This is a genomic window from Neolewinella xylanilytica, assembly GCF_002934605.1.
GTDB classification, from domain to species: domain Bacteria; phylum Bacteroidota; class Bacteroidia; order Chitinophagales; family Saprospiraceae; genus Neolewinella; species Neolewinella xylanilytica.
The window spans coordinates 1211103-1268773 of sequence record NZ_PTJC01000005.1; the positions used below are offsets into that span (position 1 = coordinate 1211103).

The window sequence follows — 57671 nt, forward strand, 5'->3', positions numbered from 1 at the left end:
GCGGTAGTGCACCCGCTGGGCGTTGGGCGGTACGCTTATCCGTTGCAGCCGTGGAGCGTCGATACTAAAGGCCCGCGTGGGCCCCTGGTTTTCAGCGGCAACGATGATCGGCGTACCGGCTACGTTCATCACGGTAAGGCTACGACCGTTGCCCGGTACGATAAATGCGTTGCTTACCCCCGGAACGAACGTGGCGGTGGCGGGCTCGAAGAGCAGGACCAGTCCGTTCAGGGCGTCCAGCATCCCCATGCCGGTTTCCGTACCGTAGTCGTTGCCGATGGCGACCAGGTCCGGATAGCCGTCGGCGTTAACGTCCATTGGTTGCATGCCGAAGATGGGTGCCACCTGGGCGGGGCGGGGTAGGGGATGCAGGGCAAAGTTACCGTCGCCCAGATTTTCGATCCACGCCGATTTGAGGTAATTGGCCTTAAGGGTAGTGACTTCGGCGTCGGGATAGCCGCTCAGGACCTCAGCGATCGTTGCCCGACCGAATTGCTCATGGCGGGGATACCGGCGTTTGACGCTGATGATCTGCTTCTCCGTATCCGTTCGCTGGTGGTGGGGGAATTCTACCAGCTCGCCGTCCTCGGCCAGCGCCAGTTCTCCGATCAGGAGATCGTACCCTCCGTTGCCGTCGAAATCGCCGCCGTAGAGGCCGACGTACCCATTGTCGGTAGCACCGTAGAGGTGGTTATCACCGAAGTTGCCGGCCACGTAGTCGATGTCGCCGTCGCGATCGAAGTCGGCCGCCGCCAGACCGTTCCACCAGCCCCGGTGCTCCGAGAGCGTCGCCGGGGTTTCGTCCGTGAGCGTTCCTTCCCGATTGCGGAACAGGCGGAGCGGCATTCCCTGGCCTGCAATCAGGAGGTCGGTCCACCCGTCTCCGTCGTAGTCCGTCCAGAGGGCATCGCAGACCAGGCCGATTTGCGCGAAGGCGGCGGGCGATTGCTCCGAGAAGCTACCGGTACCGTCGTTGATCAGGAGGTAGCTGTCTACCGGCTCGGGGAAGCGGGCCGGTTTGAGCCGGGAACCGACGAACAGGTCGAGGTCGCCGTCGCGGTCGAAATCGGCGGCGCGCACGCAGGAGCCACTGGCCCGGAGCGGCGGCAGGGCCTCACCGGCCGGGGTGAAGTTCCCGTTCCCGTCGTTCAGCAGCAGTTGGTCGGCGAGTTCCGGTCGGTCGAGGGCGAACTCGCTGCCGCCGGCCACGAGGTACAGGTCGCTATCGCCGTCGTTATCCGCGTCGAAGAACAGCGACCCCAGCTCTTCGGCCGCTTCCATGGTGGCCGGGATCGGCCGGGGTGAAAAGGTGGGCGACCCGTTCGCTGACCGCCCCTGAATAAGCAGGTCTCCCCGGTAGAAATGACTCCCCGAGCGGTAGAGGTCGTCGAGGCCGTCGCCATTCACGTCGGCCACGGCCATTCCCGGCCCGAATTCCGAAAGTTTGTGGGGCAACAGCGGCTGCACGTTAAAGTCGATGAAGAGGCAGTCGCGGTGTACGGTCAGCTTAGCGAGCAGGTCGGGGCGGGCGGTGAGGTAGTCGGTGGCGGCCACGGGGGGCGGGGCGTCCGTTGCCGGGTTGCCCTGACCGCGTTTTAGGGTGGTTCGGTTATTCCATTTGACGGAAGGGTAGTGCTCCCGCGCGCCGTCCGGCCAAATAATTTCTACCATACGGAGGCTGTCTCCCGGTTGAAAGCCGAAGTGCAGTACGTTGCTGACGCTGGAGAGGAAGCCGCGGACGGGGCTGTTGAAGGCGGTCATTCGGCTCAGGTCGGTGTGTACTACGACACGGGCCCCAATGGCCTGGGGGTTGGCACCGGGCTGCCGCAGGTCGAGTTGCAGCCAGTGCACCTGACCGGAGGGGGTGGACGGACCGATCAGGTCGTTCCGGAAGAGGAAACAGCTGTCGTTGATGTTGTTGACCACGTAATCTAGGTCGCCGTCGTTGTCGAGATCGGCGTAAGCGGCCCCGTTGCTGAAGCTGGGGTAGTCGAAGCCCCACTCGGCGATTCGTTTGGTGAAGTGGGGGACGGATTGGCCGTCGTTTTCGTAGGCGTAATTCGGAATCTTTATGGAAGGAATCTGGGCCAGTCGGGTTTCGCGGGAGGCTAGCCGGCTGTTGACGACATTGTAGTCCATGAAGTCCCGGTCGGTAACGTCGCGGGGAAAGCCGTTCGTGATGAGCAGGTCGCGGTCGCCGTCGTTGTCCACGTCGGCGGCCAGGGGGCTCCAGCTCCAGTCGGTAGAAGCTATGCCGGCCATCATCCCGACGTCGCTCATGCTGAAGGTAGTATCGTCGATTCTGCGGTTTAGCTGGAGGGTATTACGGGTGAACTGGGGCAAGTAACCGAAACGCGCGTTGTTCAGATAGGCCGTGTAGTTATTCGGCGGCATCATGGCCTTGCGACGGAGGTTATTCTCCGGGTACATGTCCACGGTGATGACATCTTCCAGACCGTCATTATTCAGGTCGGCCACGTCGTTCCCCATGGCGGAGTAGCTGCTGTGCTTGAGGAAGTCGGCCGCCCGGTCGGTGAAGGTGCCGTCCTGGTTATTGATCCAGAGCAAGTCGTTGCTGATGTAATCGTTGGTGACGTAGAGATCGGGCCAGCCGTCGTAATTCAGGTCGCAAACCGATACCCCGAGGCCGTAGCCTTCGCGCAGGATGCCTGCGTCCCGGGTCACTTCCGTGAAGCGAGGCAGCCCGTCGGGACCGGGGCCGTCGTTGCGGAAAAGCTTGTCGTTCTTCTTGCCGCTACCGTCGGTGATTTTGGGGAGGTAGCGATTGGGGATGGCGCGATCGTCCATCTCGTTGATGAGCAGGTAGAGGTCCAGGTCGCCGTCGTGGTCGTAATCGAGGAAGGCGGACTGGGTGGTGTGGGAGGTGTCGGCGATGCCGCAGGACGCGGCAACTTCGCGGAAGCGGGGAAGGTCGAGGCCGTCCGGACCGGTTTCGTTGCCCAGGTTGAGGTAAAGGAGGTTAGCGCGGCGGGCACCGGGCTCGTAGGTGGTGGCGCTTACGTAGATGTCGGGGCGGCCGTCCGCGTTCACGTCCGCCACGACTACGCCGCTGCACCATCTGCCGGTGGCGGCCACCCCGGCTTCCGCGGTCACTTCGGTGAACTGGAGGTCGCCGCGGTTGAGAAAGAGTTTGTTGTCGGCGGTATTGCCGGTGAAGTAGATGTCGGTGAGCCCGTCGCCGTTAAAATCGCCGGTACCGACGCCGCCGCCGTTGTAGACGTACTCGAAATCGAGAATGTTAAACGTGTCGTTTTCCGTAATCCGATTGGCGAAGGTAAGGCCGCTTATCTGGGTAGGTATACGTTGAAAAAGGATGGTGGCTTCGTTTTCCCGGCAGCCCGTGATCAAAAACAGGAATCCGGCAAGGAAGATAAACGGTTTCATGCGGTGAAAGTGTGGGCCCAAGATAGGCAACACGCCGGCGGAAACGGACAAACGGGAACGTAAGCCACCGGTCAAAAAGAAAAATACGGCCGCTAATTCTCTTCGGAATATTTGGTATGTTAGCGTCCGGAAAGCGCATAATATTAGGCACGGAAGTGACCTTTACCTATGAACTTTCGAACTCACTAACTTAATCTCGATCATGAAACAACTTTTGAGCCTATTGGTGGCGCTGCTGTGTTCAGCCGCCATTTACGGGCAGAATTCAGTAACCGTCAGCGGGACGATAACCGACCCGGATGGCTTGCCCCTGATTGGCGCGACCGTTATTGCCCAGGGTACCTCCGTCGGTACCGTAGCCGACATCGACGGCAACTATGAATTAACCGTTCCGGCCACCGTTACGGACTTGGTGTACTCCTTTACGGGTTACGAAACCCAGACCATTACCCTGAGCGGTCAGACGATCGTCGATGTCGTAATGTCGGAGGGGGTTGCCCTGGACGAAGTCGTGGTAACCGGTTACGCCGTCACCAGTAAGCGGCAGACCACGGGCGCCATTTCCACGGTGAGTGCCGAGGAGCTGACGGCCATTCCGTCGGGCAACGTCGAGCAGCAGCTGCAGGGACGCGCGGCGGGCGTGACCGTCATCACCAACGGGCAGCCGGGAACGCAATCGATCATTCGGGTCCGTGGATTCGGATCTTTCGGTGGTAACAACCCCCTTTACGTCGTGGACGGGGTGCCGCAAACCAACATCGATTTCCTCTCCCCCGACGATATTCAGAACACCTCGATCCTTAAGGACGCGGCTTCCGCTTCCATCTACGGTGCGCGCGCCGCCAACGGCGTGGTGGTTATCCAGACGAAGCGCGGTAGCCAGGAGGCTTCTCCGCTGAAGGTTACCTACAACGGACTTACCGGCTTTACCGATCCCGGTAGTGGCAACCCGATTCTGACGCCCCAGCAGGATGCGACCAAGACTTGGGAAGCGATCCGGAATACGGCCGCGGCTAACGGCGTCGACCCGGTTTTCAACCATCCCCAGTATGGAACCGGTGAAACTCCGGTCATCCCTGACTACATCATGGTAGGGGCAACGAGCGGCTACGTAGGCGAAATCGACGTGGAGGATGAGCGCACCCGGTACAACATCGATCCCGCTTCCGGAGATTATTACCAGGTAGTCCGCGCGAATAAGGAGGGCACCGATTGGTACGACGCCATTACCCGGACGGCCATGGTCAACCGCCATACCCTCGGCTTTTCCGGTTCCACGGATGCTACGCGCTACTACGTTAGCCTTGGCGCTCAGATACAGGAGGGAATCCTGTTGAACAACGATTTCGAGCGCTATACCGCCCGCATGAACACGGAATTCGACCTGGGTAGCAAGGTGCGGTTTGGACAGAACCTCCAGTTCACCCACCGGAAGGTGCTCGGCCTGACGGGTGGCGGTGGCGGTGCCGGCAGCGCCAACGAGGAAAACCAAATCCTCTCCGCCTTCCGCCTTAATCCCCTCATTCCCGTGCGGGATATCTTCGGAGGATACGCCGGAACGGCCGCTCAAGGCTTCGGTAACCCCCGCAACCCCGTCGCCGAGCGGGAGGGCCTGGCCAACAACCAGAGTTTCGAGAACATCGCCTTCGGTAATCTATACCTGGAATTCGAGCCCATCGAATCCCTTGTCCTCCGTTCGAGCTTCGGCGGTAAATACGTCGGCTTCAACGGTCGGTCCTACGGGCGTCGCACTTATGAAAACGCCGAAAACATCGGTAGCTTCAGCTACAGCGAGTTTCAGGGTTACAGTACCGACTGGATTTGGTCGAACACCGCCACCTATACCATGGATTTCGGTGCGCACAACCTCAACGTACTGGGTGGGGTAGAAGCACTGGAAATCGGAAATTTCCGCTCCAGCAACGGATCGGGCATCAATCCCTTCAGCGAAAGCGTAGACTTCGTGTCGCTGAACAACGTCGATAGCCGGGTGGTCACCTCCGGCTTCACTTACGGAAGTCGTTTCTACTCCCTTTTCGGGCAGGTCAACTATAACTTTAACGACAAGTACTACCTGACCGGCGTTTTACGGCGTGACGGTTCCAGCCGTTTCGGTGCGGACAACCGCTACGGTACCTTCCCCGCCATATCCGCCGCCTGGCGGGTTACCGCCGAGCCCTTTATGCAGAACCAGACCTTCTTCGCCGATTTAAAGATTCGCGGTGGATGGGGGCAGATGGGTAACTCCAACAACGTATCGGGCGATAACCGCTTTAACCTTTTCGGTACGGGACTCGGCCCATCGAGCTACGACATCGGCGGCACCAACTCATCCGCCGTTGCGGGCTTCTACCGCAGCCGTATCGGCACGGAAACCGCCCGGTGGGAAACCTCGGTAACCTCGAATATCGGCTTTGACGCTACGCTGTTGGGTGGCAACTTCGACGTCATCGTCGATATCTGGCGCAAGGAAACGAACGACCTGTTGGTACAGCTTGCCGTTCCCAACGTTCTCGGACCCTCCGCGACGCCACCTTCGATCAATGTAGGTAGCATGCTGAACGAAGGCATTGACGCCCAGCTCATCTACCGGACGAAAATCGCCGGAGACTTTGGTATCGAGGCCACCATCAACGGTGCGATACTGAACAATGAGATCACGAAGTTTACGGATGACGTGGACTTCTTCGATAGCAACGTGGCCAGCCCCCGGATCAGCGGCACCATCGTGCGCAACCAGGTGGGCATGCCGCTTTCGTCCTTCTTTGGCTACAACGTGGTCGGGCTATTCCAGAGTGACCTGGAAGTACAGAACGCTCCCGACCAGGAAGGTGCCGCTCCCGGCCGTTTCCGCTTCGAGGACAACAACAGCCGCGATGAAAATGGCGAACTCACGGGTATTCCCGACGGACAGATCACGGAAGCCGACCGCACCTTCCTCGGTAGCGCCGTACCCGATTTCACCGGCGGTGTCAACTTACGCTTCGATTACAAAGGGTTCGATCTGACTACTTTCTTCTACACCTCCCTCGGTGGTGAAGTGTACAACTACGGGAAGTGGTTTACCGACTTCTACGGCACCTTCGTAGGTGCGGCGGTATCTACCCGCGTACTGGATAGCTGGACTCCCCAGAACCCCAGTACCAACGTGCCGATCTACGAAAACATCTCCAACTTCAGTACCTCGACCGAATCCAGCAGCTACTACGTGGAAAGCGCTGATTACCTGCGCCTGCAGAATATCTCGCTGGGGTACTCTTTCCCGGATGATTCGTTCCGCGGCTTCGTAAGCACCCTACGGGTAGCTATTTCCGCCAACAACCTCTTCACCATCAGTGGTTATGACGGCCTGGATCCGGCCGTTGGCGGTGCCGCTGACACCCTTTTCGGGGTAGACCTGGGTAACTACCCCGTAACCCGGGGCTACAACCTGGCGCTAACCGTCGGATTCTAATATGTTTCTTGCCCGCATCGCCCGGACCCTGTCCGGGCGATGCGGACGGGATACGATCACCTTCTAACATTAACTATCATGCAGACTAGAAAACGTCTCACATATATTTTAGTAACCTTCGCGGCGCTGGGTATGGTCTTCCATAGCTGCTCGGATGACTTCCTGGAAGTTGCCCCCACCGGATCGCTCAACGAGTCGGTCCTCAGTAGCCGGGCCGGTATCGACGGTCTACTGGTCGGCGCTTATTCTCAGTTGGGCGGCCGCGGTAATTACTTCGCCGGCGCCTCGAACTGGGCGAACGGCTCCATCCAGGGTGGCGATGCCAACAAGGGGACGGAAACCGGTGACTTTACGGATATCAACGAACTGGTTCGGTATCAGCTTACGCCGACCTCCCGGATTCCTGCCGACCGTTGGAACGGATTATTTGAAGGCGTAGCGCGTTCGAACGCGGCCATTGCAATCGCCAAGAATTCCACCGACGTTAACGTTAGTGAAGAATTCCGTACCGCAGCACTCGCCGAAGGTCGGTTCCTACGGGCATTGTACTATTTCCAACTCAAGATTTCCTACAACAAAGCGCCATTTATCTCCGAGGATCTGATCCCGGAAGAAGCGGTTCTGGTGCCTTCCAGCGAACTTTGGTCGGAAATCGAGGCGGACTTCCAGTTTGCCTACGAAAACTTGCCCACTATTCAGGATCAGGCCGGACGGGCTAACAAAACCGCCGCTGCCGCCCTGCTCGGAAAAACGTATTTGTACCAGGAGAATTGGGCGCGAGCCAAGGAAATGTTCGACTGGGTAGTGGCGAACGGAAGAACGGCAAATAACCAAGCCGTAGCACTGGTAGCAAATTACGGGGATCTCTTCAACGCCGCCTTCGACAACAATAGTGAGTCCATCTTTGCCATTCAGGCGGCCGCTAATACCGGTACGGTGAATAACGCCAACCCGGACTTCGTGCTGAATTTCCCCCACAACACCGGAGCCAGCGGCCCCGGCGGTTGCTGTGGCTTTTTTCAGCCGAGTTTCGATTTGGTGAACTCCTTCCGCACCGAGGGGGGAAAGCCGCTCTTCGACCAGGCGTACCGGTCGGATGCCAACGCGATCGCCAATGATTTCGGCCTGACCGCCGAGGATCCCTTCACGGTTGACCCGAAGCCGGTAGATCCGCGTCTCGACCATTCCGTTGGTCGCCGCGGTGTTCCCTACCTGGATTGGGGCCTCTTTCCCGGCCGGCCCTGGATCCGTGACCAACCCCACGGCGGACCATACGCCCCGAAGAAATTCATTTACTACCAGTCTCAAGAAAACACGTTCTCGGACGGAACGAGCTGGACCCGGGGCTATCCTGCCGTGAATTACGTAATCATCCGGTACGCCGACGTCTTACTGATGCTGGCCGAGGCGGAAATCGAAATGGGTAATCTGAGTCGTGCACTCGAACTGATCAACATGATCCGCCAACGAGCCGCCAACTCCGTACTGCCCGGCTCTCCGGCAAACTACCAAATTTCGCTGTACGATGATCTAGGCAGCCAGGACAATGCCCGCAAGATTCTGCAGTTCGAGCGGAAGCTTGAGCTCTCCGGCGAGGGTCACCGCTTCTTCGATCTTCGTCGTTGGGGCCGCCTGGAAAGCTTCATCCCCGGCTACATCGATTACGAGCGGCAGTATCTGCCGGTTCAGTTCGGCGGAGCCCAATTTACTTCCCCCCAGGACCTGTACTACCCCATTCCCCAGGGGCAGATCGACCTGCAGACGTTGGAGGTACTCGGACAAAATCCCGGATATAACTAGGCGCGCACGCTTGCTCGCTTGACCCAGCGGCCCCGATCGGAATGTCCTTCCGTTCGGGGCCGCTTGCATTTACGCAAGTAGTCCGCCTTTACCCTTCGACACCTCTTCCGGACCGGGTTGCTGCGAATACGTAGTGTATACAACCGAATGAGTACGAGCTTAGCCGTTTGCGGCAGCGGCCCTCGTGCATGCCCCCGAAGATCCCTTCTCGCTTGATATTATATCCATCAGCGAAGGAGGAGCGAAGGAACCGCAGCTCCGCGCTTCCACCATCGTCCGTTTCCGGCTACTATCGGTCAGTAGGGAGAAGTCCGGCTGGATTATCAACGCGGCAAAGACGTTACCGAAGGATTACCAGCTTCTCCAAATCGCCGTTGACGACGTTCGATCCATCGCCCTGCAGCCGGACCTGGTAGAGATATACCCCGCGGGCAAGCTGGTCGCCGTAGTCGTCCAGGCCGTCCCACTCGATGCAGTCGTCCTGGCGGATGGAACCGTCGCTGATCGCGAAATCGGCCTCCAGGGACTTGACCAGTCGGCCACTCACCGTATAGATCTGGATCAGCGCGTTCACTTCCTGGCCGATGAGGGTGTGGTCGAACTGAAAGCAGGTGGAGGTGGTGAACGGATTAGGATAATTCAGGACGTGGGTCAGGGCATCCCCCATATCCGAGGCAACGATGAATTCCGTGGTCTCTACCGTGCTGTTGTTCGCTACGTCCCAGGCGCGTACCGTAACGGTATGCAGGCCGGGTTCGAGGTCGAAGAGGGGGTAGCGGACTTTCCCGCTGCGGTAATTGTCGATGTCGGCTTCGTAATAGTCGTTGAGGACGATCGGGTTACGGGAATCCTCGTCGAGGACGGCTTCCAGGTCGTGACCGATGCTGTTGCCGGTAACGTTGATTCCGAGGTCGTCGGTAAGGTGCAGCAGTAGGACCGGATCCTCGGATACCTCTCCTCCGGCTACGAAATCGGTGTTGTCGAGATACACCTCGATCGCGGGGCCCTCGTCGTTGGCCGCGGTGTCGTCTCCCGTTCCCCCGATGATGAGGCGGTCGTAAAAACCGGCGGCGTCGATCCGCTGACCCTTATCGGCGGCGTAATAGCTGACCTTGGCCGGCCCGAAGGAATAGTCGATATCGTTCGGCACCACGAATTCGAAGGAAAACTTACCGTTGGTAACGGTAGCCCGCCCCCGGAAGACGATGTTTCGTTGCACTTCGATTTCCAACAGGGGGCTGTCGCTGTTCTGCTGCAGGGTGGAGATGGTCTGCGCCTTATCGTAAATGGTGGGAAATACCTCCCCGTTGAAGTTCGAAAGGAGTACGCTGTCAAGGGTGATCACTTCCCCGCTGATGCGAACTTTTTGTAGCGCGCGGACGGTATCGGTGCGGGCCATGTCTGCCGGTAGGGTGTCGATCATGGTGGTCCGAACGCTGTGACGCGGCAGGGCGAGCACGGTGGCCGGGTCGCCGAGCAGGGTATACTTCCGGGCGTTCTCCGTGTCGCTCTTTAGAAAGTTGGCGTCGTCGACCGGGGTTGTTTCGTTTTTGGCGATCCGGATGATATCCCCGAGGCTCGGCCATTCCCCGTTCGTCCGGTCGAGCATGGCCTGCACCGTATTGTTGGTCAGCTGGTAGTTGCGGGTGGCGAATACCGGCCGCGTGGTGGTCATGAGGGCGATTACACCGCCATTCGGGGTTAGCAGGGCTTCCTCTCCCGCACTCACGAAGGAGGCGTCGTCGTAATTGCTAAACGTGCAGGTGGCGGTAATAAAGACCGGGGGCTGGATGGGGTCCGGCGCGTTTTCGGGGCGTGTCCAGTTTCGGATCTGGGGGATCGTCAGTACGCGTTCCTGGGCCCACCCTCTCGGGCCGCCGTGCCCCAGGTAGGTGACGGCCATGGCGCCGCGGAAGATAGCCCGGTCGAGTCCTTCGGTAATGGCGGGATAGCGCTCACCGGCCGAAATACTTTGTTGGGGGTACAGATCGAAGTAAAGCTTGTCGAAATTGAGGTCCGGTTTGCGACTTTCCACGGCGTTAGCTACGCGATTGACGTCAATCGTATGGCGGCCGCGGTCTTCGTCGTCTCCCACGAACACCATGCGCGTACGCCAGTCGCCGAGGGTGGACGGATCGGTATCGTAGCGAATCAGCTTATCCACCAGCGGACCGGCTTCGTCGGCCGATTTAACGGGCAGCCGACCGACGGCGATACTCAGGTCCGGGGCCAGGGGCTCGTTGCCGTAGGCATCGGTCATGATGCCGTAGAAATCGTCCGCGGGGAAACTGCTTACTTCCGTGAAGCTTCCCTCGTGTTGGAAAACGGGGATGAAATTCGTCCCTAACTTGTAGATATTCCGGTGGTCGAAGCTGCCATCGCCGAAAAGGAGGAGGTACTTCAGGGCGGGGTCACGTTCGTAAACCATCCGGACGAAGTTGCGGATGGCCGCCGGGTCGTCGCGGCCGCTGCTGAACTCATGGTAAATCTGCTGGGTGGTGACCAGGCGCACGTTGTAGCCATTGTGGCTGCGGCGGTGTTCCGCCAGGTTTTCGGCCTGACTAAGGAACTCCGGGTGGGTTACGATGATCATATCCGCCCGGTCGATCCCATGGAGGTTCTGATTGGCTACCTTGCCCACGGCGCGGGGTTCCAGTCCGGCGGTAGAACGGAACGCCACGTATTCATACGACGTACCGGCGGGGGCGGTGAACCGGCTACCCGAGAGGTTGGCTTCCAGGGCTTCCGCGCCGTCTACCCGCCAGACCCGGGTATCGGCTGGCGGGTTCAGGAATTGGAAGGTCACAGCCGTGGCGGCGGCCGTACGGGTGTCGCGAAACGGGAACTGCGTAAGCGACCCGAAACTGAGGCGCCGTCGGGCGCGAAGCTGAACGTAATCGAGCCAGGCCTCACTGCGGGCGGCACCGCCGGGCCGGGGATAAACAACGGTCACGTCCAGGCGATCCGTAGTGGCCGTAATCGAGCCCGACAGGCCGGTCGATCGGGCGGCGGGGCTCTGCTCCTGCGCCCCGTAGGTGACGGCGGAGGCGAGGGAGCTCACCACTTCGGTCCCGTTCACTTCCACGATATAGCGGCTGGATGTTTCGGCCCGCACGGCCATATTCGCCCGCACGCCCACCGGTTCGGTGGTCACCAAGTCCGGAAATACGAAGGTGGGATAGGCTTTTTCGCGGTTGGCTTCGAAGTGTTCGCCCCACCAGCTTTGTCCGGAGCCGTGGCTGTTCCCGTCCAGTTCGTGCAGGATATTGTAGGCATCCTCTTCGTAATGGCGGACATCGTCGAAGGCATCGGTGACCGTTCCGCCGGAGCTTGCCGGCAGGGGGCTTACGCGGCGCCCGCGGCCGGGCACGTTGAGCTGCAGGTAGTAATAGTTTTCGGTGGCGTAGATATTCTTTTCCAGCCCGAAGCGATCGGCAACCGCATCGTAGGTTTGCCGGTCGGGTCCTTCGGCGTAGAAGAGGATAAAATCACCGCCGTCGAAGCGACCGTCGGACTCTCCTTCGATGTAGATCGCCAGTTCGGGCAGGTCGTCGGGGGGGGTGAGGTTCGTAACTTCGGGGAGCATGCCCCCCCGCTGGCCGTATAGTTTGATGTCGCGGGGGTCGATGCCCTCCAGCCCCGTCACCTTTAGCGCATCCGTGAGGAAGGAGCGGGATAAGCGGTGGATGCCGCTCGTGGTAACCGCGATTCGGTAAATATCCCCCTGGCGCAGTACGGATTCGGTAGCGAAGGAATTCAGCGATTTCGGGTTCGGCTTGCCAGCTTCCGGGACCAGGCGGAGATCGACCGAAGTGAGGCGCTGCAGCCCGGTAGGGGAGTTGATGACCGATGGTCCGCTGATCTTTCCCAGCCACCCTTCGGGCTGGAGCGACGCGGCGTAACTAAACGAGAAGGCGGTTTCCTCGGGCGGCTCGAATCCGGACGGGGGAAGAAAGGCTTCACTCTCCAGACCGGCAATTTCGACGCGGTAAGCACGTCCGTCGCCGGGTTTCAGGGTATGGAGAAAGGGAGGAAGTTTGCCGGTATGCAATGCTCCCGCGTCCCCGCCCAAGGTGTACGAAAGCACCACGCGGCGGTTACCCTCCCATTCCACGACCGTCGGCTCTTCCCAATTAAGCACCTGAGAAACAGCGAGCTGCGCACCGAGCCCCGTGGAGATGAGTAGGCAGAAAAGGGGCAGAAGAAACTTGGGCATATACGGTCGATGAGGTGCGAAAATAAGATACGCCGTCAGGCGGGAAACGTTGTCCCGGGCCGGCAGATTGCCGGCGGGGGCAGGCCAGCTGTCGTAGGGGCGACGGCTGGGCAGCGCAATTTGGAAACCGCTTACCCAGGGAGTAGCTTTAGGCATGCGCAATCTTTATTTTTTACTGTTTGCCCTATTGTGCGGTCTGGAGGCGGTCCAGGCCCAGGACGCGGTTTTTTCGCAGTTCTATGCTTCCCCGCTTCAGCTAAATCCGGCCTTTACCGGGGTTAGCGCCGCGCCGCGGATCACGTTGAACTATCGCAGCCAACACACGAGCTACCCCAGTGCCTACCGCACCTTCGCCGCAAGCTACGAACAACCCGTGGCGAACTCTCCCTCCAATTTCGGTATCCGGCTGCTGACCGACAGCCAACTCGAGGGACTGTACAAAACCAGTCAGCTAGCCTTCGTCTATGCTTACGACGTACGCATCAACCAGGACTTTCACGCCAGAATCGGACTGAGCGGCGGTATTCTCGACAGCCGGATCGACTATAACGGCTTGGTCTTTGGCGACATCATCGATCCGACCGACGGTCCCGGCGGGGTTTCCGAAGAGCAATTGGAGGCTGCCTCCAGAACCTCCGTCGATCTCGGTACCGGAATTCTGATTTACGGGAAGAACGTGTACGGCGGACTGAGCATCGAGCACCTTAACCGACCGGACGAGGGGCTCCTTGCCCTGGACGATAACCTCTATGCCGGGAGGCCCCAGCGGTTTAGCCTCCATACGGGGGCTCAGTTCGACCTCAAGCGCTACAGTAATCCGCGCCGGCCCGCCTACGTTACCCCCAACGTACTCTTCACCAGTCAGGCCAATTTCCAACAACTGAACATGGGAGCCTACTTCGGCTACGGAGCCTTTTCATTGGGGGGGTGGTACCGTCACGCTTTCGGAAACGCGGACGGATTCATCGCCGCCGTCACCTTCCGGGAGGATATACTACGGATCGGTCTGAGCTACGATAGCGTCATTTCGGCGCTGCGGAGCGTACCCGGTGGCCTGGGAGCGACCTTTGAAGTCAGCTTTACGATCGATTTCGGCGACAGCCAGGAGCTGCAGCGGCGGCGGCACGCGGACCGGTACAACGACTGCCTGGGCATGTTTCGTTAGCGCGGGAAAGCCAAGTTTTGGAAAGTTCCTCGGTTATCCCCTAACTTTAGTGCCGTCGTAGCACAAAAAAAGCGCCAACCGAAGAGCGGTTGGCGCTGTCGTTATAATTTCGCTAAAACCGGTAAGCTGACACGAGGCTAGTTATGTCAACCACTCCTTTGATGAAAACCCCACATTCAAGGGTTGCGAATTATAACTAAAGAGACACTATGAACAAACACAATTTCATAAAACTCAAGATTAGATCTTAGGAAAAGTAGTTTTAGGTGTTTTTCCGTTGTTGATGATACAAATATAGAGCGCGGAGGTACCGAAAAGTAAGCGTTTTCAGCTATTTTGCAGCACGTTATCGAGCGCTACCTTCTCGCTTATTTTTTATAACTGGCTGATAATTAGTTTTTTGTATCGCTCGTAATCGCTCACTTCGGCCTCATTCCGTAACATCATAATGGAGGATATCCAGGAACTTTTAGAGATCGCCTCTGGAAAAAAAGTAGCCAAGCTGCTCAAAATCAGCCAGGCGAAGGGAAAGCAATCCATGATTGCCGAGCTACACGCCCTGATCAAGAAGGGAAATCTGGAAGAAGACGATATCGTGGAGCGGCTTTACGGCGTCGGAGCTACCAGCAGCCATGCGGCTTATCGCGCGCTGAAGGGCCGCTTGCGGGATTTGATCACTACCGCCATAATGGACGATGACGTCTATTCGGCAAACTACCGTACCTACGACGAGGCCCAGGTCAACGGCTACCAGCAGCTTAATCTCATCAGCCTGTTGCTCACCCGCCGGGCGTGGCAAAGCGTCAAGTACCTGGCGCATCTCACCCTGCGAAGGGTACAGGACTACGAGATCCTTCCCATCAACAGCCGGCTGACTTCCATCCTGGCAAGTCTGTATTTGGGGGTTGGATTTGACGACAAGCGCTTTTCGAAGTATCAGGAACTGGCGGACTATTACGCTCGCGCGGAGTGGGTGCTGAATAAAGTGACCAGTCGGTACCGGGAGATGCGGAGAATGATTTACACGCATAAACTGCTACCCAACGAGATTGGATCCACCGTGTCCGAGTTCGTAGCCGAATGCGAACCCGAGGTGAAAAAGTATCCCAAGGTGTCCGCCATGCAGGCGATGTTTTATATGATGAAGGTGCACAGCCTAACCCTGTTGGGGAACTACCTCGAAGCGATCCATACGGCGAACGAGGCGGAGATCGTGCTGCGCAACTGCAAGGGGGCCGGGAATCAGTCGTTGTCCCTCATGGCGCTAACGCGCGTGGAATGCTCGGTCAAGCTAAAGGACTTTAAGGAGGGATATTTGCAGGTGAAGCGGGCGAAGGCCATGATCGCGGAGAACTCGATCAACGACCTGAAGCTTTCGGAATACGCCATAACGCTGGGGCTGCAAACCGGGCATTACGATTACGCTTACGAGCAACTGGCTCAGGTGGATCGCGCCGCCCTAAAGCGGTTGCTGAAGCAGCAGCACGTGGAGTACTGGTTTATCCTGGAGGCGTATATTAATATCCTGATTTTGTCCGGAATGATCGATCCCGCCAAAATGCAGGGAACGCTACCGGACTTCAAGCTATCCAAATTTGTCAATAACGTACCGTCCTATTCGAAAGACAAGCAGGGAATGAATATTCAGATCCTGATCCTGCAGGTCATTTACTTCATTATTCAGCAGCAATACGGAAAGGTGATGGATCGGACCGATGCCCTTAGCCGCTACGGTAGCCGCTACTTGATGAATAACGAAAACTTACGGAACAACTGCTTCTTTAAGCTGCTGCTTACCGCCAACAAATGTGAATTTCACCGGGCGGCAACGATGCGGAAGTCAAGTAAAACGTATCAGAAAATGGTCAGCCCGGAAGCGAAGAAACTCGGTAGGGCCAACAGTACCGAAATGATCCGGTACGAAACACTATGGGAGATCGTGTTGCAGAACCTGGATGATAAAGCTCCCGACCGTAGGCGCATGCGGATGCCAGCCAAATAACTGGAAGGAAGCTAAGACAGGTAAGTAACAGGGGGGCTACAGGATGATATCTTCTACCATGGCTGGATTGGGTTGTATCCCCGTAGGGAAAGGTGTACGATGAAGGATATAGATAGATTCTGCCTAAGCGCGGGTAACGATATCTTCGACAACGATGTTCGCACTGGCTAGTTCGGTGCCCCGGGTTACAATGTCTTCGACAACGATGTTGTTACTGGCCAGTTCGGTGCCCCGGGTTACGATGTCTTCGACAACGATGTTGTTACTGGCCAGTTCGGTGCCCCGGGTTACGATGTCTTCGACCACGATGTTGTTACTGGCCAGTTCGGTGCCCCGGGTTACGATGTCTTCGACCACGATGTTGTTGCTGGCTAACTCGGCGCTGCGGGTTACGATGTCTTCGACCACGATGTTGTTGCTGGCTAACTCGGCGCTGCGGGTTACGATGTCCTCGACCACGATGTTGTTGCTGGCGTAGGTTACGATATCTTCTACGACGATGTTGGCGTAGGTTACGATGTCCTCGACCACGATGCTGGGGGTGAGATCGCCCAGGCTTTCAAAGGCGGTGCGGGCGGCTTCGAGGGTTTCGGGAGTAAAGAGGTTTACAAAGAATTCCATGAGATAGGTCTTAAGCGAGAGAAAAATGCGAGGCGTGAGTGGGAAGTTGGGGGAAGATCAGGCGCGGGTCACGATGTCCTCGACGACGATGTTATTGCTGGCTAACTCGGCGCTGCGGGTTACGATGTCCTCGACGACGATATTGTTGCTGGCTAACTCGGCGCTGCGGGTCACGATATCCTCGACCACGATATTGTTGCTGGCTAACTCGGCGCTGCGGGTCACGATGTCCTCGACGACGATGTTGTTGCTGGCGTAGGTTACGATATCCTCGACGACGATGTTGGCGTAGGTCACGATGTCTTCGACGACGATGCTGGGGGTGAGGTCGCCCAGGCTTTCAATGGCGGTGCGGGCGGCTTCGAGGGTTTCGGGAGTAAAGAGGTTTGCAAAGAATTCCATGAGATAGGTCTTAAGAGGGAGAAAAATGCGAGGCGTGAGTGGGAAGTTGGGAGAAGATTAGGCGCGGGTCACGATGTCTTCGACCACGATGTTGTTGCTGGCGAGCTCGGTGCCACGGGTCACGATGTCCTCGACCACGATGTTGTTGCTGGCGAGTTCGGCGCCACGGGTCACGATATCTTCGACCACGATGTTGTTGCTGGCGAGTTCGGCGCCGCGGGTTACGATGTCTTCGACCACGATGTTGTTGCTGGCGAGCTCGGTGCCACGGGTCACGATGTCCTCGACCACGATGTTGTTGCTGGCGAATTCGGCACCGCGGGTCACGATGTCCTCGACCACGATGTTGTTGCTGGCGTAGGTTACGATGTCTTCTACGACGATGTTACCGGCAAGCGTATTGAAAAAATCTACGGCAGCTTGTGCGGTTTCGATAATTTCGGGAGAGAGAAGTTCGTTGATGAATACCATGATGAAAGTTTGTTTGAGAAAGAGACTTGAGAAAATCACCCCGCTTCGGGTGATGGTGAAAGAAAATTCGAAAACCGGCGCGATTAGAGGATAATATCTTCTACCATGATTCTTGTGGGTTGTGGCCTGGGTCGGCCGGATGAGGAGAATCGGTTTAGTGTTTTCATGAGATATTGTATCCTGCGTTTCCGCTGATTGTGATCCAAAGATGCGGGGTGGGGTGAGCCGGAATTGCAGCACTTTTCGACCGGGAAATAGGTCGAAATTCGAACATTAAATCGCGCAAAATTTCGTAAAACAAAGAAAGCCAGTGTCTTGCGGCACTGGCTTTCTTGTTATACGGAATATAATAAATACAATAAATTGTCTTAATCTCCGGGATTTTCCGTGATTTCCTCGTCCCGCCGGCTTCTTCCTGGCGCACCCAATCGCTCGAAGGTGCTTTCCGGTGGTGGACCGAAGCGTCCGCGCCCCTCCGCTTCGTCGTCGGCGTCGTAAGCTTTGATGATCGCCTTCACGAGCCGGTGGCGCACGACATCCTCGGCGGTAAGGCGTATGATGGCGATTCCCTTAATCGGAGCGAGGATATTTATCGCCCGCCTTAGGCCGGATACCTGATTACGGGGTAAATCCACCTGGCTCAGGTCACCGGTCACGATGCACTTGGCGGAGGGCCCCAACCGCGTCAGAAACATTTTGATCTGCGAGGTGGTGGTATTTTGGGCCTCGTCCATAATCACGAAGCAGTTGTCCAGCGTCCGGCCCCGCATATACGCGAGGGGCGCGATTTCTATTGTGCCGTCTTCCCGAAACTTGTCCAGCCGCTCCCGGGGGAGCATATCGTCGAGGGCGTCGTAGAGCGGGCGCAAATAGGGATCGATCTTGTCTTGCAGGTCACCGGGTAAGAAGCCGAGGCTTTCTCCCGCTTCCACCGCCGGCCGGGTAAGGATGATCTTTTTGACCAGCTTATTCTTCAGGGCGCGGATAGCCAGGGCGACGGCCGTATAGGTTTTGCCGGTACCGGCGGGCCCGACGGCAAACACGATATCGTTGGCCTCGGCGGCCTCGATCATCACGAACTGATTCGGCGTACGGGCCTTGATGGGCTTACCGTTCCGACCGAACACGATGGTCTTGTTCGCACTGCCGGTACCCAAGCGGGTCTGAAAGGGGTTCTCCCCCGCCAGCAGGTCCTCCACGGTGTGGGTGCTGAGTTCGCGGTTATCCAACAACAGCCGCATCATCAGTTCCAGATGATGCTTGATCTTTTGGGCTTCCGGTTTTTCGGCCTTAATCTTGATGTTCGTCCCCCTCTGGGTGACGGTTGCCTCGGGATAAGCCGACCGAATCAGGTTCAGCTTATTGTTGTTTTCCCCGAGCAAGGAAACGGGATCTACCCCGTTGATTGACATTACGATTTCGCTCAAACGATTGATTTTTAGCCCCGTGGACGGTTACGGGGCAATTGATCTACTTAACTACCTACGGGAGGGCAAAGTTTCAGACTTTTACCCGGAACCTTAGGGCGTTTAGGCCGCTCACCGACTGGAGCGGATCGAGGGACAAGTGCTCCACGTCACCGTCGATATAGCCGGCCTGGTGCAGGTAATGAAGGTAGTCTTCGTATTCCTCTAGGTCCTTGTCTTGCATGTATACGATACTCACCATACCCGGCTGGGTCAGGCGTTCCGCGCCCTGGTGAATAGTGGCCTTATCGATCCGCTTCTTCAGGATTTCGTACCGCACGTTGTAGTCTCCGTCCACGTCGAAACGCTTCTCGTCCATCCGGAAGCGGATGTTCAGTGTAGACGTATAGGCGAAGATCAATTGTGCCGTTCGCAACGGCATCGGCAGCTGCGGGGTCAGCTCGGCTGCTTTCCGCGTTAGCTGGCACATGTCCACCAGCTGGGAAAGCCGCAGGTTGCGCAGGTGCAGGTCGGTGAAGCGGTGTTGTTTGAGGAGGCTCTGCCCCACGTACATCTCGTACTCCACCCCATCCGTTTTGTACTTTTCGAAGTAGTGCGGGAGGACCTTCTGGGCCGCCTGATCCCGTTCGGAGAGAAAATCACCGATCATCCGGTTGAGGCTGTTGACGCTCGATTCGTAGTCTCGGCGTACCCGGTAGAAGAGCCGCAGATCGGCATCGAGGTGGCTGAGGTAGTCGGCCACGAGTTCGCGTAATTCGGGAAACGATTGTCCGAGCTGCTCGACCAACGGAGTAAGCTGGCGGTGAATGAAGTCGCCCATTTTGACCTCGTGGCTGTTATCGAATTCCGCGAGGCTGGTGCGCAGGTGAACGTCCATCGTCAAAATCACCTGGTTGATAATCGGAAACTCGACCAGGTCGAGCGCACGAACCAGTACGAAGCGCCCCGCCCGGAGGTTGTCGATCAGATCCTGGTAAATGGCGGCGTTGCGCAGGTTGCTGCTGCCCACGATATCCAACTGTCCGTATAAAGGATAGACCTTTTTAAAGCGGATCTCCTCGGCTACGGGTGGCAGCCCTTCTTCCTGCCGCTTAAGAATATTGAAGGCCGCCTCGGTAAACCGCCATTCCACGGTAGGATGCAGACTGGTGTATTGCTCCCGCAGGATGACCTCGATCCGGTTGTTGATGTACTCCCGGCTACGCTCCACGGCCGTCCGGAATAGCCCCCGGATTTCCTCGAATTTGGATTCCATGAAGGCATTGAGCACGTTCGGCTCCGGGCTGGCTAACTCCACGATGCCGATCACGTGTTTTCCCTGACTTAACAGGGGAGCCAGGAGGAGACTGCGGTAGCCGAGGTCGATGAGGCGTTCTTCGAGCAGGGTGGGGGCGGAGAGGTCGCGCAGGTCCTGGACGACGAGCATTTCCCCGGACTTAAATACCCGTTCGTAAATACTGCCCGCGTAGGCCGGGTCGGTCAGGGTGGCGACCTCGTCGGCCAACAAGTTATACCGGATGCGGTACTCGTGGTCGACGGCCCGCTCCTGGGGGTAGTCCACCGCAGTGAGGCCGAGTTGCAGGTGCGGGAGTTGGAAATGCAGGCGGACCAGATTGGCCAACTCCTTGACCCGCTCCACGTCGAGGACGGCATCGCGGCTGATCAGCCGGTGCTTGAGTCGGCTGAGGCTTTCTTCCGCCGTAACGTCGTGGAGCTCGGCGAGGTGGAATCCGTGGAAGCTGAACACCTCCGGCGGAAGCAATTTCTGCCAGAGTTCGGTATCGTGTATGTTGTTGAGCAGCCGTTGAATCTGGACGTCCCGGAGTTTCGGCAGCTTCCCCTCGACCTTCACGGCAACGTAGTCGTGATTGAAGATGGGTTTGTAAAAGCGCGTGAGCCGGGTACGCGGGTCCGGTACCGTCAACATGGCCGTCGGGTCGATATCCAGTTCCACCCCGTAACATTGCTTGAGGATGGTACAGCCCACGGTCACCATGTGTTTATTCCATACTTCCCGCGCTCCGCCGCCAAACGTATAGCAGACGTCCTGCTGCCCCATCAGGGCGTTCAGGCTTTCACTGGCGAACAGCGGTTGCATGGTAAAGGGCAGGGAGAATTTGTAGAGTTGGGAACCACGCTTCTCCGGCGATATCAGGAAAAGCATAATCAGATCGACCAAGTCCTGGTGGCGGTCGAGCAGGGAAAGGTCGTGAATGGGCTGGCGAAAGGCGGGGACTCGCTCCACCTGCCGCAGCACCTCCGCCGCGAGAAAGCGAACACCGGCGGTGCCTTCCTCCGCCAGTAAGGTCACTTTTTCCAGGATCCGTTCGAAACTGAGAACCGAAGCATAGGGAATGACGAAGGGGTCAAAGCCCGGGCCGTGTGGCTCGGTTTCGTCGAAAACTACCGGAATACCCGACTTGCTGTCCCGCTCACGGACTGCGATCTCCAGATTCATTACTGAATAACGCGGTGGCGACAAAAAGGCTGACCCCTAAGCGCGAATCGCCTTAATACCAGGAAGCTCCTTGCCTTCCAGCAACTCGAGCATGGCACCGCCGCCGGTCGATACGAAGCTGACCTTGTCGGCCAGGCCCGCCTGGTTGATGGCCGATACCGAATCGCCACCCCCGATGAGGCTGTACGCTCCGTTCGCTTCGGTGGCATCGGCCACGGCCTCCGCGATGGCGTTGGTGCCCTTGGCGAAGTTTTTCATTTCGAAAACGCCCATCGGGCCGTTCCACAGGATGGACTTACTCTTGGCGATCACGTCGGAAAAGATGGCTACGGATTTCGGGCCGATGTCCAGCCCCTGCCACTCGTCACCGATCTCTCCGGCGGGGACTACGTCGGATACGGTGTCGTTGCTGAATTCCTTACCCACCACGGTGTCAACGGGCAAGTAGATCTTGGTGCCCTTGGCTTCGGCCTTCTTCAGGAGGTCGAGGGCCTTGTCGGTCTTGTTCCGTTCCACGAGCGACTGGCCGACCTTCCCGCCCTGGGCCAGGCTGAAGGTGTAGGCCATGGCACCCCCGATGATGATGTTGTCCGCGAAGTCCAAGAGCTTCTCCAACAGCAAAATCTTATCGCTCACCTTGGCACCGCCGACGATGGCCGTGACCGGGTGGGTCGGGTTGTTGAGAAGCTTATCGGCTCCGTCCAGTTCGGCACCCATCAGGAAGCCGAAACTTTTCTTGTCGGCGTCGAAAAATTTGGCCACCGTAGCCGTGGAGGCGTGTTCGCGGTGGGCCGCCCCGAAGGCGTCGTTGACGTAGAGGTCGGCCAGGGAAGCCATGGCCTTGGCCAGGTCCGCATCCCCCTTTTCTTCACCGGCGTAGAAGCGGGTGTTTTCGAGCAGCAGCACCTGCCCGGGTTCGAGGGCCTGGACGGCGGCTTTAGCGTCTTCCCCGATGGTGTCTTCCACGAATTCCACCTGGCAGCCGATATTGTCCTCCAGCGTGGCGACGACGGGGCGCAGGGTGAAGGCCTCCTTGTCGACCGTGCCGTCTTCCAGCTTTTCCTGCTGGGGGCGACCGAGGTGGGACATCAGGATTACGGCGGCACCGTTCTCGAGTAAGTATTTGATGGTCGGGGCGGCTTTTTCGATGCGGGTGGCATCGGTCACCGTTCCGTCTTCATCGATGGGAACGTTGAAGTCCACCCGTACGAGCACGGTTTTGTCTTGAAGGTTCAGGTCTTTCAGCTGCATGGGGAATAGAAGATTACCGGTAAAAGAAAACCGGGGCGCCCCGTTGTGGTGCGCCCCGGTTGGGTAGGTTGGATTAAAGGCTGGAAATACGTTCGCAGAGGTCGGCGAGGCGGGCGCTATAGCCGGCTTCGTTGTCGTACCAAGCGACCACCTTCACGAGGCTGCCGGATACGATGGTCTGCTCCTTGTCGTAAAGGCTGCTGTACTTGCTGCCGACGATGTCGCTGCTCACGTAGGGGGCGTCGACGTAGGCCAGGATTCCCTTGAGGGGGCCGCTTTCCGCTGCCTTTTTGAAGGCTGCGTCGACTTCTTCCAGGGTCACGTCGCGCTTGACGATCGCGGTAAGGTCGGTCAGCGAGCCGGTGGGCACGGGTACGCGCATGGCACCGCCGTCGAGTTTACCGTCGAGGTGGGGGAGTACCAGACCGACGGCCTTGGCGGCACCGGTAGTGGTTGGCACGATGTTGAGGGCGGCGGCACGGGCGCGACGCAGGTCCTTGTGGGGACCGTCCTGCAGGTTCTGGTCGGCGGTGTAGGCGTGCACGGTGGTGATGAAGCCTTTTTCCACGCCGAAGGCGTCGTCCAGCACCTTGACCATCGGGGCCAGGCAGTTGGTGGTACAGCTGGCGTTGCTGTAGATCTTGGTTTCGGCGTCGATGACGTTTTCGTTGACGCCCAGTACGACGGTGGCCACCTTTCCCTTCGCGGGGGCGGAGATCAGCACTTTCTTGGCTCCGGCTTTCAGGTGAAGGCCGGCGCTTTCCTGGTCGACGAAGCGACCGGTGCATTCCAGCACTACGTCCACGTCCAGGTCGCCCCAGGGGAGTTTGCTCGGGTCGGGCTGGCTAAGGGCATCGATCTTCTTGCCGTCGATGTAGATATTGTCGTTGTCGGAGGTCACCTCCCCGGGGTAGTTGCCCTGTACGCTGTCGTACTTGAAGAGGTGTGCGAGGGTGGCATTGTCGGTAAGGTCGTTGATCGCGACGACGTCCAGCCCTTTTTCGAGTAGGTTACGAAGGGTAATACGTCCGATGCGACCGAAGCCGTTAATTGCAATCTTTGCCATAAGTAGAGGTGAATTTTTTATTGGGATGCGCTTGCCGTGGAATTGGCGGGCGGCGGGGCGCAGGGGCCAAGCCAATCCGGCACGGAATCTAGATAAAGGTTAGCCCGCCACATTGTTCAAAGGTAGCATGCTTAGTGTAAATATTACGGTTAGTCGGCGCCGGACTGCGGCTTATTTGCCCGCGCAGCACGGATTTCCGCTGCGTTTTGCTCCATTGCTGCCTCTGCGGTTGTGGTTTGGCTATTCCGATTCGGACACGCGAAGGTGCAAGCACGCTTCGAGGTCCTAGTGATTTTAGTGCTCGACTGCCCTATTCCGCCCAGATGCCCGTCTCCAGCGTCCAGTCGTAGTTTTCGTACTCCCGGTCTAGGTTTTTGTTTGCGTCCTCCAGCACTCCGTACGCCACCAGGAAATCGTCGACGCCGCCGCGGTCGCGGAAATCGCCCCGGAACCAGGAGAAGAGGGGGGAGGTAACCAGCACCCGTTGGCCGTCCCGCTCCTCGACGGTGGCGTGCTCGGCGAGGTAGGCACGCACCCGGGTGTCGATCTGCTCGTCGTAGGTTTCGGGGCGGTAGATCGCTACCGGCGGACAATCGCTCGCCCCGCAGTTCAGGGCGAAGTGAATGCGGGAGTCTCCTCCTTTTATGCGGAAGGTGCGGCTGAACTTGTCGGTGAACAGTTGGGGAATGAATCCCAGGCCCAGGCGGTTCTCCCCGCCGCGGATGATGCCGTGCTCGATGTCATTGGGGCTGAGCGCATGGCCGGCTACCGTAAAGCGGGGTGTACTGAAAAAGGCACTCCGATCGTCGTACCGGGCCGGTTCCTCCGTGAGCAGGTACTGCACCATACCATTATATACGTTCACCCAGAAGGCCAGCTTTTCGCTCCGGGTGTCGAGGGCGGCGGCCAGGTTGCCGGGTTCGTAGGTGGCGAGCCGGTCCACGATATCGTCTACATCCCGGCCCACCTTCAGCCCCTCGAGGAATTGTTGGCTCAACTGGTTCGGGCTGGTTTCCGGGTCGAAATTCGTGTCGGCCTGGTAGGTACCGCAGGCGGTGAGCAGCAGGAGGGATAGGGATAGCAGTCGGTACATGGTCGCGGATTGTATGGGGCTAACAACTGCTCCGCCCTTTGGCTCACCGAGCCTACGGGGTAATAGGGCGCCGGAGCGCGGGTGGGAGGCCGGACCGACCGGACCGGCTGCCGCTCGCTCACCCTGATGCGTCGACAATGCGTTACCGCGCGGGTAAAGCCGTGCTTGCCGGGTAGCGATTGGCCACCACGGACTGCTCGGCGGGGCGGGGTTTTGGCTCGGATTCGAGGAAAAACAGGGCGATCGCCAGAAGGATCAGAAAAAGGTAGGCGCTGATGCGTTGGGCAAGGTTCATAGTGTAGGGTGTGAATAATAGGGTAGGAAACGGAACAAGGGGATCAGGGGGCGGCGAACCGCAGAAAGTTCCTGGATCCCTATCCTCAGCGCTGCAAAATTAGGGTGTTTCGGTACGCAGGACAAGCTTCAGTCATAGATTTAATTCAGGCTTATTCTGCGCTTTACGGCCCAGCCGTTTCCGCGGGGGAGAGCGGGCTACTCGAAGGAAAGCCGATGGGCGAAAAAGGGCAGCATGTCGGTAGGTACCCGTCCTTCGCGGGTGAAGATGCCGCTGGTGTGGGTGCCGATGTACTCCTCTGCCTGATGTTCGATGCCGACATTCTCCAGTCGCTGGCTGAACATCTCGCACTGCCGTACGAAGCGGTCGCCGGCGTTGCGGCCCCAGTCGAGGGCAATTCCGCGGAGCGATTGCAGCTGCGTCAGGTGGTCGGGGATCATGTGCACCGGCATTTCGGCGTACCACTTCTCCAGTACCTCGGGGTGCACCACCAGGCTGTCGTTCCGGTAGGTGAAGGGGACGTCGGCGTAGAAGGGGGGCTTATCCGGATTGGGGGACCAGGCCCGACCGAAGGCGACGATCACTTTGGGGAAGTAGGATTGCATAAGGTCCTCCATCGTCTCGATGCCGGCGAGTTCCTGGTAGGTGGGGCCGTTCGGGCCGTATTCGCCTACGACGGTGAGGGCGCCGGGGCTGAGGGCGTAAACACTGCTGAAGGTCTGGGGGTAGCGCATCGCCAGCTTGAGTGCCCCGTACCCTCCCATGCTGTGGCCGGTGACGCCGCGGCTGTCGCGCCGGGCCAGGGTGCGGTAATGGGTGTCCGTATACCTCACCAGGTCTTCGGCCATGAAGGTTTCCCAGTTGCCGAAGTGCTCGGAATTGCTGTAAAAGCTGCCGTCGATGGCGGTGCGGTTGTCGGCCACCACCAGAATGAAGGGCGGAATCTTTCCCGAGGCGATGGCGTAATCCAGGACGTCGATCATCTGGGGGGTCAGGGTATGGTCGTTCAGGAAACCGTGCAGGTAATAGATTACCGGGTAGCGGGTGTCGTCGGCGTCATAAGTCGGGGGTAAGTAAACGGACACCGCCCGGGTGGGGGATTCCCCGTACGCATTCTCCAGCGCCTCCGAGTAGAGGGAGTCGACGACCACCCGGCCGGCTCCCGCGGCGGACTGGGCAAACGATAGCTGGTTGCAAAGCAGGCAAAGGGTAAGGATCCGGAGCATTCGACTTGGTTTGGTCTCAAGGTCGGTAAAATCACGGGACCGCTCTCCGTCGCCGGCCTGCATTTCTCCCGCGCCCCGTCGCCATAAATTTCGGACCGGACCGGCCAACATCGCGCTCCCGGGGGGTTATAGGGGTATGCCTGCTTCCGCCGCCCTTTCCGCTGTCCTACTTTTGCTCCTGCTGATCGGTTGCGGGGAGCCGGGTGCCAAAACGCCAATAGGGGCCCCACCCCCTCCGCGCGATCCACCCGCTACCCTGACGGACCGGGAGGACGTACCCGACGCCGCCGACACCCTGCCACTCGCGCGAATCCGCGACCGCTACGCGCGGGTCCAACGGCTGCTCGACGGGGGAACGGTCCGCGCCGATACCCTGCGCACGAACTGCCGAAACCAGGACGGGGAGTTTTTCCTGGTGCGCTACTTCGACGGAGCGGACCTCATTATGCTGCGCACGACTACCGGCATCGGGCACGCCTTCACCACCAAACGGATGTACTTCGATGACGGTACGCTCTTCTTTGCCTGGCGCCAGGACGAGCAATTCGGTCCGGCCGATCCACCCGACGGATCCGAGGACATGGGCTGGACGAGTGAATACACCGAAACGCGGTATTACGTCGCCGACGGTGTGGTGATCCGCCAACTCACGAAAACCTACGAAACGCAGAGCTGGAACGACACCCTGTCTTCGGACGCCATCCCCAACACGCCGGTGGAAGCCGCTGAGGGGAAGCCCTTTCCGGATGGGGAAGCGCTGGCGGATTGGAAGCGAGGGAAAGTGGATTGCTAAGGGGCAGGCCGGTGTCCGCGCCGTGGATCGACGTGGAATGGGTAAGTTTGGAATCCTGCCGGAGGATGTCCCGGAAATAGTAACCGACAATCAAGATCATGTCCAACAGAAGGGCCTTCATCAAAAACGCCGCCCTCGTGCCCGCCGCCCTGGCGGGAAGTGCGGCGCTTGCCCACCCCACCAAGCTGCCCGCCGACGTGCCCGACACCCTGACCGTCCTCTTCCAGGGGGATTCCATCACCGACGCCGGCCGCGACCGGGCGCGCACCGAGCCGAACGATTCCGGTAACATGGGAGTAGGCTACGCCCTGCTTGCTTCCGCGATGCTGGTCGGAGAATACCCGGGCACCGATCTGACGTACTACAACAAGGGCATCAGCGGCAACAAAGTCTACCAGCTGGCCGAGCGCTGGCAGGCGGACGCCCTTGACCTGGAACCGGACGTGGTAAGCATCCTGATCGGCGTTAACGATTTCTGGCACATGCTGAACGGCAACTACGACGGCACGGTCGAGGTATACCGCGACGATTTCCGGGCGCTGCTCGAGCGGACGCGGGAGGCCCGGCCGGAAGTGAAGTTCATCGTTTGCGAACCCTTTATCATACGGGGTGGCAGCGCGGTGGAAAGCGAGCGGTGGGAGAGCGAGTTTCCGGCCTACCGGGAAGCGGCGCGGGCAGTGGCTTCCGAATTCGATGCGGCCTGGGTACCCTTTCAGCGGGTGTTCGACGAGGCGCTGGAGGATGCCCCCGCCGAGCACTGGAGCCACGATGGCGTACATCCGAGTCTGGCCGGCAGCTACCGGATGGCCCGGGCGTGGATGGAAGCCTTTAAGGAGTTGTGGTAAGCCTTTACCCGAAGCGTTGGTAGTGTCCGGAAATAAAAAGGGCCCGGGCGAAGCCGGGCCATATCAAATTGACACTATGAACAAACACAAATACGATGATGAAAAACAGCATCGAGCAGGGCAATAGCCCTTGGGCACCAGGGTGTCAAGATGGTATTTCTGACGGATAATAGGTGGCTCTCGAAACTGATACCTACAGAATAATCTGCATGATATACTTCTAAAACGGCCGTTCCGCAGGCCATATTGCCAGTGTTAACAAATGATAATTGCCGGCCATAAAAAAGCCCCGCCCGGAAATTCCGAACGGGGCAAGTAGAAGTGTTGTGTTAATGTGTAAGTAGCCTCTCAAATGTTATTCGCTTACCGGTATTAGTTGTCTATACAACTGTTGGGGCGGCGCGGAAGTTTCGTATTAAGAATTAAAGTATCGGGACGGCCGCTTCCGCTGGGTCGTGCGGTGCCCACTACCGCTGCGCGGTGCTAGGGGTTGTCGTCCCTTCCGATGGGGTGGCTGCCGTTGCCACCCCGTCCGGGGCGAATGCGCTGGGCGTTGCGGCCGGGAGAGACGGCATACCCATTATAGTCGGCGAAGAGGTAGAGTAGCGACAGGTAGAGTCCGTAGAACATCTGGGTGGCAATCGACGACCAGTTTTCCTGGAAGCTCGATCCGAAGATGAGGATGCACACCAGCGCCACGCCCGCCGCGGACGACCGGCGCATCGCGGCGCCGAGGATCAGCGACAGCCCGAGCACCAGCTCCAGGAAGGGGAGTACGTAGGCGAAGCCCAGCGCGAGTCCGGTGGGGAAGAGCGTATCCTCGAAGCCGCCGGCCATGCTCTCCGCGAAGGCCTGCAGTTTAAAAATCCGCACGAAACCGTGACCGAAGAAACTGAACCCGATGGGCAGGCGGGCGAGGGCGTAGGCGGCGGAAGCTTGGGTCATGGTAGCGGGAGATGAAGGATTTACGGGATAACGGGGTGGGGGGCGGCGCAGGTTCGGGAAGGGCTTGGGCGGCGGGGCGCGGGAAGTGTGCTTGCCCATCGCTTCCGGTGGCCATGGGACCTTGCTGCCCACTCCGCTGGAGGTTCTCCTGGGTTTGCTGCCTTTAGTTTGTCGACCTCAACGAGTCAAGTGGCAAAAGCAGCCTACACCTCCCCTCGCACAGCTGTGGAACGCAGCCGCCGGGTGAAACCGATCTATGGGTATGGAACCGCTCCGCTGCCGCCGTAAATTGTACCGCTGAAGGCGTGGACGGCCGCTTTGGGAGGGATCCCGATAAAGCCCACCTGCCTTCAGCGAAATAGGGGTATCGCCCCGCACCGCGATGCCCTGCCGTACCTGCTCTTCCGCGGCCACTGGTAGTGGCTAGACGCGTAAGCTTACCGAAGGCCATACCGGCAAGAGCAAATAATAAGTTGCTAGCGACCGCTCGGTTGCATCCGGCGATTCGCTTTGCATGTATGGAAAGAAATGACTTAACCGGTTGATTATGCAAACAGACCAAGATAAAAGCGGAATGCACCCGGCGGACCCGCGTCCAAGCCCCTTTGCTCAAACCTACTTCCACGGCACGAAGGCCGATCTCCAGCCCGGAGACCTCATCACCCCTGGCTTCAATTCAAATTTTGGTCAGCGAAGAAGCGCCCGGTATTGCTTCCTGACGGCTACCCTGGATGCCGCGATCTGGGGGGCTGAGCTGGCTGTCGGTACCGGGCGGGAGCGGATCTACCTGGTCGAGCCGACGGGGCCCCTGGAAGACGACCCGGATGTAACGGACCGGAGGTTTCCCGGCAATCCCACGATGTCCTACCGGGCTACCCAACCATTCAAGGTCGTCGGTGAAGTCACGCTATGGCAGGGACATCCGGCCGGGCAAATCCGGGCCATGAAGGACAGCTTAGCAAGGCTAGGGGAGCAGGGAATCGACTCCTTGAACGACACGGAATAGCGAAGCAGGCCGCCAATGCCGAACCGCTAAGGGGTAGTTTTCGCCTTGCTACTGGTTCGGAAAGGCGAAAGCGTTGCGGTGGCGTATTCCTGGTTGGTTTCCCCAACTCCCGCGGTCCGTCGCCCAGACGTTCGCCAGCTAGTTTTCGTTGATCCGGGAATGGATGAAATCGTCGCCCGCTTCCCGCCCGTCGATACGGAAGGAGAGGCCGAAGTCGATGAAGTAGTCGGTTAGGCCATCCCGTCCCTGCCAGCCGGCGGAGACGTCCAGCAAGAGATTGTCGCCCACCAGGCGGCCAAATCCGCCGTCGAAGTTGGCGGTGGCCCCGTCACTCAGGGAGCCGTACATCTCGACGAAGGAGCTCCAGTTTTCGCCGAGGGAAAAGCCAAGGGCCGAGGTGTAACCCGTGGTGCGGGTGTTGTTGCCGCTCCAGCTGCGATGGAGGTTAAGCGTAAGCCCGGTAGCCGAAGTCAGGCTCCAGCCCGCGCTCACGATGAAGTTGGCGCCGGTATGGTCGCGACGAAAGGCTTCGTCCTGGGCGGTGAGGAGGGCGCGCCCCTGGACCGCCAGGGAGGGTCGCCACCCGGCATTTTGTAGCAGGTTGTAGCGTAGCCCCAGCTGGGTATTGCTGATACCCCGCTCGCGGGTGGTGCGGCCATTCGCTGCGGATGCTACGGAAGCGCCCGCGATGACGCCGCTAAGCTCCAGGTGATCGAGTAATCCTACCCGGATGACGGTGGTTTCGGTCAGGTTGGTGCGTTTATCCGCGCCTTCCCCGATCCAGTTGACGTTTAGCCCGGTCTGTATTTGGTAGACTCGTCGTCCGACGGTTAGCCCGCCGATGGACTGCCCCGGCCGGCCCGTCACGATGGTGGGGCGGTACTGGGCGGCCAGCAGGACGGGAAGGAGGAGGCAGAGGAACAGTTGGGCAAATTTCATGGTCACATAGCAGCCCGTTCGCACCCTTTGTTCCGATGGCGATAGCCGCGAAGGGGTGTCTTGAGCCCGCCGCGCTTCGGGATTCGGTGACGAAGCGGCGGCCATCCGAACCGGGTACGGCAGGGAGTGGTTATGAACCCCCAAAGGAGAAAAATGGAAAAACCCGTAGTCATCATCAGCGGTGCCGGTCAGGGCATCGGTCGTGCCACCGCCATTTACCTGGCCGAACGCGGGCACCGGGTTGCCCTGCTGGAGCGGGACGAGGAAGCCGGCCGCGAAGCGCTGGCCGCCTGTGAGGCGCGGGGAGAAGCCCACTTCGTGGCTACTGACGTAGCGGAGGAAGCATCCGTCAAGCAAGCCATCGGAGAAGTAGTAGACCGGTGGGGGCGCCTCGACGGACTGGTCAACAACGCCGGCTTCGCCATCAACAAACCGATCGAAGTCCTTTCGCTGGACGAATGGAACCGGGTCATCGATACCAACCTGACCGGCGCCTTCCTCTGCACCAAGCACGCCGCTCCTCACCTTCGGTCCCGTCGGGGGGCGATCGTCAACCTGTCCTCTACCCGCCGGAAGATGTCCGAACCGGATACGGAAGCTTACTCCGCCTCCAAGGGGGGCATCTTCGCGCTCACCCACGCGCTGGCCATGAGTCTGGGGCCGGATGTACGGGTAAACAGCATCAGTCCGGGCTGGATCGACGTGACCCCCTGGCAAAAGGAAAGCGAGCGGGAGCCGGCGGAACTGAGCGAAGCGGATCACGAACAGCATCCCGTCGGCAGGGTAGGGGTGGCGCAAGACATTGCCGCGCTGGTCGAATACCTGCTGTCCGAACGGGCGGGGTTCATCACCGGCCAGGACTTCGTGGTGGACGGGGGGATGACCCGGAAGATGATCTACGTTTGAGGGAGCTTCGTCTCCGAGCCACAGGGGTACGCCCGTCGATCTTGAATCCGCAAGTTGTACCGGGTAAAAGCCTTATCTTGAAGGAAAGGCGGGGGACTTGTACGGCGTACACAAAACGGAACGGAGGATTATGAACACACACGCCGATCAGCGGCAAGCATCCGCCGGACATTCCGCGGCCTCCAGTGTTTCGCATCAGCAGCGGGATAGCGCAGCGGTTCGTCGATTCGTGGATGAGCGCCCGGCAGCCAGGGCCCAAGCAAGGTGGCAAGGCATCGCCGACGGTAGTCCGCGGGTAAAGCAACTACGGTCCGTGCAGGCCATGGCTAATGGCGGAGCGTCGCGGCAGCCCAACAAAACCGGTTTGCCGGACGGGTTGAAAGCCGGCCTGGAAAAGCTGTCCGGCTACGCGATGGACGATGTCCGGGTACACTACGGTTCCCAGCAGCCCGCGCGTTTACAGGCCCATGCCTACGCGCAAGGGACCGCTATTCACCTGGCATCCGGGCAAGCCAAACACCTACCCCACGAAGCCTGGCACGTGGTACAGCAGAAGCAGGGACGGGTGAGGCCTACCTTCCGCCTGGGCGGGGAAGCAATTAACGACGATGCCGGCCTGGAACGGGAGGCGGACGTCATGGGCGCCAGAGCCAACCGACCGGCAGCCGGGCTCGCTGCACCCGTAGGTAGCCCCCACTGTGGGGATTGTGGTTGTGCCAGCTGCACGGGGTCAAGCGAGACGGCCGCGCCCGTTGCCCGCCGGGCGCTATCCGTTGCGGGGTACGTACAGCGAATCGCCATCGATGGACTGGCGCCGGACCTACAAACGGCGCTGGTGGCGGCATACCGGGCGGATGCCAGCAATGGCGACATGTGGGGGCGGGAAAGCGACATCGCGGCTTTAGCCATTGGTTTGGGAATCCGTATCCACGTCCTGAATTTCTCCGCCGATCCGTCGGCACCCGGAACGGATAACGTCCAGACGTACGGCGGGGGCGGCAGGCCCATTTATTTGCATTACTCCGGCGACCACTACGACGTGCTGGAACCGGCGCAAAACGGGCTTTATGCTAATGCGACTATCGGTCAGCGGTTTCGCCGGTTTCCGATCCCGGGCAACGGGAACTGCCTCTTCGCCGCGATCTGGCAGGCGGCCAAAACGGAAGCCGAAACGGCCCGGAGGGTAGCCGATCCCGACGGTAATCCCATTAGCAGTATGGACGAAGGGCAACGTTTTCTTCGCGCGTTCTGCCACGGCGGCGATGCTCCCCTGGTGCCGGAAGCCGCCGTCCTGCAGGAGATCGCAGCGATGGATGACGGGCTGTCCGACGAGCACATCGGCCCCCACCTGACCGCTGGCCTGCTGCCCTATAGCGTCGCTCCGGAAGGCGACGCGGGCCAGGTGCGGCGGCGCCGAAAAAAAGGGAGGAAACATCGGGTAAAAAAGAAAAAGAAACCCCCGGCTAGCGCGCTCCCCGTTGCGCCGCTGAAGGCTGCGGTGCTGTCGGCGAAGGAAGCCACTGCCAGGCTTGCAAAGTTTAAATCGGCGCCGGATTACTGGGCCACCCTGGCCTGGACCCCGATCTCGGAGTACGCGATGAAGGCGAACCTGCCCCGGGAGGACCCCTTGTTCGCGGCGATTCAGGCATCCGTATCGGCTGGCATTGCCAACCAACCCTACGTTTCCGGTAAGGGGGAGAGCACCCGGATGGAGGTGGTCGAGAAAGCGGTTGCCGCCCTGAAAGCCAAGAAGAAACTGTCGGAGCAGGAAGTTGCCAAGCTGAAGACCCTGGAACGGCGGCTGACGGAGAAACAACGGGGCGGCGCGCCGCCCCCCCGGTCCCGACCGGTGGAGATCGACCGCATCGAGGTCATCGCCAACCAGCGCCTTTGGAACGCCTACCAGGCGGCCAATCAATCGATTCGGGCGGACCTCACCCAGCGCAGGGACACAGACCCGCTCAATAAAGTGAAATTCGCCGGGGCGAAGGACCAGACTTTGGACGACAGCGTAGGGGAAAAGCGGTTATTTCACGCCTCCTCTCCCGAGATCCTGGATATGATCGAAACGGGCGGGTTCAATCCGGCCTACTCTGCTAATAAGGCGAAACCCGGCGAGAAACCCCGCTACGGGCCGCTCGGACAAGGCGCCTACTTCGCCGACGTGATGTCGAAGGCCATGACCTACACCCAGTGCCCGGTGTGCTCCGACTACGACTGCCAAGTGCATAAGGAGGAAAACTCGGAGATATTGCTGAGCCGCGTGCTGCTGGGGCATGTGAAGAAGGCCCACTCCTTTTTGCAGCCGGGGAACCTCCGGGGAGAGGATCTGTCCATGGGCAAAGCCGGGCGGCATTCCGTCTACAGCGAAGGCATAAAGGGATCAAAAAACCTGTTCACGGCGGCCTCCGGTCTGAACGAATACGCCGTGCGTCAGGCGGCGCAGACGTATCCGGAATTTCGGATTTACTACAAGACCAAGTAGGACGCGGACAAGGGTCCGTTGAGCGTCGCGCCCTCCACGTGCCGGATCCTAGAGTACGCTTGGTGTATCCCCCCTGGCGGGTTTAAACGAGCGCTTTGGGGTAGCCGGGGCCGCAGATTCTTTGCGCCGGAGCGCGGGAGCAATATCTTGTCGTAAGCTTAATCGTCGATCCATGCCCGTTTTCATCCGCTACCCTTACGGTATCCTGTTCCTTCGTTTACTGCTGATTGGCTTCACCCCCTTGTCGGCCCAAACGCCCGAAAGCTTAGAGCGAACTCCCTGGCCGGCCCAGTGGATCGCCGTACCCGGCACGGATCCCGAGGCCTACGGCGTTTACCTTTTTCGCAAACAATTTACCGTGGAGGAGCCGCCGGTGTCCTTCCCCGTTTACGTCTCCGCCGACAACGACTACCAACTCTACGTGAACGGTAACTTCGTCGCCCGGGGGCCGGCCAAGAGCGACCTCGACCACTGGAATTACGATAGCCTCGACCTGGCTCCCTTTCTGACCGCCGGCACCAACACCCTGGCCGCCCGGGTTTGGAACGCGGGCCCCTTTCGCCAAGAAGCGCAGATCACCTACCAGACCGGTCTCCTGTTTCAGGGAGCCACCCCGGAAACGCGGGCAGTCAATACCGACACCAGTTGGGTAGGGCGGGAGGATAGCAGCTACCGGCCCGTGCCGGTGAGCCCCTACGGTCCCGGCCCGGGCCGAATCGGGATGTACGGCTATTACGTGGCCGGCCCCGGCGACCGGGTGGATATGGCACGGCGGGTCGTTGGATGGGAGCAGGCCGATTTCGACGCCGGCGGGTGGCAAGCCGCCCGGGCGATCGCGCCGGGGGTACCCCGCCATTCGGTGGGCATGGACGCCCGGGAGCCATGGCGGCTGGTGGCCTCTCTGGTGCCGCAAATGGAGCGGAGGCCGGAACGCTTCGCCGCCGTCCGCCGGTCAGCCGGAGCGACCGTTCCCGATGGATTCCTTTCCGGCTCGGGTAGGGTAACGGTTCCCGCCCGCACCACGGCTACGATCTTGCTGGATCAGGGCCACCTGACCAATGCCTTCCCCACCTTCCACCTGGGCGGGGGGGCGGGCGGCCGGGTGGTGATCGTCTACGCCGAAGCGCTCTACGAAGCCGACCTGCGCACCAAGAACGACCGGGACGTGGTGGAGGGAAAGTCGATCCTCGGTCGGCAGGACAGCGTGTTTACGGATGGCTCGGCGGACCAGCTTTTCTCCCCCCTTTCGTACCGCACCTACCGCTACGTGGAGCTGCGGATCACCACCGGGGCCGATCCGCTGACCATTGCCGACATCTCGGCGGTAGCGGTGGGCTACCCCTTCGAACGAACGGCCACCCTGGAAACCTCGCTCCCCGAAATGGATACCATGCTGGACATCGGCTGGCGGACGGCCCGGCTGTGCGCGATGGACACCTACATGGACTGCCCCTACTGGGAGCAGCTGCAGTACATCGGAGATACGCGCATTCAGGCACTCGTGTCCCTCTACAATAGCGGTGACGACCGCCTAGTCAGGAACGCCCTGAACCTCATAAACTACAGCCGGCAGCCGGAGGGCATCACCCTGAGTCGCTACCCGACGAACATCAAGCAGATCATCTCTCCGTTTTCCCTCTGGTACATCGGTATGTTGCGGGATTATATGTGGTACGGCAGCGACCGGGCCTTCGTAGCGGACAAGCTCTTCGGTACCCGCCAGGTACTGGACTACTTCGGGAAGTTCCAGGCGGCGGACGGTTCCCTGAAGCAGCTGCCAAACTGGGCGTATTCCGACTGGGTGAACGCGTGGAGACGGGGCGAGCCGCCGAGAAGCCAGGCGGGCTTTTCCGCGGTTCTGGACTTACAGCTGCTGCTGGCCTACCAGAACGCCCGTCAGTTGGAGACGGAGCTGGGCATGCCGGTCTTCGCGGAACTGTACGCGAACAAGATGGAGCAATTATCCGCGACCATCCGGGACAAGTACTGGGTTGCCGACCGCCAACTCTTTGCCGACAACGAGGACCGCAATTCGTATTCCCAGCACGCGAATGCCCTGGCGATCCTGGCGGGCGTTGTACCGGAAACGGAACTGGAGGCACTCGGGCGGCGGTTGTTGCAGGAAGATGATCTGGCCCCCGCCTCGATCTACTTTAAATACTATTTACATCAAGCGCTGACGCGGGCCGGCCTCGGCGACGATTACCTCGACTGGCTGGACATCTGGCGGCGCAACATCGACCTGGGCCTGACCACCTGGGGGGAAGATTCCGACGTGGAGGATACCCGCTCGGACTGCCACGCCTGGGGGTCGAGTCCGAACATCGAATTCTTCCGCACCGTACTGGGGATCGACAGTGCGTCGCCCCACTTTAAAACGGTCCGCATTACGCCCCACCTCGGGGAAATCCGTGCAATCGCGGGGGAGATACCGCACCCCGCGGGGAGCATTGCGGTGGCGTACGATTTGGACACAGGGGAGGCGCGGATCACTTTGCCGAAGGGCATCACCGGGGAATTCGTGTGGGCCGGCCGGTCGGTGGCGCTGGCCGATGGGGAGAATGTGGTGGACATGTAGGTTGAAGCATCCACGGAGAGTTGGTGGGCGGGGCATCTCCACCCGGAGGGTACCCGGCCTTTGGCGTATTTACGGGCCGAGGACAATCTAGGGTCGAGACTTTCCAAGTCGAGATGCGACACGGGGAAGCTCGGCCCCGAGGTAAATATCATCCACGGTGAGTTGGTGGGCGGGGTATCTCAACCCGGAGGGCACCCGGCCTTGGAGTGGTTGCAGCGGCCAGGAACAATCCAGGGTCGAGACTTTCCAAGTCGAGATGCGACACGGGGAAGCTCGCCCCCGAGGGAAAAATCATTCACGGTGAGTTGGTAGGCGTGGCAGCTCCGCCCGGAGGGCCTCGACCTTGGATCTTGGCGTGGATAGTGTTCCGTTCCAGGGTCGAACCCCTTTCAGGGTGAGCTAGTGTACGTGGTTTCTCGGCACGGAGCGGGCCCGGTTCCGACGGATCGAATACTGCATCGCGTGCCCAGACAAGTGGGGCGCTACGAATCCAAAACGACCCACCCCCGCACCATCCCCGCCCCACCGGGTTAAGTAGGTGAAATCAAGCACCCACCCATGCTGCGCAACGCGACCAACCTACTTATCACCGGAACGATACTGCTCGTTCTGATCACGCTATCCCATCCATCGCTTTCTGCTCAGACCGCGGACCTGCTCGTGGTCAATAAGGTGCCAAACACCTCCGGCCAGCCCGGTAGCCTGAGTTTCATCGACTACGCCGCGGGGAAGGTGGTGGCGACCGTGACCGTAGACCGGGAACCCCACGAGGTGGCGCTTACCCCCGACGGGAAGTACGCCCTCGTAGCCAACACCGGCGGTTACGTTACCCCGAATAACACCCTTTCGCTGGTGGACGTGGCGGCCCGCAGCGTGCGGCATACCGTCGACCTCGGCGCGCTGTATACGCCCCACGGACTGGCCTACAGCAAAGCGAACGGGCTGTTTTACTTCACGGTGGAGGGCTCCCGGGCCATCGGTGCCTACGACCCGGAAGCCAATGAGGTCGCGTGGATATACGGTACGGGCCAGGCGGGATCCCACATGCTGCTGATCAGCGAGGACGGCCGCACCATTGTCACCGCCAACCGCGAAGACGCCTCCGTATCGATCCTGAAGCTGGAGGGCGACGATCCCCTCGCCGCGGCGGCCTGGAGTGGCACCATCGTTCCCGTCGGGGAGCGGCCGGAAGGTTTGGCCTTCGCTCCGGGGGAAGCAATGGTCTGGGTCGGCCTGCGGAGTGGCGACGGGCTGGTGCTGGTCGACCCGGAGGAGGAACGGGTTGCCGAGCGGTATCCCATTGCCGGGCATTCGGTGGCGCGGTTGCTTTTTACCCCCGACGGCGCCACCCTGCTGGCCGCCGATCCGAACGAGGGTAGCGTGCTCTTCATCGACCCCCAAACCGGGGCGGTAGCAGCGACCGTGCCCGTAGGGTCCACCGCCGCATCGCTGTTTCTGGTGCCGGGGGGCGAAAGCGTGCTGGTGGGCGTATCCGAAGATGATACCATCGCGGAGATCGACCTAGCCACCCGCGAAGTGACCCGGCGGCTGGAGAGCGGTCCCGACCCGGATGCGATGGCGTGGCCGGACAAGGAGTAATAGACCGCTAGACCCAGCAGCACAACCGGTGCCGGAATAGGACTGGCCGGTTGAAGCGCTTTGGGGTGGGGATTTGGTTTGTTCCCGCGCGCCGGCGCCATGCTTTTGGTACCGGTCCCATCAGCGGGAAGACCGGGCGAGAAACAATAAGCTTTATAAAATAAAGTTCTTTGATATATTTGCAGCTTACCCTTTGCTTATGAAGCTCTCCGATCGCCTTGACGCGCTCCACCACCGGATCTATGGCAACCGGTGGCTGCGGTACTTCACCTATTTCTGCCGTTGGACTTTGGCCCTGGGTTTCCTGATGGCGGGCTACGTGAAGGTGATTGGGGAGCGGTTTACAGACCTCCCCGTTAAGCACCCGATGGGGCATTTTTTGCAGGGCTTTTACGAGACCGGCTATTACTACACCTTCGTCGGCGTAATGCAGATCGTGGCGGCGGTGTTGCTCGTGATTCCCCGCACGACTACGCTGGGGGCGGTGATCTACTTTCCCATTATCCTTAATATTTGCATCCTCTCGTTTTCGGTGCGCTTCGAGGGCTCGCTGCTGACTTCGCCGCTCATGGTGTTGGCCAATCTTTATCTGCTGGGGTGGGATTACCATAAGTGGAAGTATATCCTGCCCTTTCGCCGATCCGTAACCGACCGTGCCCTGCCCGGACCGGTAGAAGCCGACCACCGCTTTCCCTTCGCCTTTTTTGCCGGGGTAGGGATTACCGTCGTGCTGGTAGGGGTGATGACCTTCAGTATCTACAACATCCGCCCGCGGGTGCACTACCGCGACTGCAACGACCAGTGCGCGACCAGCCCGGACCCCGTCGCCTGCGCCGCCTTTTGCGATTGCGTGTACGAGGAAGGGGCACCCCTGCGCGATTGCGTGGCGGACTACGAGCGGGCGCTGGCGGCAGAGAAATGAGCGCGGGAACTAACGTGCAGCGCCATTACCGGCTGACTGAGGCCGGCAGCCAGACCCGCATCTTATTGACCCCGCGGTTCGACCAGGCGTAGTAGGGGATGGCCATTAGTCCGTCGTTTTCCACCACGTTCACGCCGCCGAGCAGCTCGGGGCGGAAGGCAACCGAATACGTATCGCCCGGGGCCACTTCGATCCCGTCGTAACGGGCTTCGTTGTCGATGCTTTCCACGGCGTAGACGATGGGTCCGTACTCGAGGGAGACTTTGCCCCGGTTTTCCGCTACTTCCTGGCTGGCGACCACCTGGCGCACTTCCAGCGGGAAGTCCAGCTCCACCCGGTCGCCGGCCTTCCATTCCCGGCTGAGGGTAACGTAGCCGTTGACGATGGGGGCTTCGGTAAGTAGTTCGCCGTTGAGGGTGACGGTCGGCTCGCCGGGCAGTTCGTTGGCGTAGTCGTAGAGTCCGCCGGGCAGTACCTCGTTGCGCGCCCAGCCCGGGATGCGCAGTTTGAGGCTGAAGGGGCCGGCGGTTTCCGGGGTGACGGTCAGGTCGACCTGGCCGGTCCAGGGGTAGCGGGTTTCCTGGCGGAGGGTGACTTGCTGGCTACCCAGATCGATGTCGGCTTCGCTGCCGGCGTAGAGGTTGACGTAGATCGTATCTCCCGATTTCGCGTAGATCAGTCCCGGCACGGCCGGCAGGAAACGGATCAGGTTGGTGGGGCAGCAGCTGCAGTCGAACCAGTCCTTTCGGGTGCAGGCGCCCTGGTTGAACTCGTACTTCCCGTCGGATTCCAGTGGATTGGGGTAGAAGAAATGGGTGCCGTCGAGCGCCAGTCCGGCGATCAGGCCGTTGTAGAGCGTCCGTTCCAGCACGTCCAGGTACTTGACGTCGCCGGTGAGGGCGTGCAGCCGCTGATTCCAGTACACGCTGCCGATGGCGGCGCAGGTTTCGTTATAGGCGGTCAGGTTCGGGAGTTCGTAATTCTCGCCGAAGGCTTCGCCCTCGTGCAGCGCACCGATACCGCCGGTGACGTAGGTCTTTTTTTCCACCATATTCTTCCACAGCTTGTCGACGGCCAGGCGGTAGTCGGCATCTTGCTGGATGGCGGCGATGTCGGTCATGGCGGCGTACATGTAGACGGCGCGGACGGCGTGGCCGACCACTTCGTCCTGCTGGGTGACGGGTAGGTGATCCTGGGAGTACGAACCGAACAGCTCGTGGGTTTCCGGATCACCGCGGTGGTCCAGGAAATAGCGGGCCAGGTTCAAATAGTCTTCGCGACCGGTGAGCCGGTAGAGCTTGATGAGCCCGGTTTCGATGATCTGGTGGCCGGGGACGGTGTGAATCTTGTCGTCTCCCTCGCCGAATGTCCTGACCATCAGGTCGGCGTTAGCGAGGGCGATGTTGAGGAAATTATCCTTACCGGTAGCCAGGTGGTGGGTATAGGCGGCTTCGTAGAGGTGGCCGGCATTGTAAAGCTCGTGGCTGTGGCTGAGGCCATCCCAGCGTTGCCCGTCCTCCACCGGCACCCAGGGGGCGGGGGGCGAATCGGGATCAATGGTGCGCCAGGTGGTGAGATAGCCATCCGCTTCCTGGCCGGTAGCCACGATGGCGATAAGGGAATCCAACAGGGACTCGAGTTGGGGGTTCGGGGCGCTGATGAGGGAATTGGAAGCTCCTTCGATCACCTTGTACACGTCGGTATCGTCGAAGGGCATTTCCCCGCGGACCTCGCCCTCCATTTCCCCGCCGGCGATGAGGAAGTTCTCCAGCCGGCCCTCTTCCTCGCATTTGGCGATGGCGTATTCAATGGTCTTTTCCTGCACTCGTTCGATGATGGGGAGCCAGAAGTCGTCGGTGACCTTCACGTTGCGGATATCCACCGGGGTGATGGGGTAGCCGGTGTCGGGCACCGTAGTGGAGCGCGCCTCCGTTTCCGGCGCGGACGTCTGGCAGCCCAGGATAAGGGCCAGCAGGATGGGAAGGATCGATTTCATGGTATGCGACTTTGAACGTATTAAGGTAGTGCTTTATGGATCATTGTCAGTACGACAATTATTGAACGCGCCGGTCAGCACCCTACTTCATGTATTCCACCGGGGCGCGTCAAAGCGAATAGGGAATGCTGTTCCCGAAGGAGCCGTAAGAACGTAGTCGCGCCGCTGATAAGGGGCCGGCCGACAGTTAGCGAAATGCGTTGAAAGCGGCTGGAACTTCCCGGGCGATAGCTGAGTTGAAAGGTCAATCCGACGAATAAAACACCCACGCTATGACCCGTTCTACCCCCAAGAAAGGCAGTACCCCCATCGATCGTCGTCAGTTCGTAAAGGCCGGTGGCGGTCTGCTGGCGCTGTCCGCGATACCGACTTTTTCGCATGCTACGGACAATCGGTTGCCGGCTAGGAAACTCGGACAGACCGGCCCGATCGTAGAAGGTTTCCCGCCCGCCGAGCTGGTGGGGCGCCCCCGTCCCCAGGGCCTGGAACTGGGCATGCCCCCCGAGGAGCGCATCGGCTTCGCCATCGTCGGCCTGGGGAGTTACGCTACGGGCTACATCATTCCCAATCTTAGCGGTACCAAAAATGCGAAGCTGACGGCCCTGGTTTCCGGCAACGAAGAGAAACGGAACGCGGTAGCTTCCACCTATGCTATCGCCGACGAACACCTGTACGATTACGAGACCTTCGACGCCATCGCCGAGGATCCGGACGTCGACGTGGTGTACATCATCACGCCGAACGTTTTTCACCGCAACCTCGTGGAACGGGCCTTCGCGGCGGGTAAGCACGTGCTCTGCGAAAAGCCAATGGCTATCACCGCCGAGGACTGCCAGGCCATGATCGACGCCGGCAACCGGGCCGGCAAAAAACTGATGATCGGCTACCGCGCCCAGTTCGACCCCTACAACCTGAAGGCGATCGAACTGATTCGTGACGGCCGCATCGGCACTCCCTCCACCCTGGTGGCCGACCACGGCCATTTGCTCCCGCTTGACGTCCCCAAGAACCAGTGGCGCGCCAAGCAGGAGGTGGCCGGCGGGGGTAGCCTCTACGATATCGGCATCTACAACATCAACGGGGCCCGCTACCTGCTCAACGAGGAGCCCTACGCCGTGCGGGCCAAGTACCACGAGGGCTCCGGCCGGCCGGAGGTGACCGTGGAGGAGGAGATCGAGTGGCAGATGTTCTTTCCCTCCGGGGTGATCGCCAACTGCTCCTCGAGCTACCTGACCACGAACAACAAGCGCATCCACGTGCAGGGCGACAAGGGCGAGCTCACGCTGGACCCCGCTACCAACTATTATATCCGGTCCCTGAAGATCACGGATCGCAGCCAGGAAAATCACCACATCGAAGAGATTCAGATTCCCAATCCCAACCAATTCGTACCCATGCTCGAGGAGATGGCCGCGGCGGTATTGGAAGACCGGGAGCCGAAGACGCCGGGTGCGGAGGGCCTGCAGGACGTCAGGATCATGGAAGCCATTTACCGCGCCGCCGAAAGCGGGGAAGAAGTGACCATCAGCTGAGGGATAATAAGCGGGGCGCCGGAGCGCGGGAGCAACGTACCTCCGCTAAATCGTAATGCTTTCCCCCATCTCCACCAGCCCGTGAAAGCCGATACCCAGCTCCTCCAGGTAGGCCCGGTAATTCTTTTGTCGCGCTTCCACGAAGTAGGGCTTCGCGTAGCCGTCGTGGACGGCGAACACCGCCTTCGGTTCCATCCGCTTCATGAATTCGAAGGCTTCCACCTCCTTCAGGAAAGGGGCCATGATCGGGCAGAACAGCAGCTCACAGCCTTTGAACCGCAGCAGGTCGTCGCTGAAGGAATCACCCGGGTTGAGGATGGTGCCGTTGATGAGGAAGGCGGTCACCGTGGGCACCTTTTCGGAAAGGATCGGCTGGTGGGCTACCGGTAGGGCCTCGAGCTGGAAGGCGCCGAATTGCCGCTTGCCTTCGTCGAAGACGGTCACCTCGATGGCGTCCCGCTGCAGCCGATCGGCTACTTCCTGGTTGCCGATAATCTCCGGTTGGTGACTGGCGATGATGGTTCGGATGGCCGGTCCGTACAGGTGATCCGGGTGATCGTGGGTGATGACGAGGTAGTCGATGTCGGGGAGTTCCGCCGCGTTAACCTCCCCGTTCGCGAAGCTGAAACTCCCGGGGTCGAAAAGCAGGCGCTCGTTTTCGTGCTCGAGCAGGAGGCAGGAGTGGAGGTATTTGGTGATTTTCATGGGCGTTGTCTTGATTGATCCTTGCTGTAACTGCTGGCGGACGGTGGGGGTTGTGGGGTTGTGGGTTGTCGGGTGTTGGTTTTCGGTTGTCGGGTTGTGCCCGGGGTCCCGGAGCTCCAGCTCCGGGTGTACGAGCTTGTAGTCCCCCGAGCTGGAGCTCGGGGACCCTTGCGTGCTACATCCCCGAGCTGGAGCTCGGGGACCCCCCCGCCACCCAATTCCACAATAATCCCCAGGAAACTTGGCGCGGTACCTCCGGATAGATTATCCTTGAGTCAAATTTCGATCATGCGACCTTCCTACTTCTCCTTTCTATGCATCGCCCTGCTGCTGACGCTGTCGTCCTGCGGAACGAGCAGCTCCCCCGATAACGCTGAAGTCGCCGCCAATACGGTCAGCGAAACCGCCACCGACCAATTCGGCGGCATCGCCCTCTACACCCTCCGCGACACCATGGGCAAGGACCCCCGGGCGGTACTGCAGGCGGTGGCCGACCTGGGCTACGAGTACATCGAGGCGGCCGGCTATAGCGACGGCAAGTACTACGGTATGGAGCCCGCCGCCTTCAAGGCCATGCTCGACGAGGTCGGCCTGAAGCCCATGAGCAGCCACCAGAGCAGCATGACCCGCGAGAACGCCAAAAAGGAGATCGCCGACGCCAAGGCCGCCGGCTTCGAGTATATCGTGATTCCCGTTCCCCCCGAAGGACTGTTCAAATTCGACCCCGCGACCCGCAAACTGGGCATGAGTGGTACGGTGGCCGACGCTTCCGACATCATCAACGCCATTGCAGCGGAAGCTTCCGCCCAGGGCATGAAGGCACTTTATCACAACCACGATTTCGAGTTCGTGGAGAACGAGGAGGGCATCGTCCCCATCGACTACTTCATCGAAAACTCCGACCCGGAGGACCTGAACTTTCAAATGGACCTCTACTGGGTCACCAAGGCGGGCGCCGACCCCGTCGAATACTTCGAGCGCTACCCCGGCCGCTTCAAGGCCTGGCACGTTAAGGACATCGACGACCAGGGCCGCTTCGCCCCCGTCGGTACCGGCAGTATCGACTTCGCCCGCATCCTGGCCGCGAAGGAGCAGTCGGGCATGGAATTCTACCTCGTGGAGCAGGACGCCACCTTTAACGAGACGCCGATGGAGGCGATCGAGATCAGCCATCGGGCGCTGGGGGAGATTGGTTTCGAGTAGGCCGCGCTTTTCAGACTGGGCGATATTCACGAGGCTATTGTCGCTGCCGGGACGTACGATCCGAGCAAACTGCTGGACATCTTGTTCCTCTTTCTTTTGTCCCCGGGACCAAACAACCGGGTTCCCTCCCCAGCTATCGTAGCAGGGGAGGAAACCCGGTGCGCACCAATGTCCAGCGGTTGGGTAGCCGATACCACCTGATCGTTTTGCCGCCGTGGTGCTGATCCCTCAATTTGCTGCGGAGTTGCCGGAAAGCAGGTTTCCGAATAAATTGTTGCGCAATCGATTGTTCGGCAGTATTTTTACTGTTGTTCGCTACCGGGGCAATAGTTTTGTTTGTCACGGTCCGGATGGTTTTTCACCTAACTCATTACTCGCCGAGCGGCCGATCGAGCTTCTCCGCAACCTTCAATTAGTCCTTCATGCTAACACATTTACGCAACTGCCTTACGGCGGCTTTCCTTGTCATTGCCTGTACGGCCCCATCCCTGGCGCAGAATGGGCTGCGGGAATGGGCCGGGCCAAAGCAGGTTTACATCGGCAACATCATCAGCAACGCCCTGCTCGATAACCCCGGCGGTTACGAGGGCGGACGCGCCCTTACCAATCTGCGGGCCGAATACAACGTAGTGACCCTGGAGAACGCCATGAAGATGAATGCCGTGCTTCCCGCCAGCCAACCGGCCAACATTCATGCGCTATCCGTCACCCAACTGCGCAATACCCTGCGCACCGGCCAGGTCGACCGCTTCCTCACCGATCCGAATTTCAGTGGATTCCGGAAGCGGGGGCACGCCATGATCTGGTACAGCCAGGCCCCGACGTGGCTCGACAACAACGCCCCAAACTGGACGGCACAGCAAGTTTTTGATTTTTCACGGAAGTACATCCTGGCGCTCGGCCAGGTCTGCGGTAATGCCATCGACGAATGGGACGTTCTCAACGAGGCAATCTCCGATGAGAGTACGGCACGCTGGCGGACGGGCACCTGGTACCGGCAGGCGGGCAGCGGGGGTACCACGACCTACGGGCCGGCCACGTACGAGAATTATTTTCGCATGTTGTTCGTGTGGGCCCGCGAGGCCCAGCCCAACGCCCGGCTGTTCTACAATGATTACGCGATCGAAACCTTCAATGCCAGCGAGACCTCGAAGAACGGCTTCCTGCGGAGCCGCTTCAAACAGCTGAAGAACTGCGGTGCGCCGATCGACGGCATCGGCTTTCAGAGCCACTTCATTGCCGCCCAAATGATTACTGCCCAGGGAGCGGTCAACACCGGATTCATTAACGCCGTGCAGGCCAGTATGGAAGACCTGGACCAGGCCGGGCTCGAGGTCGCCATCACGGAACTCGACATCCGGATCTGCAACGGCGATCGCTCCGAAGCCTCCCAGGAACCCGCTTACTACGAATTCGTACGCATGGCCTACGCCCAGCCCAACTGTCGGGAAGTACTGCTCTGGGGGCAGCACGACGAAGTGAGCTGGATCACCTTGTCCACTACCGGCTCCTTCGGGCCGTGCCGCGATCCGCTGATCTTCGACAATAGCTTCTACGGAGCCAAGGAAGCCTACCGTGGCGTACGGGGAGCAATCCAGTCGCAGCCCAACCGCTCTTCCTACGGGTATCCGCCCCTCAATCCCGGTGCCGGACCAGCGGGCAACTGCAACGGAAGCCCGGGCGGGGGCACCCCCGCCATCAATACGGTGAGTGCCGGCGACGATGCCGTCCGGGATGCCGACAACGCCCTCACAGTGAATTATACCGCCACCGGCAACCAGGACATCGTGGTCTATTTCCAACTCGACAGCGACCCGTATACCGTCTACCGGGAAGTGCGGCAGGCCGTCACCGCTGGCACGCGTACCACCCTGCTACAGGTAAACGTGCCGGCCAACGTGCCAATAGCCGATAATGCCTATCAGTACCAGGTGCTACTGGCCCCCCGCGGCGGCGGCTTCGACAATCGACTGGCCAACCGGGCCGTGACCGACGTAGACGTAGTGGCTACCGGCATCGGCAACCTGGACGGTCAGGTATTTCTCCTGCGGAATGTGGCCACCGGTCGCTATCTCGATTCCGATGGTACCCCCGTCATCTGCGGAACCGGAAGCGTGGGCAGCGATAAGCAGTGGCGGCTGGTGCGCACGGAAGGCGACTACTACAACATCGACAACGTTTTCCCGGACCGCGGCATCCTAGACACCGACCCCAACGGCGTACTCTTCTGTGGCAGCGATATTGCCCCGAACGACAGCGACGACAAGGAGTGGCTGGCCGTCAGTCTCGGCGGTAACCGCTTCCGGTTCAACTCCCGCATTAGCGATCGGGGGAACCTATATAACCTTCCGGACGACTCCGCCGGGTACGCCGATGCGACGGATGCCCGGGCGCAGTGGGAGCTCCTGCCCGTGAGCGCCGCCCAGGCCGCCGCCCCGGCCCCAGCCGGCAATCGGTCACCAACCGCCGCTGCCTACCTCACCGACCTGACGCTTTATCCCAATCCCACCAGTAGCGAACTGTGGATGGCCGGACTACCGGACGGCCGCTACACCCTAAGCGTCCTGGATGCCACCGGACGGCAGTTGCTTCGGCGGGTAGAGTCGGTCACCGGCGGGCAAAGTCACCTCGACGTGACTACCCTTCCGGCCGGGCTTTATCTGTTGCATGTCCGCGGTGACTCCAACCGCCAGGTTTCCCGCCGATTCCGCAAGGATTAGTTCCTATTTCTCGTTCATCTACAGCCCCCCGGTACTTGCCGGGGGGCTTTTCCTTTTACCACCCGGAAGGGGGCGCCGGTTCCGAATGGGAATGGGGTAGTAAGCAACGAACGGTCGCAGTTGGCTATCTTCCCGCGCTCCGGCGCAAAAAAAACCATGCCACTACCGCCCGAAACACACGACGTCACCATCGTAGGCGCCGGCCTCGCCGGTATCGGCACCGCCTACTGGCTGCAAAAAAAGTGCCCCCAGAAAAGCTTCACCATCCTGGAAGCCCGCGACAACATGGGCGGCACCTGGGACCTCTTCCGCTACCCGGGCATCCGCTCCGATTCCGACATGTTCACCTTCGGCTACCGCTTCCAGCCGTGGCAGGAGCCGAAGTCGCTGAGCTCCGGCGCGCAGATTCTGGACTATCTACGGGATACGGCCGGGCAACACGGAATTGACGACAAGATCCGCTACGGCCACCGGGTGACGGCGGCGGACTGGAAGGGCGACAAAGCGGAATGGACGCTGACGATCGACCGGGAAGGCGAGGAAATTCAGTTGCGCACCCGCTTTCTCTACCTCTGCACCGGCTACTACAGCTACGAAGAGGCCCACCGCCCGCAATTCCCCGGCGAGGAAAGCTTTGCCGGGCGGATCGTCCATCCCCAGTTCTGGCCGGATGACCTCGACTATACGGACCAACGCGTCGTGGTGGTTGGCAGCGGGGCCACCGCCGTCACCCTCGTGCCCGCCCTCGCAGAGCGCGCCGCCCACGTGACCATGCTGCAGCGGTCACCGACCCACATCATGACGCTGCCGAACCGCAGCGCGCTCTACGTGGGCCTGAAAAAAGTGCTGCCGCAGCGGTGGGCGTACCGGCTGACGCGCTGGGTCAATCTCGGCGGCGGGATGCTGCTCTATGGACTGTCGCGAGCCTTCCCGAAGCGGATCGCGGATTTCATCCGGAAGGGGGTGGCCCGGCAGGTCGGTCCGGAGATCGATGTGGACCAACACTTCCGCCCGAGCTACGACCCCTGGGACCAGCGGCTCTGCCTGGTGCCCGACGGCGATCTCTTCCGCGCGCTAAGGGAAAAGCAGGCTAGGGTGCTGACGGACGCCATCGACCGCTTTACCAACCGCGGGCTGCTACTGGCCTCCGGGAAGGAAGTACCGGCCGACCTGGTCGTGCTGGCCACGGGCCTAAAAGTAAACCTGCTCGGCGGCGCGGCAATCAGCTTGAACGGCCGGCGCGTCCGCAGCGCCGACATCATGCTATACAAAGGGATGCTTCCCAGCGGGCTGCCGAACGTGGCCATCGCCTTCGGCTACACCAATGCTTCCTGGACCCTGAAGACCGACCTCACCGCCAACTACGTCTGCAAACTGCTGAACTACCTGGATCGCAAGGGCTACGCTACCGTCGTGCCGAAGCGGGAAACCGACGTGGCGGAGGAACCCTTTCTCGACTTCAGCGCCGGCTACATCAAACGGGCGGCGGACGTAATGCCCAAGCAGGGATCGCGCCGGCCGTGGCGGGTGTACCAGAATTACGCCATGGACGCCCTGATCACCCGCTTCGGCCGCATCGACGACGGGGTACTGGAATTGGGGCGCCGGAGCGCCGGAACAACGCCGGCCAACGAACCGGACGCCGGCCCCGTCTAACGCGCCATATCCCCGTCAATACCATGAAGTACCTGCTCTTGCTGCTGCCCCTACTCCTCTTCGGCTGCGATCTCCGCGACCCGTCCCAGGGACCGGTAACCACGGAAATCCGGAAGGGTAGCCGCTGGACCCTGCGGACCGGCAGCTCCCCGGAGGAGGTGTACGCCCAGTTGCAGGCGCTGGGGCGGGAGAAGGCTCTCGATCGGGTGGGAGTGGTGGGCCGGATGCCCGCGGCCCGTCCGGCGGAACTGAAGAGCGACCTGGCGCTGTACGATTTCCTCACCCTGGAGACGTCCACCGGCCGCACCGAGCGGGTCGTCTTCCGCCTGGGGGAAGCGGCGGTCGTGGCGATCGAAGCGGGGGGTGCCCTGCCGGATTCGGTGGGGCGGTGGCCGGCGGAAAACTCCATCTTCGTGGGCGACCCGCTGGAGGTGCTGCCGGAGAAACTGCGGTTGATCTACCAGCAGCCGGAATACGCCGGTTACGTGCTGTCGTTGCCAGACAAGCCGCTCCGCCGCGCGTACGATCCCGGGATGGCGGAATTTTCGGAATGGGCCTTCACTTTCGAAGAGGGGGCGGCCGAGTTTACGGATCGCTTTTCCGTTCGCTTGTACTTCGAGGGGACCGGGCTGGAGACGATCCGGGTCACCCACCAGCGCTTCGAGACGGTGAACTAGGGAAGAATGCCGAAAAGGCGCATGCATTTATCGACGGGGCCATACTAGACCGGCGATTTGCGTTCGTTAGCGCTGGCAGCCAACTGTACTGAACCATGCAATGCATTTCCAAGTCTATCCGCACCTTCATCGGCGCGCGCGACTACGGTGAATCCCGGCGGTTTTATGCCCGTCTGGGGTTCGAAGAGGTCATCATCGACCGCAAGATGAGCTACTTCAAGGTGCGGGGTAGCCTCGGTTTTTACCTGCAGGACTACTACGAAAAGAGCTGGGTGGAAAACACCATGCTGCTATTGGAGGTCGAGAACTTCGACAACTGCTACCGCGAACTGATGGCGCTGGACCTGCCGAAAGACTACCCCGGGGTACGCTTTTCGGAAGTGAGGCGGGAGGATTGGGGCCGCGAGCTGCACATGCACGACCCGGCGGGGGTGCTGTGGCACTTCGCGGAGTTCCGCACCAATTGACGGACCGGCCCTAGCGGGTTTTTTTCTACCTTGATTGGTATGAAAATGACCTGCCTCACGTTCGCCGCGCTGCTGCTGTCCCCCTTCCTGTCGGCCCAGGAAGCACCTACTATACCGGCCATCGGGATCGTCCAGGATTCCCTCGAAAACGACGCCGTCATCACCGCGGCCGGCTACGGCTACCTGACGGCGAGCACCCAGTTGCTACTCTCCCCGCGGAACGTCTCGGAGGCGGAATTTCAGGCCCTGCTTCCGGGCATCCGGGCGCTGGAAGTACCCCTGTACGCTACGAATCTTTTCCTTCCCGGCGAGCTGAAGGTGGTCGGTCCGGACGTGGACGAGGCCGCCGTAATCGGCTACGTAGACACGGTATTGCGGCGAGCGCAGGAGGCGGGGCTAACCCTGATCACCTGGGGAAGCTGCGGGTCCCGGTCCTTGCCCGACGGCTTCAGTAGGATCGAGGCTGCCGCCCAGTTCGTGTACATGGGCAAGCGGGTTGCGGAGGTAGCCGAGCGCTACGACATGATCCTCGCCTTGGAAAACCTCAATACTACCGAGTGTAACTTCATTACCACCCTGCGGGAGGCACTGGAGGTCGTCCGGGCCGTCGACCACCCGAATTTTCGCCTCTGCGTAGACATCTACCACATGCTGATGAACGGGGAGCCGGCGTCGGATATTCGTGGGGTAGGCCCCTATGCCGTGTACAGCGAGATCGCCGAGCGGGAGCATCGGGCACCACCGGGCGTTGCGGGGGATGACTTTACCCCCTACCTGCGGGCGCTGAAAGCCGAAGGCTATACCGGAAATATCCACATCGAGGCACGGTGGGGCGAAGTCGGCGAGCAGGGGAAGCCGGCTTACGAGGAGATGATGCGGCAGGTACGGGAGGCGTACGAATGATGCGGTGGCTTTTCGGACCGACCCATCGTTGACGTGCGGAAAAAAAGATCCCGGACGCTGACTACTTCAGCGTCCGGGATGGTAATTCGGTTGCGGCAAGGTTTTCGACACCTACCGCAGGGCCGCATACAACCGCTCGGCGACTTCCTGCGAACTGGCCGGGTTCTGGCCGGTGATCAGGTTGCCGTCGGTTTGCGCGTGGACGCTCCAGTCGGCCGCTTTGGAGTACTGACCGCCGTGGCCCTTCAGCATATCCTCCACCAGGAAGGGCACGACCTCCGTGAGGCCGACCGCTGCTTCTTCACTGTTGGTGAAACCGGAGACCTTCTTACCCTTCACCAGCGGCTCGCCCGCGGCATTTTTCACGTTTTTCAGTGCCGCCGGGGCGTGGCAGACGAAGGCGATGGGTTTTTGCTGGGCGTTAAACTGCTCGATGAGCGCGATGGAGGTTTTGTCTTCCGACAGGTCCCACAGCGGGCCGTGGCCGCCGGGGTAGAAGACCGCGTCGAAATCGTCGGCGGAAACCTCACTCAGCTTCTTCGTGGTGGCGATCACCCGTTGGGCTTGGTCGTCTTGTTTAAAGCGCTTGGTATCCTCGGTCTGGGCATCTTCCGTGTCGCTGCTGGGATCGATGGGGGCCTGTCCCCCCTTCGGGGTAGCTACGGTGATCTGCGCCCCCTTATCGAGTAGGGTATAGTAGGGCGCAGCAAATTCCTCGATCCAGAAACCGGTCTTTTTGCCGGTGTCGCCCAACTTGTCGTGGGAGGTCAGTACGAATAGAATGTTCATAATAGATTTTTTTACGGTTTGGTATTGGTGGCCGGGGACATTCCGTGCCGATCAGTAGGCCATCTTGACGATCTGTTCGGCGTCGGAGGGAGTAAGGCTGCGGTGTTCGCCGAGGCCTTTCCAGCCGCGTTCGGTGAAGCGACGGGCGACCTCCTCGCCGGTACCCTCGTAGTCGTCGGTGTAGTCCGATAACTTGGTATCGATACCGAGCTGGTGGAAGAAGTCTTCCGTGCGGACAATGGCCGCGCGGGCCCGTTCCTCCGTAGATCCTTCGGTGATGTTCCAGACCCGCTCGCCGTACTGGGCCAGCTTCTCGCGCTTGGCTTCGAAATTATACGTGTAATGACTCGGCGCGACGATGGCCAGGGTGCGCGCGTGGTCGATGCCGTAGAGCGCGGTGAGCTCGTGGCCCATGGCGTGGACGGCCCAGTCGGTGGGTACGCCCTTCGAAATAAGGCCGTTAAGGGCCATCGTGCAGCTCCACATGAAATTCGATGCGGCGGTGTAATCGGTGGGGTCTTCCAGCACCTTTGGAGCTACCTCGATGAGGGTCTGGAGGATGCTTTCCGCCAGCCGGTCCTGCAGCAGGGCGCCGGTGGGGTAGGTCATGTACTGCTCGAGCACGTGGGTGAAGGCATCCGTGATCCCGTTGGCCAGTTGCCGTTGCGGAATGGAGTGGATGACCTCGGGGTCGAGAATGGAGAAGACGGGAAACAACCCCGGCCCGCCCATGGCGAGTTTCTCCTTGGTTTCGGCGCGGGTGATGACGGAACCCGAGTTCATTTCCGAGCCCGTGGCCGGCAGGGTCAGGACGGTAGCGAAGGGCAGCCCTTCCTTGACGGAGATGTTATCGGTGAGGATCTTCCAGGGGTCGTCGCCGGTGTAGCGGGCGGCGGCGGAGAGAAACTTCGCGCCGTCAATCACCGATCCGCCGCCGACGGCGAGGATGTACGTGATGTCCAGCTCCCTTATGACCTTTAGCGCCTCCATGAGTTTGGCGTATTCCGGGTTAGCGGGGATACCCCCGAACTCGACGACCTTCCGGTCGCCCAGGGTGGCGGTCACCTGCTCGTAAATGCCGTTGCGCTTGATGCTGCCGCCGCCGTAGAGGAGTAGGATGTTGGCATCCCGGGGGAGTTCCTTGTCGAGACTGGCGATCTGTCCTTTGCCGAACAGGATCTTGGTGGGGTTCTGATATTGAAAGTTATTCATGTCCTTATTTTTTTACGTTGACGACCATCTTGCCGGTGTTCTTCCCGTCGAAGAGGTCGAGAAAGGCCTGGGGAATGGTGTCGAATCCTTCCCGGACGGTTTCCTTATGGGTGATTTTGCCCTCCTGCAGCCACTGCGCGAGTTGCCGGACGCCGTCGGGGAACTTGTCGGCGTAGTTCGATACGATGAAGCCCTGCATCAGGGCGCTGTTCTTCACCAGGAAGGGACGTACGCTGACACTTCTGGGCAGTTCCTTGCTGTTGTAGACCGCGATGGCCCCGCAGTTGATGGTGCGGGAAAATTTGTTGATGTGGAACAGCACGGCGTCGGAGATGTCGCCGCCGACGTTGTCGAAGTACACGTCGACCCCGTCGGGACAGGCGGCGCCGATGGCCGCGGACATATCCTCGGTCGTGTTATAGTTGATACCGGCGTCGAAGCCAAATTCGGAGGTCAGCATATCGACCTTTTCGTCGGTGCCGGCGATGCCGACTACCCGTAGACCGAGAATCTTGCCGATCTGGCCGACCACGCTGCCTACGGCCCCGGCGGCACCGGATACGACGAGGGTTTCACCGGACTTGGGTTTGCCGATTTCGGTGAGTCCGAGGTAGGCGGTTAGGCCAGTCATGCCCAGCACGCCCAGGTAAGCGGACAGCGGGGCTTTACCGGGGTCTACTTGCTGTAGGCCCTTGGCTTTGGCGACCTGCCGTTCCTTCCACTCCAACGAACCGGAAACGTAGTCCCCCTTTTGGAAGCGATCACTTTTCGATTCGATCACTTCGGCGATGATGCCGGAAGAAATAGGTTTCCCCACTTCGAACGGAGGGACGTAGGAGGGGGCGTCGCTCATCCGTCCCCGTAGGTACGGATCGACGGAAACGTAGACGCTCCGCAGGAGCACCTCTCCGTCGCCGGGGGTGCCGATTTCCGTGGTGGTCAGGTCAAAATTTGCCAGCGTCGGCTTACCCGAGGGACGGCTCTTCAGGAGGATGGTTTGGTTGTCAGGCATGATGGATATGTTTAGCTTTTTATACTGTCCCAGGCCATCCGGTAGACTTCGTCGATCCGGGGCTGGGTGATGTCGTAGAGGTCGCGCTGCTGCATGTGGAGCAGGAAAGCGATGGGGTAGATGCTGAAGGCGTAAAGCTGGTAGGGCGATACCGGACGGATCAGGCCCTCCGCCTGGCCCCTTTCCCAGATTTCGAGCAGCGGGCGGAGGTGGCGGAGGCCTTCCTGCCGACTGGCCTCGTCGATCATCGGGGTATTGTCGCACTGGGAAAGAAAGACGGCCTTGTCCCGCTCCCGTAGCTTGAAGGCGGCGATGTTGTGCCAGACCGTACGGAAATCGTCCTCGACGGAAGCCGTAGGGGTATAGTCCCGGAAAGCCGACGTACTGAACGCCTCCTTTACTTCCAGGTACACCTGGTTTACCAGGTCCTGCTTACTCTCGAAGTAGCGGTAGATGGTGCCCGCCGCTACGCTCGCCCGCTTAGCGATCAGGGACATCGGGGCGGCGTGGAAGCCGTTGTTATTGACCAGATCGATCGTCGCCGTGATGAGCGATTGTCGTTTGGCTTGTCCTTTTTCCGTAGTGGTCATGGTAGGGTCGGTGTACCATGTAAATGAACGTTCATTCATTTTGTTCGGACACCACCTTCTTCTCGCTTGCTTGAACGGTGACCGACCGTTTGGCGGTTGGTCGACTTTGCGAGGAAAACTGGTGCGGAGTCGGTTTTCACCTGCGCTCCGCCGCCCAAGTTTTAGTTACGCTACCGACTCTTTCTTTCCGTCGCTCCACGACGATTTCTTCGGATCAGCGCGTACAGCATCCAAAAAGCTAGCGTGAGTAGTACGACCCGGGGCAGAAAAGAGAGGATGGTACCATTGTAATACAGCTAGCCCAATACCATGATTGAAGCGGTGTACGACAGGACGACTCCCGTGGTGTTTTCGGGCTTTATAGAGAATATTTTTGCAAAGAAGAACATCAGTAACAAACCGAAAACAGTGCCAAACGCGGAATATATGGCCAGATAGACAAGGCCTGGCATAGAGCCCACCCAATACATTGGTTTCATTCCAGTGGATAGATAACTTACTACTTCATTTAATGCCTGTCCGGAGAACAGGAGGAGGACGTAAAGTAATGCGACCGGTGCCCTATGGGCTGGGTGGATAGCAAAACGGGATGGGCTAGCCATGATGTGAATTAAGAAATGTAAGGTACAGGTGTGATAATTAAACCATCAGGGGTTCCAATTAAATACCATTACATACTGAGCTTTTGCTGATAAAGTCCACGCAGTTTATTCGCCCATTGGAGTTGTGCCCAAAAGAGAAGCGTGAGCACCAAAGCAATAGCTACAAGGTAAAGCGGGGGACTTTTGCTGGAGAAGAAAGCCAATATGACGATCGATGAACTGTATGCCATTACCATCGCCTTGATATTTGTCTGCTTCACCCGGAAAACAGTGGAAAGGGCCATCATCAGCGGAAATCCTATCCATGTTCCGAATAGCGTATATAACACTATTGTTGATCTTCCGTGAGAGCTGTCTATCCACATTAGACTTCGTGTTTCACCTAGTATATATGTAGAGATGTCTAGTGCTTCCAGACCGAACTAAGCTGCACCTTGACTTGCCTTCGCGGCGCTGCACTGCCCGAATGAAAACCTTACGTAGCTATGCGACCTTACGGGTAGGGCCCCGTAAGGTTTAGCATGCGCGGCTTTCATTCGGTTGTTCAGCACCACGCTGGCGGCCTCAAGCTATTGCTTAGTTCAATCCTAAAGCACTAAGAGGACTAACCCAGGGAAAAGTAGAAGAAGGTATACTGACCAGATAAATAATCAATGCGTTATCCGGCTGCGCATTTTAGGTGTATATCTTTGATAACAGGATTCAAGGTGGATGGAACGGTTGGCTCCGGCAAGCTTACTTTAATTCAGTCAACACCGTTAGCGGTCCCTCTTTAGAAAACAGCTTCGCGGCGGCGTCACGTACGGTTTGCGAAGTTTTATGCCGCCAGGTCACCACCAACCCCACGTTTCCGCCACCCAACGTAAGTTTACCGCTTCCACACCGTTGTACCCCGTACATTCACTCGTCCCGTCGATCGTATGAAACGCTTTTTACTACCGTTCTGCCTGTTGTTGTTTGGCTTACGTCTTGCCGCCCAGGACGCCGCGGCCACCGACCACGTGCTGTGGTACGATGAGCCAGCCGGATACTTCGAGGAAAGCCTCGTACTGGGGAACGGTCGGGTGGGGGCCACGGTCTTCGGCGGGATAGCGACGGATACGATCTTCCTGAATGACATCACGCTCTGGTCCGGCGAACCGGTGGATACCGCCATCGATGAGGACGCGCACGAAGTGCTGCCCGCCATCCGCGACGCCCTGGCACGCGACGACTACGAAGCCGCCGATTCGCTCAACGTCGCCCTGCAGGGACCGTACTCCGAATCCTACGCCCCGCTGGGCACGATGCGGCTCCACTTCGACGGTCAAGCCAATCCTACCAACTATTACCGCGAGCTCGACATCGCCACCGCCACCGCCCGCGTGCGTTACCGGGCCGGTGGAACGACCTACGAGCGGGAGTATTTCGTCAGCCACCCGGATCAAGTGTTTGTGATCCGCCTGACGGCCGACCGGTCCGGTGCCCTCAACACCACCCTGGACTTCAAAAGCCTGCTGCGCTACGACTTCGCCCGTGGAAACCGGCAGCTGAACGTGCACGGCTACGCCCCCTACAGCGCAGAGCCCAGCTACGTCGACGTGCCCGATCCCGTGCGCTTCGATCCCGACCGGGGCACCCGCTTTTCCTCGCTCTTCCGGGTGAGCCAGACTGACGGGCAGGTCAGCGTGACCGACAGTACGCTCACCATCCGCAACGCCAGCGAGGCAGTGCTGCTGGTGTCCATCGCCACCAGTTTCAACGGTTTTGACAAGAATCCGGCAACGGACGGGCTCGACAACCGCGCGATCGCCGCGGAGAACCTCAACCGGGCATCCGGCTATTCCTACGACGAGCTTCGGGAACGCCACGAGACCGACTACCGGGGTTTCTACGACCGGGTACAACTCGACCTGGGCAGCACCGATGCGCCCCGGCTGCCCACCGACGAACGGCTGCAACGCTACGCTACCGGTGCGGAGGATACCCAGTTGGAAGAGTTGTACTTCAATTTCGGCCGCTACCTGCTCATCTCGAGCAGCCGCACCCCGAATGTGCCGGCCAACCTGCAGGGACTCTGGAACCCCTACCTACGTCCGCCCTGGAGTAGCAATTACACCACCAACATCAACGTGGAGGAGAACTACTGGCTGGCGGGTCCGGCCAACCTTTCCGAACTGCACGAACCGTTGCTGGGTTGGATCGAAAACCTGGCACAAACCGGCGGGGCCAGTGCGCGCAATTATTACAACAGCCGC

The 57671-nt window shown here is 59.8% G+C and carries 40 protein-coding genes (2 of these 40 cut by a window edge); 20 read left to right on the top strand and 20 right to left on the bottom strand.

Features of this window, described 5'->3' with window-relative positions; all coding sequences use genetic code 11:
- A protein-coding gene (locus CLV84_RS04820; protein WP_104418595.1) for a VCBS repeat-containing protein crosses the window boundary here: on the bottom strand, nucleotides 1-3405 show its 5' portion. It extends 144 nt beyond the left edge of the window; 3405 of the gene's 3549 nt are visible here — the first part of the coding sequence; the start codon lies at nucleotides 3403-3405; its stop codon lies off the left edge, out of view.
- Between the two features lie 202 nt (nucleotides 3406-3607).
- Between CLV84_RS04820 and CLV84_RS04825 the strand changes: the two genes are divergently transcribed.
- Together CLV84_RS04825 and CLV84_RS04830 are read left to right on the top strand one after the other, a co-directional pair.
- Nucleotides 3608-6859, top strand: a complete 3252-nt coding sequence (locus CLV84_RS04825; RefSeq protein ID WP_104418596.1) for a SusC/RagA family TonB-linked outer membrane protein — start codon at nucleotides 3608-3610, stop codon at nucleotides 6857-6859.
- Nucleotides 6860-6937: 78 nt separating this feature from the next.
- Complete coding sequence (locus tag CLV84_RS04830) at nucleotides 6938-8659, top strand: RagB/SusD family nutrient uptake outer membrane protein (RefSeq protein ID WP_104418597.1); 1722 nt, start codon at nucleotides 6938-6940, stop codon at nucleotides 8657-8659.
- Nucleotides 8660-8999: 340 nt separating this feature from the next.
- Here CLV84_RS04830 and porU read toward each other — a convergent pair whose 3' ends face one another.
- Complete coding sequence (gene porU, locus CLV84_RS04835) at nucleotides 9000-13031, bottom strand: type IX secretion system sortase PorU (protein ID WP_104418598.1); 4032 nt, start codon at nucleotides 13029-13031, stop codon at nucleotides 9000-9002.
- On the opposite strand from porU, the gene CLV84_RS04840 reads away from it, so the two are divergent.
- On the top strand, nucleotides 13030-14040 hold the full coding sequence (locus CLV84_RS04840; protein ID WP_104418599.1) for a PorP/SprF family type IX secretion system membrane protein: 1011 nt from the start codon (nucleotides 13030-13032) through the stop codon (nucleotides 14038-14040). The two genes, porU and CLV84_RS04840, sit on opposite strands and share 2 nt — an antisense overlap.
- A gap of 448 nt (nucleotides 14041-14488) precedes the next feature.
- Complete coding sequence (locus tag CLV84_RS04845; RefSeq protein WP_104418600.1) at nucleotides 14489-16042, top strand: hypothetical protein; 1554 nt, start codon at nucleotides 14489-14491, stop codon at nucleotides 16040-16042.
- Nucleotides 16043-16165: 123 nt separating this feature from the next.
- Here CLV84_RS04845 and CLV84_RS04850 read toward each other — a convergent pair whose 3' ends face one another.
- The 10 genes from CLV84_RS04850 to CLV84_RS04890 form a co-directional block, all read right to left on the bottom strand.
- Nucleotides 16166-16663, bottom strand: coding sequence for a hypothetical protein (locus CLV84_RS04850; protein WP_104418601.1), 498 nt, complete (start codon nucleotides 16661-16663; stop codon nucleotides 16166-16168).
- Nucleotides 16664-16720: 57 nt separating this feature from the next.
- Entirely contained in the window at nucleotides 16721-17065 is a 345-nt protein-coding gene (locus tag CLV84_RS04855; RefSeq protein ID WP_104418602.1) for a hypothetical protein, read from the bottom strand.
- 57 nt (nucleotides 17066-17122) lie between these two features.
- Nucleotides 17123-17536: a hypothetical protein gene (locus tag CLV84_RS04860; RefSeq protein ID WP_104418603.1), complete on the bottom strand. Its 414-nt coding sequence runs from the start codon at nucleotides 17534-17536 to the stop codon at nucleotides 17123-17125.
- A gap of 368 nt (nucleotides 17537-17904) precedes the next feature.
- Nucleotides 17905-18963 carry a PhoH family protein gene (locus tag CLV84_RS04865; RefSeq protein WP_245911381.1) on the bottom strand — a complete coding sequence of 353 codons (1059 nt, stop codon included), beginning with the start codon at nucleotides 18961-18963 and terminating at the stop codon, nucleotides 17905-17907.
- A gap of 73 nt (nucleotides 18964-19036) precedes the next feature.
- Nucleotides 19037-21421: a GAF domain-containing protein gene (locus CLV84_RS04870; RefSeq protein ID WP_104418604.1), complete on the bottom strand. Its 2385-nt coding sequence runs from the start codon at nucleotides 21419-21421 to the stop codon at nucleotides 19037-19039.
- A 36-nt stretch (nucleotides 21422-21457) separates the two neighbouring features.
- Nucleotides 21458-22672: a phosphoglycerate kinase gene (locus CLV84_RS04875; RefSeq protein WP_104418605.1), complete on the bottom strand. Its 1215-nt coding sequence runs from the start codon at nucleotides 22670-22672 to the stop codon at nucleotides 21458-21460.
- 73 nt (nucleotides 22673-22745) lie between these two features.
- Nucleotides 22746-23738, bottom strand: a complete 993-nt coding sequence (gap, locus tag CLV84_RS04880; protein WP_104418606.1) for a type I glyceraldehyde-3-phosphate dehydrogenase — start codon at nucleotides 23736-23738, stop codon at nucleotides 22746-22748.
- A gap of 310 nt (nucleotides 23739-24048) precedes the next feature.
- Entirely contained in the window at nucleotides 24049-24831 is a 783-nt protein-coding gene (locus CLV84_RS04885) for a DUF547 domain-containing protein (RefSeq protein ID WP_104418607.1), read from the bottom strand.
- 142 nt (nucleotides 24832-24973) lie between these two features.
- Nucleotides 24974-25126 (bottom strand): hypothetical protein, encoded by a 153-nt coding sequence (locus CLV84_RS21730; protein WP_170067575.1) that lies wholly within the window; start codon nucleotides 25124-25126, stop codon nucleotides 24974-24976.
- Nucleotides 25127-25323: 197 nt separating this feature from the next.
- Nucleotides 25324-26352 (bottom strand): alpha/beta hydrolase, encoded by a 1029-nt coding sequence (locus tag CLV84_RS04890; RefSeq protein ID WP_104419510.1) that lies wholly within the window; start codon nucleotides 26350-26352, stop codon nucleotides 25324-25326.
- A gap of 136 nt (nucleotides 26353-26488) precedes the next feature.
- Between CLV84_RS04890 and CLV84_RS04895 the strand changes: the two genes are divergently transcribed.
- Both CLV84_RS04895 and CLV84_RS04900 read left to right on the top strand, forming a co-directional pair.
- On the top strand, nucleotides 26489-27145 hold the full coding sequence (locus tag CLV84_RS04895; protein WP_104418608.1) for a hypothetical protein: 657 nt from the start codon (nucleotides 26489-26491) through the stop codon (nucleotides 27143-27145).
- Between the two features lie 98 nt (nucleotides 27146-27243).
- Entirely contained in the window at nucleotides 27244-27990 is a 747-nt protein-coding gene (locus tag CLV84_RS04900; protein WP_104418609.1) for an SGNH/GDSL hydrolase family protein, read from the top strand.
- Between the two features lie 483 nt (nucleotides 27991-28473).
- Here the strand turns inward: CLV84_RS04900 and CLV84_RS04905 are convergent, their stop codons facing one another.
- Nucleotides 28474-28935: a DoxX family protein gene (locus tag CLV84_RS04905; protein ID WP_170067576.1), complete on the bottom strand. Its 462-nt coding sequence runs from the start codon at nucleotides 28933-28935 to the stop codon at nucleotides 28474-28476.
- 574 nt (nucleotides 28936-29509) lie between these two features.
- Here CLV84_RS04905 and arr point away from each other — a divergent pair.
- Nucleotides 29510-29941, top strand: coding sequence for an NAD(+)--rifampin ADP-ribosyltransferase (gene arr / locus CLV84_RS04910; protein ID WP_104418611.1), 432 nt, complete (start codon nucleotides 29510-29512; stop codon nucleotides 29939-29941).
- 138 nt (nucleotides 29942-30079) lie between these two features.
- On the opposite strand, the gene CLV84_RS04915 is transcribed toward arr, so the two are convergent.
- Complete coding sequence (locus CLV84_RS04915) at nucleotides 30080-30880, bottom strand: transporter (protein ID WP_170067577.1); 801 nt, start codon at nucleotides 30878-30880, stop codon at nucleotides 30080-30082.
- Nucleotides 30881-31033: 153 nt separating this feature from the next.
- Here CLV84_RS04915 and CLV84_RS04920 point away from each other — a divergent pair, with 153 nt between their 5' ends.
- From CLV84_RS04920 to CLV84_RS04940, 5 genes are all read left to right on the top strand, one after another.
- Nucleotides 31034-31786 (top strand): SDR family oxidoreductase, encoded by a 753-nt coding sequence (locus tag CLV84_RS04920; RefSeq protein WP_104418613.1) that lies wholly within the window; start codon nucleotides 31034-31036, stop codon nucleotides 31784-31786.
- Between the two features lie 130 nt (nucleotides 31787-31916).
- On the top strand, nucleotides 31917-34271 hold the full coding sequence (locus CLV84_RS21735) for an eCIS core domain-containing protein (protein ID WP_170067578.1): 2355 nt from the start codon (nucleotides 31917-31919) through the stop codon (nucleotides 34269-34271).
- A gap of 172 nt (nucleotides 34272-34443) precedes the next feature.
- Nucleotides 34444-36849: an alpha-L-rhamnosidase-related protein gene (locus tag CLV84_RS04930; protein ID WP_104418614.1), complete on the top strand. Its 2406-nt coding sequence runs from the start codon at nucleotides 34444-34446 to the stop codon at nucleotides 36847-36849.
- Between the two features lie 558 nt (nucleotides 36850-37407).
- The gene (locus tag CLV84_RS04935; protein ID WP_104418615.1) at nucleotides 37408-38448 is read left to right on the top strand and encodes an NHL repeat-containing protein; all 1041 of its coding nucleotides are present in this window, start codon (nucleotides 37408-37410) and stop codon (nucleotides 38446-38448) included.
- 199 nt (nucleotides 38449-38647) lie between these two features.
- Complete coding sequence (locus tag CLV84_RS04940) at nucleotides 38648-39370, top strand: DoxX family protein (protein WP_104418616.1); 723 nt, start codon at nucleotides 38648-38650, stop codon at nucleotides 39368-39370.
- A gap of 25 nt (nucleotides 39371-39395) precedes the next feature.
- On the opposite strand, the gene CLV84_RS04945 is transcribed toward CLV84_RS04940, so the two are convergent.
- Complete coding sequence (locus CLV84_RS04945) at nucleotides 39396-41366, bottom strand: glycoside hydrolase family 127 protein (protein ID WP_104418617.1); 1971 nt, start codon at nucleotides 41364-41366, stop codon at nucleotides 39396-39398.
- A 272-nt stretch (nucleotides 41367-41638) separates the two neighbouring features.
- Here CLV84_RS04945 and CLV84_RS04950 point away from each other — a divergent pair, with 272 nt between their 5' ends.
- Nucleotides 41639-42898, top strand: coding sequence for a Gfo/Idh/MocA family protein (locus tag CLV84_RS04950; protein WP_104418618.1), 1260 nt, complete (start codon nucleotides 41639-41641; stop codon nucleotides 42896-42898).
- A gap of 45 nt (nucleotides 42899-42943) precedes the next feature.
- On the opposite strand, the gene CLV84_RS04955 is transcribed toward CLV84_RS04950, so the two are convergent.
- Nucleotides 42944-43603: an MBL fold metallo-hydrolase gene (locus tag CLV84_RS04955; protein WP_104418619.1), complete on the bottom strand. Its 660-nt coding sequence runs from the start codon at nucleotides 43601-43603 to the stop codon at nucleotides 42944-42946.
- Nucleotides 43604-43891: 288 nt separating this feature from the next.
- On the opposite strand from CLV84_RS04955, the gene CLV84_RS04960 reads away from it, so the two are divergent.
- The 6 genes from CLV84_RS04960 (at nucleotide 43892) to CLV84_RS04985 (ending at nucleotide 51229) form a co-directional block, all read left to right on the top strand.
- Entirely contained in the window at nucleotides 43892-44806 is a 915-nt protein-coding gene (locus CLV84_RS04960) for a sugar phosphate isomerase/epimerase family protein (RefSeq protein ID WP_104418620.1), read from the top strand.
- A gap of 422 nt (nucleotides 44807-45228) precedes the next feature.
- A complete protein-coding gene (locus CLV84_RS04965) occupies nucleotides 45229-47526 on the top strand; it encodes an endo-1,4-beta-xylanase (RefSeq protein WP_104418621.1) in 2298 nt (765 codons plus the stop codon).
- A gap of 156 nt (nucleotides 47527-47682) precedes the next feature.
- Nucleotides 47683-49182 (top strand): flavin-containing monooxygenase, encoded by a 1500-nt coding sequence (locus tag CLV84_RS04970; RefSeq protein WP_104418622.1) that lies wholly within the window; start codon nucleotides 47683-47685, stop codon nucleotides 49180-49182.
- 23 nt (nucleotides 49183-49205) lie between these two features.
- Nucleotides 49206-49859: a hypothetical protein gene (locus CLV84_RS04975; RefSeq protein WP_104418623.1), complete on the top strand. Its 654-nt coding sequence runs from the start codon at nucleotides 49206-49208 to the stop codon at nucleotides 49857-49859.
- 95 nt (nucleotides 49860-49954) lie between these two features.
- Entirely contained in the window at nucleotides 49955-50326 is a 372-nt protein-coding gene (locus CLV84_RS04980) for a VOC family protein (protein WP_104418624.1), read from the top strand.
- Nucleotides 50327-50365: 39 nt separating this feature from the next.
- Entirely contained in the window at nucleotides 50366-51229 is an 864-nt protein-coding gene (locus CLV84_RS04985) for a sugar phosphate isomerase/epimerase family protein (RefSeq protein ID WP_104418625.1), read from the top strand.
- Nucleotides 51230-51340: 111 nt separating this feature from the next.
- Here CLV84_RS04985 and CLV84_RS04990 read toward each other — a convergent pair whose 3' ends face one another.
- From CLV84_RS04990 to CLV84_RS05005, 4 genes are read right to left on the bottom strand one after another with little or no spacing between them, the layout of a single operon-like run.
- A complete protein-coding gene (locus tag CLV84_RS04990) occupies nucleotides 51341-52018 on the bottom strand; it encodes a type 1 glutamine amidotransferase domain-containing protein (protein WP_104418626.1) in 678 nt (225 codons plus the stop codon).
- Nucleotides 52019-52069: 51 nt separating this feature from the next.
- A complete protein-coding gene (locus CLV84_RS04995; protein WP_104418627.1) occupies nucleotides 52070-53230 on the bottom strand; it encodes an iron-containing alcohol dehydrogenase in 1161 nt (386 codons plus the stop codon).
- 4 nt (nucleotides 53231-53234) lie between these two features.
- Complete coding sequence (locus tag CLV84_RS05000; RefSeq protein ID WP_104418628.1) at nucleotides 53235-54242, bottom strand: NADP-dependent oxidoreductase; 1008 nt, start codon at nucleotides 54240-54242, stop codon at nucleotides 53235-53237.
- An 11-nt stretch (nucleotides 54243-54253) separates the two neighbouring features.
- Nucleotides 54254-54832, bottom strand: a complete 579-nt coding sequence (locus CLV84_RS05005) for a TetR/AcrR family transcriptional regulator (RefSeq protein ID WP_104418629.1) — start codon at nucleotides 54830-54832, stop codon at nucleotides 54254-54256.
- A 1522-nt stretch (nucleotides 54833-56354) separates the two neighbouring features.
- Here CLV84_RS05005 and CLV84_RS05020 point away from each other — a divergent pair.
- On the top strand, nucleotides 56355-57671 hold the 5' portion of the coding sequence (locus CLV84_RS05020; RefSeq protein ID WP_104418632.1) for a glycoside hydrolase family 95 protein. 1068 nt of this gene lie beyond the right edge of the window; the window shows 1317 of its 2385 coding nt (coding positions 1-1317); its start codon is at nucleotides 56355-56357; its stop codon lies beyond the right edge, outside the window.

Excerpts from the sequence above, each read along its gene's own strand:
- CLV84_RS04825 (WP_104418596.1), top strand. The coding sequence starts at position 3,608 with ATGAAACAACTTTTGAGCCTATTGGTGGCGCTGCTGTGTTCAGCCGCC.
- CLV84_RS04830 (WP_104418597.1), top strand. The coding sequence starts at position 6,938 with ATGCAGACTAGAAAACGTCTCACATATATTTTAGTAACCTTCGCGGCG.
- CLV84_RS04840 (WP_104418599.1), top strand. The coding sequence starts at position 13,030 with ATGCGCAATCTTTATTTTTTACTGTTTGCCCTATTGTGCGGTCTGGAG.
- porU (WP_104418598.1), bottom strand. The coding sequence starts at position 13,031 with ATGCCTAAAGCTACTCCCTGGGTAAGCGGTTTCCAAATTGCGCTGCCC.
- CLV84_RS04845 (WP_104418600.1), top strand. The coding sequence starts at position 14,489 with ATGGAGGATATCCAGGAACTTTTAGAGATCGCCTCTGGAAAAAAAGTA.
- CLV84_RS04850 (WP_104418601.1), bottom strand. The coding sequence starts at position 16,663 with ATGGAATTCTTTGTAAACCTCTTTACTCCCGAAACCCTCGAAGCCGCC.
- CLV84_RS04855 (WP_104418602.1), bottom strand. The coding sequence starts at position 17,065 with ATGGAATTCTTTGCAAACCTCTTTACTCCCGAAACCCTCGAAGCCGCC.
- CLV84_RS04860 (WP_104418603.1), bottom strand. The coding sequence starts at position 17,536 with ATGGTATTCATCAACGAACTTCTCTCTCCCGAAATTATCGAAACCGCA.
- CLV84_RS04870 (WP_104418604.1), bottom strand. The coding sequence starts at position 21,421 with ATGAATCTGGAGATCGCAGTCCGTGAGCGGGACAGCAAGTCGGGTATT.
- CLV84_RS04875 (WP_104418605.1), bottom strand. The coding sequence starts at position 22,672 with ATGCAGCTGAAAGACCTGAACCTTCAAGACAAAACCGTGCTCGTACGG.
- gap (WP_104418606.1), bottom strand. The coding sequence starts at position 23,738 with ATGGCAAAGATTGCAATTAACGGCTTCGGTCGCATCGGACGTATTACC.
- CLV84_RS04885 (WP_104418607.1), bottom strand. The coding sequence starts at position 24,831 with ATGTACCGACTGCTATCCCTATCCCTCCTGCTGCTCACCGCCTGCGGT.
- CLV84_RS21730 (WP_170067575.1), bottom strand. The coding sequence starts at position 25,126 with ATGAACCTTGCCCAACGCATCAGCGCCTACCTTTTTCTGATCCTTCTG.
- CLV84_RS04890 (WP_104419510.1), bottom strand. The coding sequence starts at position 26,352 with ATGCTCCGGATCCTTACCCTTTGCCTGCTTTGCAACCAGCTATCGTTT.
- CLV84_RS04895 (WP_104418608.1), top strand. The coding sequence starts at position 26,489 with ATGCCTGCTTCCGCCGCCCTTTCCGCTGTCCTACTTTTGCTCCTGCTG.
- CLV84_RS04900 (WP_104418609.1), top strand. The coding sequence starts at position 27,244 with ATGTCCAACAGAAGGGCCTTCATCAAAAACGCCGCCCTCGTGCCCGCC.
- CLV84_RS04905 (WP_170067576.1), bottom strand. The coding sequence starts at position 28,935 with ATGACCCAAGCTTCCGCCGCCTACGCCCTCGCCCGCCTGCCCATCGGG.
- arr (WP_104418611.1), top strand. The coding sequence starts at position 29,510 with ATGCACCCGGCGGACCCGCGTCCAAGCCCCTTTGCTCAAACCTACTTC.
- CLV84_RS04915 (WP_170067577.1), bottom strand. The coding sequence starts at position 30,880 with ATGAAATTTGCCCAACTGTTCCTCTGCCTCCTCCTTCCCGTCCTGCTG.
- CLV84_RS04920 (WP_104418613.1), top strand. The coding sequence starts at position 31,034 with ATGGAAAAACCCGTAGTCATCATCAGCGGTGCCGGTCAGGGCATCGGT.
- CLV84_RS21735 (WP_170067578.1), top strand. The coding sequence starts at position 31,917 with ATGAACACACACGCCGATCAGCGGCAAGCATCCGCCGGACATTCCGCG.
- CLV84_RS04930 (WP_104418614.1), top strand. The coding sequence starts at position 34,444 with ATGCCCGTTTTCATCCGCTACCCTTACGGTATCCTGTTCCTTCGTTTA.
- CLV84_RS04935 (WP_104418615.1), top strand. The coding sequence starts at position 37,408 with ATGCTGCGCAACGCGACCAACCTACTTATCACCGGAACGATACTGCTC.
- CLV84_RS04940 (WP_104418616.1), top strand. The coding sequence starts at position 38,648 with ATGAAGCTCTCCGATCGCCTTGACGCGCTCCACCACCGGATCTATGGC.
- CLV84_RS04945 (WP_104418617.1), bottom strand. The coding sequence starts at position 41,366 with ATGAAATCGATCCTTCCCATCCTGCTGGCCCTTATCCTGGGCTGCCAG.
- CLV84_RS04950 (WP_104418618.1), top strand. The coding sequence starts at position 41,639 with ATGACCCGTTCTACCCCCAAGAAAGGCAGTACCCCCATCGATCGTCGT.
- CLV84_RS04955 (WP_104418619.1), bottom strand. The coding sequence starts at position 43,603 with ATGAAAATCACCAAATACCTCCACTCCTGCCTCCTGCTCGAGCACGAA.
- CLV84_RS04960 (WP_104418620.1), top strand. The coding sequence starts at position 43,892 with ATGCGACCTTCCTACTTCTCCTTTCTATGCATCGCCCTGCTGCTGACG.
- CLV84_RS04965 (WP_104418621.1), top strand. The coding sequence starts at position 45,229 with ATGCTAACACATTTACGCAACTGCCTTACGGCGGCTTTCCTTGTCATT.
- CLV84_RS04970 (WP_104418622.1), top strand. The coding sequence starts at position 47,683 with ATGCCACTACCGCCCGAAACACACGACGTCACCATCGTAGGCGCCGGC.
- CLV84_RS04975 (WP_104418623.1), top strand. The coding sequence starts at position 49,206 with ATGAAGTACCTGCTCTTGCTGCTGCCCCTACTCCTCTTCGGCTGCGAT.
- CLV84_RS04980 (WP_104418624.1), top strand. The coding sequence starts at position 49,955 with ATGCAATGCATTTCCAAGTCTATCCGCACCTTCATCGGCGCGCGCGAC.
- CLV84_RS04985 (WP_104418625.1), top strand. The coding sequence starts at position 50,366 with ATGAAAATGACCTGCCTCACGTTCGCCGCGCTGCTGCTGTCCCCCTTC.
- CLV84_RS04990 (WP_104418626.1), bottom strand. The coding sequence starts at position 52,018 with ATGAACATTCTATTCGTACTGACCTCCCACGACAAGTTGGGCGACACC.
- CLV84_RS04995 (WP_104418627.1), bottom strand. The coding sequence starts at position 53,230 with ATGAATAACTTTCAATATCAGAACCCCACCAAGATCCTGTTCGGCAAA.
- CLV84_RS05000 (WP_104418628.1), bottom strand. The coding sequence starts at position 54,242 with ATGCCTGACAACCAAACCATCCTCCTGAAGAGCCGTCCCTCGGGTAAG.
- CLV84_RS05005 (WP_104418629.1), bottom strand. The coding sequence starts at position 54,832 with ATGACCACTACGGAAAAAGGACAAGCCAAACGACAATCGCTCATCACG.